Genomic DNA, 57,671 nt, shown 5'->3' with positions numbered 1-57,671 from the left:
CCCTGCAAGGACCGTGCCGTTTTGATATGCTCTTTTAAATAGAAGATCGAGTCCCCATTCTTTCCATAAAACAAGCAGATTCCGGGTACTTCCCCCGCCCACGTACAAGATATCCTGGGACATGACGAAATCCTCAATATCCTTAAAGTGCGGATCAAATAATGCCAAGTGATCAGGTTTACATGCCATAGAATGAAAAGCATGATAAAACCGTTGAATATATCCATCCTGATCTCCACTAGCTGTGGACACGAAACATATTTTCGGATTCGGCTTCAGTGATTGATTCAGAATATAGTGATCCAACAACAAATTATCAGGCTCCATGGAAAACCCACCCCCGCCCATCGCAATAATCTGTTTCATCTTTTCCCCCCTCGTTTTAAAGCAGCACTTCCCTCAAAAGCAGCCCCAAAGCTATGCCCAGAAACATCGAAGTTAAAGTCCCGAGAAGAAAATACTCCGCCCAGTTTCGGTCATCCATCTGCTTAAAGCGGGCGATCGATTTCGCCGTCACAATGAAACCGATGGCGGGATATGCACTGTAAAACGTCAAAATCAGTACAAGCAGCCTTTCAATATATCCAATCAGCTTTCCTCTGGACAGATCATGTTTATTAAATGTGAAATACGTATACTCCTCCGTCAGTCCGCCTGCTGCATTCATCTTATCTTCTTTTCTCTCATTCTTGAATGCATAGCGCCCTTCAAACGAAAGCAGCTGCGCCGGAAGTGTCCCTAGCACCATACGGATGACATGCCCGCTTACACTAGTAGTAACAATTAGAATAATGGCAATAAATAAAAGGGCATTCGGTACACTGAGTGAAGATTTCTCCGTTATCAGCATGATTCCTTTTTGGGCAATTGCGCTGTACGATACATTTAAAAAGAAGTGGCATGCTAACACAATCATAACAAGATGCAAAAACTGATCACCAAGAAAATAGAGAAGGTTTTTCATATTTTGCTTGTCAGTCGTCCTATCCAGCAGTTTCAGCTTAAGAAAATCTATCACACCATGAGTTCCAATTATGAAAACCAATGGCAGAACAACATTTTTCAGCGGATTTACCATCTCGAATTTGGTCAGCCAGAAACAAAGCAAAACAGCCAGGAGGATAAACGCATGATGAAGCAAATGCTTTTTTAAATACTTCCGCTTTTCCCTGACCATTTCATCAGTCTGAAGCAGAAAGTCAGCCGTTAAATGGGCCAGAATAAGACTAAGTACAATCATACGCTCCCATCTCCCTCCCTTTTCGAAAACCATTCGGCTGACGAACTCTGCAAGCTTGAGCGAATTGACGCAATCAGCTTGTCAGTTGACGAATCATCAAATGCCTTATGTTCGATAGAATCAAGAACAGCTGTGACAGTTTTGAAAATCATCACCAGCTCCTCCCCTTTTCCCTTTTTAAAATGGCTCGAAATTGTCGATGGCGACTTGCTCAGCATCGACGCAGCTTTCCGCTGCTGACGGTAAATTTCCACAAGAGTATACACCTTCTTCTGGAGGTCCGTCTGGTCCTTAACGAGCGTATGCCTGACTTCCAGCAGAGAATTGAGTAGCAGCTGGGTTTCATACAGATCATCACGTAAGCGGAATGCAAACTGGGCTTTCCCTGCACCTTCACGTTTCAGTTCATCATTCGCCTCTCTGGCCTGCTTCATCAGCGGATGTATCCACGTTTCTACATTAAGATCCGCAACATTGCTGTCAATCTCGCCAAACGACAGACCAAAGTATGGCGGGTGCTCAACCTTCGTCCAGCAGATACTTAGAAAGTGTGCAGCCGCGTACGCCGCAGCATATCCCTCCGATATAAAAATCACCTCATCTCCCCTTCGATGCTTGACAATCGCCTGATTTCCGGTCCATTGCATCAGCCAGGAAGTGATTTTACTCAAATAAGCAGATAGTTCATTTCCTTTGCCTTCTAAAGAAGAATTTCTAATATCCATAATAAACACAGAGCACGGGTAACGATTCAAAGAACATGCCTCCATAGATTCGATTATATAATATAATGTAGCAAATGTTCGATTGAATGGTCAAACTTTTACGGAGTTTGATTAATTAATAAAAAAAAACAGCGTGGGCTGTTTTTAATAGTCTACCATTTTTTTCATCCTCACCTTCCCGCTCACAACCTCCTCCCCGTTCTGATTCCTCGCACTTACTAAAAATGAAGCAGTATCTCCATTCATTTCTTCTGCAGCTGCTTCCAACGTAAGCACATCCCCCAAAAACACCATCCCCTTAAAGCGGACCGAATAATCCTCCATAAACCATTCTCCAAGGTATGGCGAGAACAGCTTCCCGAGGCTGCCCATTGTCAACATGCCGTGGGCTATAATCCCCGGGAGTCCTGCTTTTTCTGCTTCTTCGTCAATGGTGTGGATGGGATTGTAGTCGCAGGATGCGCCGGCATATTTTATGAGAGTGAGTCTGTCGACGGGAGGAAGTGTGATGCTTCCTATTTTTGCGCCCGGCCGGAGTTCAGCTATTTTCATAAGGTCATCCCCTTTCTGGCGGCTTCCGTCATTATGACAGACTGCGTCATTGTGAAGATGACTTCTCCTTTTTCCGTTTCTCCCGTTCTTTCAATTGTAAGGATGACCATGCTTCCTCCATTGCCAGACCGTTCTTTGCAGTTTGATAGTTTGGAAGAACACAGGATTGTTTCACCGGCATAAAGAGGGCGCTCGTAGTGAAAGGCCTGTTCACCGTGGATCAAACCTTTTGAAGGCAAGTTCAGGTCTTCGATTGTGCCGTAGTTAAGAGTGACGGGAAAAGTTACCGGTGCGATATTCCGTCTGAAAGCTGACTTTTCACCTGCATCAGTGTCAGTATAAAGCGGATTCTCATCGCCGATTGCCAGGGCAAATCTGCGTATGGCTCCAGATTCGACTGTGTTTTTCACTTTATCGGAAGCGCTTCCAATTAAGTGTTTATACATGTGACGGTCTCCTTTTAAATGAATTGGCCGATCTTTACGTTTCCTTTGATCAGGTTCCTTGATAGGATCAGGCGCTGGATTTCATCTGTTCCGTCATAGATTCTCCAAAGTCGGGCTTCGCGGTACCAGCGTTCGATCGGCAGCTCTCGTGTGTAGCCCATTCCGCCGTGGATTTGAAGGACGCGGTCGACAACTCTGTTGCCCATGTTGGAGCCGTAGAGTTTAGCCATGGATGCCAGGTGCCTGTTGTCTTCGCCCTGATCCAGTGTGAACGCAGCATTGAGCACGAGCCATTTGGCTGCTTCGATTTCAGTTGCTGAGTCTGCGATTTGCCACTGGATTGCCTGGCGGTCTGCGATCGGGCGTCCGAAGGTTTCGCGCTCTTTTGAATAATCGATGGCCATTTGCAGCAGCCGTTCTGCTGCGCCTACTGCCGTCGCGCCTACAATCCATCTTGCAAATCCGATCCATTCGAGGCCGAGCTTATAGCCCCCATGAAGTTCTCCCAGAATGTTTTCTTCCGGAACGCGCACGTTGTCAAAGATCAGGGCTGCAGGTCCCCACTCACCCATTGTGTGAATGTATTCAGACTTCCATCCCATATCTCTGTCAACAATAAAGCAAGTCACCCCATCACGGCCTGTTGCACGGTGTTTTTCTTTGTCGGTAATCGCAATAACCATGACAAAGTCGGCTTCATTTCCGCCTGTGATGAACGTTTTTTCTCCGTTCAGCACCCATTCGTTTCCGTCTTTGACGGCCGTCATGCGGATATTGCGGGTGTCAGAGCCTGCTGCAGGTTCGGTCATCGCAAAACATGATTTTTTATCGCCATTAATCGTTGGAAGCAGGTATTTTTCCTTTTGTTCTTCGTTTGCGTAGTAAAGAATATTATCGGCTGATCCTCCGAATCTGAAAGGAACGAACGTTTTTGAAACTTCCATTTGAACGATGGCAAGCATCATTTGGCCTAGGTTGACGCCGCCGTACTCTTCCGGTGTGTTGATCCCCCAGAACCCTGCCTTTTTGGCTTTTTGCTGAAGCTCTTCCAATTGTTCTCTCGATAAGCTTGGGCGTCCTTCCAGTTCATTTCTTAAAACCGTATTCTCAAGAGGCATTAATTCATTCTCTACAAATTTCCTGATTGTTTTCTGAACCATTCGCTGCTCTTCTGTTAAACGCAAATGCATGCCATTCACTCCGTTTCTTAGAAATACTAACCAGTTGGTATGTTACTAGTTTATTTTGAAATTTCAGAAAAAACAAGTCTGAATTCAAAAAAAGCCCTCTAATTTTAATAGAGGTGCTTCTCAAGAGCATATCTGATGTCAGATGGTATGGGTTCAGACTGTTTTTCATGTACATTGTAGTTGACATAGACAGCGGTCCCTTTTGCGCAAAGAGTTCCATTCTGGTGGATTTCTTCATATAGTTCAAGGCTTGAGTTTCCAATTCGTTTGATCCAGCAGAATACGTCTGCCTTTTTTCCAAAATAAAGCTGGTTTTTAAATTCAACATTCATGCTGATTATAATCATTTTCCAGTCACTGAAACAATGATATGGATTAAATAACTGGAAAAGTCCGTTTCTCCCCGCTTCAAACCACACAGGTATGACGGTATTGTTGATATGCCCTACACCGTCGGTTTCCGATACTCTCGGTTCAATCACTGTATGAAACATCCCCTGACACCCCTGCTGCTTTCAGATTACCATGAAAGGCAGCTGTATAAATCCGCTTTATGTCATCCCGAGACAATGGCTTGGGACTTCTAGAAAGCAGTCTCGTCTGTTTGGCTCCATTGTCTGCAAGTCTGTCAAGATCTTCTTCTTTTATTCCATACTCTCTTAAGCTCAGAGGAAGACCTGTGTCCTGTATCAGGTGCTTCATTTCAAGAACAGCCAGGCGGGCAAGTTCTTCATCTGTCCGGCCGTTTTTTTCAATTCCGAGTCTCCGAGCTAAAATGGCCATTTTTCCGCTGCAGGAGTCCCTGATCTCATCCATTACATATGGCAGAAGGACGGCATTTGATTCACCGTGGGGCATTTTAAAAAGTCCGCCTAAAGGATAAGCTAACGCGTGCACTCCTGCTACACCTGCATTAAAAAAGCTTAACCCGGCAAGCATGCTTCCCCAGGACATGCTGTTTCTTGCTTCTTGATCAGAACCATTAAGCACAGCTTTCCGAAGACTCGCAGCAATTTTACCTGCAGCCTCCAGCGCAAGAGTATCTGTCAGAACATCAGCATGGACGGACAGATACGATTCAATGGCATGTGTAAGGGCATCAATCCCGCTTGAAGCCGTGGCTCTTGGCGGGAGACTGTAGGTGAGCTCAGGATCAATGATGACCGCATCTGCAAGGAGATTAGGATGTGTGATGACATCCTTTGAATCTTCAAGGGAGAAAACGGCAATGTCCGTCATTTCCGCCCCGGTTCCTGAAGTCGTAGGAATTAATAGTTTAGGAAGTCCTTTATTTGACAGTGATTTTGTTCCCGTCAGATTTAAGTAATCCTCGACGGCACCTTCATGGCTCGATAAAACCGCAGCCGCTTTGGCAAGATCAAGACAGCTGCCGCCCCCTATTCCGATAACCAGGTCAGCGCCTGAGTCAGCAAGTGCTGCTTTTGCCCGGTTTCCGGCTGCAGCAGTCGGTTCAGGCTGAATGTCAGAAAAGATTTCAAGTTCAATCTTTTTTTCTTCAAATGCCTCCGCGAGTGGTTTCAGCACATTTAACCGGATAAGCACCGGATCTGCAAAGAGATGCACTTTCTCCGCCTGATGCTGTTGAACCAGTTCAATGACCTTTTGAAAGGATCCTTCACCTGTAATGATGATTGATGGGGATCTGAACGTATTCACAGTGCCCCCTCCTTGTGGCCGGAGTAAAAGGTTTGGATCTGCAGGCCATCTGAAGAAATGTTTGTATACTCTCCGGCCGCTGACATGGAAATGGTCTTTTCCCAAAATCTCCTGGCCGGCACGTTTCTTTCTATCTGAGTAACTTCCCATTTCCCCGGATGAATCCTGAATAAGTCATGTGCAACAGCCGTACCCAGGGAATTTCTTCTGAACTTCCTCAAAATAAAAAATTCCGCTATCGAAAACACGTTATCGGACATATCAAATCTTACAAGGGCAAATCCGGCATACTCTCCGTTTTGCCGAATCAAATACGGAAATCTTCCTTCTTCTACCCAGTACTTCTCCAAATAGGCATACGGATTAAATAATCCGTTATGATTGACTGCCGCATCGTTAAACTCGCTGAAATCATATAAGTAAAACTGCATCAGATTTTCGAATACTAGTTTTTTCGAAACATCTGCTAATGATAGTTGATAAGACATAGCTTCACCCCTTGTTAGGTGAAATTCTATTCAAACAGCGTTGTTCCTGCTTCAGAGCGGCAATTGCGCAAGTATTTGCCTGACTGTTTTTTCAGATTGAAGCCTTGCAGCTACAAATGGCGGCTTTATGCGGCCGGCCCCTTCAAAAGGCTGTCCAATCCACATAACCGTGTCATCAATGGCTATGAACGGAAACGGGAGGTCTTCCTGAACCCAGTCCCCTTTTATCGGCTGTTTTACAGAAGAAATGAATGTGACAGCAGCATCGGTCTTGTTCAACTGTTCTTCCCAGTCTGCGTTTACCCTCACCGATGCAGGAATGCTGAGCACAATTTTTCTGCGGGCTTTCTGAATATCCGTAAAAACAGGTTGGAGTTTCAGAGCGTGTATCCACCTGAGCATGGGGTGCTGGTTTTTGATCCAAGTTCCGATTTGCTGATGGGCAACAGTCTGCCCCTCTTTTATTTGATGATCCAAAAGCTGTCTGATTGTCTTTCCTGTATACACTTTTTCGCGAAGAAATTGTGTGTCACTTACATGAATAAACTTTCCTTTTGTCCTTGTAATGGCAACGTTTATCAGTCTCGAGCTGTCTTTGCCGGTCAGCAGCATGCCAGCTTTCTTTTCAGGAAAGCTGTCGACACTGTCAAAAATCATCACATCCCGCTCGCTGCCCTGAAATTTATGAACGGTAGCTGCCAAAATATCCGCATGCTGCACTTCAGCCTGATAAAGATCATCAAGAAGCAGCTGCATCAAATGGGTCTGGGCTCTATATGGAGCTGCGTATCCGACTGACTTTGCTCCCGATAGGACGGCTTCATGAATGCTTTGAAAAGAAAGCAGAAGATGCCAGAGGTTAAATTTTGAGTGAGATGTCCGTTCTTTTAGACAATATTGCCCTGTGAAGCTGGCATCAAGGAGGATCGATGCCCTTCCCGGGAACGGAGCAAGTTCTGAAAGACTGCTCCGCCTGTTTAGTACATCGGAATGGTCTCCTACTTTATTCTGATAAATATACCTGTTTGTAAACGATGATATTTCCGGATGCATTCTTCTCTGTTCGTTCAAGAGCAGCATATGGGGATGAAGGCCACCGCTTGTGTCTGAAACACCGAATCTTACAAAGATATCTTCTTTTAGCCATTTTTCAGTCAGTTCGTGACGCGATGAAGCGATTGGCGGAAGCTGTTTAAAGTCTCCGCACAGAATCGTCCGTTTTCCAAGGGAAGCAGCAAATGCAGCCTGCGGAACATATGCCATACTCGCTTCATCAACAAACACTGCATCATAGTCGGTTTCATAAATGGCAGGGTCACTTGCTGCTTTGGCAAACGTGGTGCCGATAATTTTGGCTTCTTTTGCAAACTCGGTTTCCTGTCTGCGGATTTTCTCAAGCACCCTGCTGATTTTCGTTTCCAGATCAAGAAGAGCATTTGAATCTCTTTTACTGAAAGAATGGGACAAATCCGATTTTAAAAGCTTCCTTTCGCTGAGAAGGTTTTGCCGTTCTGCCGCAATGGCCGGAGATTGTTCTGCAAGCAGGTCACTTACTGTCAGAGGGACTTTAAATGAATAGCCGCTTCCGAATCCGTAGCGGACAATTTCTCCCGATTTAAACTTTTCCCGCTTCAGGACGAATTGTGCAAGCTCATTCATCAGAACGTCAACAGCATTATTGCTGTGGGACAAAATCAGTATTCGTTTGCCTTTAAAATAGAGATTCGCCGCTGTTCTCGCAAGCGTATAGGTTTTTCCTGTTCCCGGAGGCCCCCAGACGAACGTGATGGGGTTGCAGATTGCCCGCTGTAGCAGCTCATGAACAGCATTTTTGGACGTTTCAGGATGTTTTTCAGGCATGGAGGGATCCATAAGTTTTTTTATTCTTGCGCGCTTTTGCTTGCTTTTTTTCATCTCTTCAACTCGATCTGCGAGTTCTTCAAGCAGCTCCCACGGGTCGTGAAAAAGAAAAGCTTCCGGAATCAGGTCGCCGAATGTCCGTTCAAATGAAAGAATGATGCTTGTTCCTTCAGAAGAGAGTACACGTCCGTTATGTTTCACGCCGTCCCATTCAAGTTTTACCGACGAGCCGACGGGAGCATTGATTTTCCCTGTACCTTCAAAATAATAAGTAAAAGCATCTCCGGAAGAAAGCAGATGCCCGTTTATGACTCTGTATTTTGTACTGCCGTATTTTTTCAGGTAGCCGATTTCAATCCCGATGGCCTGAAGCCATTCTTTTATGTACTGTTTTGTTGTCATCATGTTTGTTTCTCTCCGTTCATACAAAGAAGCAGGACTCTATTTTGAGCCTGCCTGTGTGAACTATTAACTATACATGATTTTTCATTTTTCGTCATGGAGAGTGGGAGTATTTCCAGAAATTCATCAGGAAGATGCATGGTGTTTTTTGATAACTCTTCGAAATCTTACTTTCAGCTACCTGTCAAATGGTAAAAGATATAGGAATAGTATATTACTGGATTAATAAAATTGAAAAAGGAATAAAAATGAGGTGATTTCATTTTAGAAAAGCTCAGGAAACTTAATATGAAAACTGCTGTATTTATGGGAATTATTTTTTACTCTTTGACGATCTTGATCCACTTTCTTATTATAAGCAAAAGTATTCCATTCACATGGGTTAATGGTGGAAGGTCTGAATCATTCGCTGAACAGCTGCCAATAACTGTTATAAATATCGTTATTTCTATTATTGGAGTAGTTTTTACGTTGATTGTTGGTAGAATTAAACTATATAAATACAAAAGAGGAATAACCGTTATATGCTGGTTTTTTGTTGTACTTTGGTCTTTTGGCTTTATACAACAATTGTTTGGAACACCTTTTGAAAAAATGGTTTGTTCGTTAGTTTTGCTTATTGGAGTTATCTCGAACTTGCGTATGGCGATTGAAAAAAAATAGATGTAACTATTTAATTAATAAGTTTGTGAAAAATTACACTTAAACTAAAGGGGTGCTTTAGGAATAAGCAATTCCTTAAACAACAAAAACTCGCAGTTTTCTTATGCGAGTTTTATTTGTTATAGCCTTATGGTATAGCAACAATCTTTACGAAAACAGCCTTTTTGAAAGATGCTACGCGCACAGTGAAAAGCACTGCCCGAAACTGTGCAGTGCTTTCTTTGCTATGCTAATACCTTTGCAAAAAATTCTTCATACAGAGCCTGGACAGCCCTTTTTTCCTGCGCTTCTTTTACACCGAACATCATGCTGACCTCAGACGATCCCTGATTGATCATTTCAATATTGACGCCTGCATCAGCAAGAGCCTTTGAAGCTCGTGCCGCAGTGCCGATATTGCGGCGCATGCCTTCCCCTACCATCATGATCAGGGACAGATTGTGTTCAACCTTCACTTCGTCTGGCAGAAGATCTGCCTGGATCCGTTCGAGAATTTGTTTTTCAGTGTCCGGAGTCATCTGCTTTTGCCTCAGGATAATACTTAAATCATCAATGCCGGACGGACTGTGTTCATAGGTAAGGCCAAAGTCTTCCAGGATTGAAAGCAGTTTCCGGCCAAAGCCGATTTCTTTGTTCATTAAATATTTGTTCACATAAATACTGCAAAAATCATCATCGCTTGCTATTCCGATAACAGGCCCGTTCGTATTTTTGCGCTCATTTACGATGCGTGTGCCCGGAGCAGCAGGATTGTTTGTATTCTTGATTTGAACCGGAATGCCGGCTTCAAAGGCAGGAATTAATGCTTCGTCATGAAATACGGAAAATCCCGCATAGGACAGTTCGCGCATCTCCCTGTATGTCAGCTCGCGGATCTCCTTTGGGTTTGGAACGGTATTCGGGTTAACAGAGTATACTGCATCCACATCTGTGAAATTTTCATACAAGGCTGCTCCGGTTCCGTTTGCAAGGATAGAACCTGTTATATCCGAGCCGCTGCGGGAGAAAGTAACAACTTCGCCTGCCTCGTTGTAGCCGAAAAATCCCGGGAAAATAAGAATGCCGGGCCATTCAGAAAGCGACCTGAGATTTGTGTACGCCTCTTTTAAAACAAGAGCTGTTCCTTTCGTTTCTTCGACAAGAAGACCCGCAGCTTTAGGATCAACATATGCTGCCTGCACTCCCCTGCTCTGAAAATAAGCAGCAATCAGCCTGGCATTGCAGTCCTCCCCGCTCGCTTTAATGGCATCTATGTATCTCGCTTCATTTATATGGTCATTATGAAGAAGTTCAAGCAAATGAGTTTTGATGCTGGAAACGATTTCACCTGAGAGTCCCAGCTCCTCAGCAATTTGAGCATACCTTAGAACAACAGCAGCAAGAATTTCTGCTGTTTCAAGCCCCTTCAGATGTCTGTCTCCAAGCTCAATCAATAGATCCGTCACTTTGCGGTCATCTGCAAAACGTTTTCCCGGCGCAGATACAACTACAATCTTTCGGTCTGCATCCGACAACACAATGTCAAAAACCTTTTTCACCTGCTCGCCTGATGCAAGCGAGCTGCCTCCAAACTTCACTACTTTCACGCGAACATCCCCTAAAGTTTTATAGTTCAGCTGTGCTGATCATACTTCTATAGAATCCATAACTGCCTGAATTTTAAATCTATTTTACTCCTTTTAAGCGAACAATCAAGGATTTCTTTTGATTCTTTTCAATTTTTTGATATCAATCCCTGCTGTATATGGTAAAATACATTTCGTCAATCGAACTATTTTACAAAGAAGGGACTTGTAACATGCAAAGCGCTGCTGCTGTAAATAAACACGCACCTAAACCTTCAACGACTGTTTACAACATTTTGTTCATCATCGGCTTATGTCACCTGCTGAATGACGCCATTCAGTCTGTTATCCCCGCGATGTTCCCGGTGCTTGAAAAATCAATGGGCCTTACCTTTACTCAGCTCGGCCTGATCGCGTTTACCCTTAACATGGTATCTTCTGTTCTGCAGCCTGTGGTCGGCTGGTACACAGATAAAAAGCCGATGCCTTATGCCCTTCCAATCGGATTAGCAAGCAGTCTGCTCGGAATTCTGGGGCTAGCTTTCGCTCCTTCTTTTCCGCTTATTCTGCTCAGTGTTTTCTTTATTGGACTCGGTTCTGCTGTCTTCCACCCTGAGGGCTCGAGAGTTGCTTATTTGGCAGCAGGAGAGCGCAGAGGACTTGCCCAGTCGATTTATCAGGTAGGCGGCAACACAGGCTCTTCTGCTGCACCGCTGATTACCGCTTTGATTTTGGTTCCGTTAGGCCAGTTTGGGGCCATCTGGTTTACCATTGCTGCTGCTCTTGCCGTCCTGTTTCTCCTTTATATTGCACGCTGGTATTCGGCAAAGCTTGCCTTCATTCGAAAAGATGAGAAGAAAAATGGAACGGCGAAAAATAGTGGCCGGCTGTCAAAAGGCGTCCTCTCAGCTCTGGCCGTTATCGTTTTTCTTGTTTTTGCAAGATCCTGGTATGGAAGTGCCATATCAAACTTCTATACGTTCTATGCTATTGAGAAATACCATTTAAGTATTGCAGAATCACAGGTTTATATTTTTGTTTTTCTCGTGATGGGAGCACTCGGAACATTTGCAGGGGGTCCTCTCGCTGACAGGTTCGGCAAAAGGAACATTATCCTTTGCTCACTGATTGCCTCTGCTCCGTTTGCTTTGCTGCTGCCACTTGCGGGGCCAAAAATGGCCTATGTGCTCATTGCGCTGATCGGGTTTATACTCAGCTCGAGTTTTTCAGTTACGGTTGTATATGCCCAGGAGCTTGTGCCCGGTAAGATCGGTACGATGTCGGGGCTGACTGTAGGTCTTGCTTTTGGAATGGGTGCCATTGGGTCAGTGGCTTTGGGCTCATTAATCGATGCATTTTCATTAGCCTCTGTCATGACAGGCACCGCAGCCCTGCCTCTTTTGGGGATTCTCGCATTCCTACTTCCAAAGGATCAGACTCTCCTTGAATGGCAGAAATAATCGACAGCCTTTGGCGATTTCGCCGGAGGTTTTTTTCTTGTTTTTGTCGCATTATGAATGATTTAACAGATTTGTAATCTAAAAGACCCCGATTTTATGATATAACTATAAACAGAAAGGGGTTGTTTTATGAAAGTCTCGATACGTATGATTGCCGCGCTTTCTGCAGGATTTGTCGCTTTATCATCCTATAGCCCTGCCTTTGCGCAAACAAGCGGGGGTTCACTTAAACAGGCTGAAAAGCAGCTGAATGAAAACAGTGAAGCTCTTGACAGGAAAGAGAAACAAAAGCAAGCAGTACATACCGCTGTACAGAAAATGGAACACGAACTTGCAAATACGGAAGCTTTAGTCAAAAAAAATGAGAACGATTACGCTTCCATCCAGAAAAAAATCCAGGAAACAAACGAATTAATTGAGGAAAAGAAAATAGAAATTGTCGCACTTCAGGATAAAGTAATAAACCGCGAAGAAATCATGTACGCCAGGCTTACTGCTCTTCAGGAAAATGATCATGCCGATATCGTTATACATACGCTTGTTAATGCCGAAAGTTTTTCAAACTTTTTCGAGCGCATCGGTGCTGTTGCAACACTCTTGCATGCAGACAATGATATTCTTGAACAGCAGGAAGCCGACCTGAAGCAAATTGAGGAAGACAAAAAAGAGATCGACAAGCAGGAAGCCCTGCTGAAAGAACAGCAGCTGGCACTTGCATCAAGCGGCGCCAAGCTTGAGGAAGCTCTCCTTCAAAGACAGACGCAAATGGCTTCACTTAAAAGCGAATATGAAAAAATCTCAGCCGAGGTAACCCTTGCAGAGCAGGAAAAAAGCGTCCTGCAGTCACAGGTGAAAGCGATTGAGACAAGCATTAAAAAAGAACAGGATGCAGCAAAAGCACGTGCGGCTAAAGCCCTTGCAGAACGGAAAAAAGAAGAGGCTGCACAGGCAGCTGAAGCAAGTGCACGTGCGGAAGCCGAGAAAGCGCGCAAAGTGAGAGCAGCAAAGGCTGCTCCGGCAAAGAAGCAGACCGCAGCAGTCCCGGCAGTGTCCAAGCCTGCTGAAAAACCTGTGCAGGAAAAGCCTGTTCAGGATGAAAGCAAGGTTTTCTATGTTACAGCTACTGCTTACAGTCATGAAGATACTGCAAGCGACTTCACGGCAATCGGCATTAACATTAAAGAAAATGCCAATATGAAGCTGATTGCAGTTGATCCGAAAATCATTCCGCTTGGCAGCAAAGTCTGGGTGGAAGGATACGGGGTAGCCATCGCAGGCGATACAGGCGGCGCCATCAAAAATCATAAAATTGATGTACTGATGCCTAACAGTGCTGAAGCACGCAAATGGGGCCGTAAAACGGTAAAAATTGAAATTCTTAATTAAAAAAGAGAACCCGCGGGTTCTCTTTTTTGTGTTATAAATATTCTATTTAAATAGCAAATTATTATACTCATTCTATTTATGGACAAGAACAGGTTCCCCTTTAAACAGCCTTTTCATCATGGCATGAAACTGTTCGAATTCAAATACATAGTCTGAGCCGCCGTGTATATTTCTCATTCTCAAACCGGATGCCATGACCACAAGGACCTCCGCTGTCTGACCGGCGTCCACTCCTGAAGAGATAACGCCGTTTTTTTGTCCGGACAGAATCCAGAACCTTGAGAATTCTACCATATAATGATCAAATGCTCTTAGTGCATTCCGTGCTGTCTTAGTGTCGTTCCGTCCAGTAAAGTACAGCAGAATCTGATTGACAATGCCCGAGGGATCGTTCATCGCAGAAAAACTTTCAGCCAGGACATTTGCCGGATCCATCATATCCTCCCCGCTGCTGCCCATCCTTTTTAAAAAGGTTTCATTTGTTTCTTGTATTTTTTCCTCCAGCACCATCGCCAGAAGATCATCTTTGCTTTTTATGTAATGGTAGATTGCCCCCTTGGACAAGCCTGTCCTGTTCATAATCATGGACAAAGTCGTTTTTGAGCAGCCGACTTCGTCTATCAGCTCTGATGCGGCATGGAGCAGAGCTTTTTCAGAGCGTAATCTTCTTTCAAATTGCTTCATTTTCCGACACCCCCTTTACTCATCATAAAAACAGACCGACGGTTTGTAAAGTAGTTTTCTGTCTTCTTTTGATTGTTTTTGTCATTGCATCTTTTTAACTATTACTTCCGCAAGATTTGTTGTTTTTGCACTTTACCCGTTCCTTTCCGCTCCAGGAACTTGCTTTCCGCGGGGAGTGCCTGAAGCTTCCTCGCTGCGCTTGCGGGATCTTCAGTGCCCTCTTCATCCCGCAGGAGTCAAGTTCCTTCCGCTGCAATCCACTGGAGTTTTGTGCATATATTCACATGATAGAAGGATTACGCAATTTTTATATGAAACAAAAAATTGTCGCAAATGACATGAATGTTAAGTTATTTCAGAAAAATAGTATAAATAGCAATTTTGCCGTTTTTTTTTGACAATTCAATTTTAATAGTAGTATTATTATATATGGTAAAAAGGAGGCTTCTTGTAACATGTCATCACTTGACAAAGACAAAATTGTACAAAGTGTACCGCAAAAAGGGTTTTTCGGTCATCCTAAAGGATTATTCACCCTTTTCTTCACAGAATTCTGGGAACGTTTTTCCTACTACGGGATGAGAGCAATACTTCTGTATTATATGTACTACTCGATGAAAGACGGCGGCCTGGGTCTTGATCAGCCGACTGCCCTTTCGATCATGTCCATTTATGGATCATTGGTTTATATGTCTGGAATCATCGGAGGATGGATTTCCGACCGATTGCTCGGCAATACAAGAACCGTTTTTTACGGCGGCGTTCTCATTATGCTGGGCCATATTATTCTTGCGCTGCCAGGAAGCATTCCGGCATTTTTTGTTTCCATGTTCTTTATCGTAATCGGAACAGGTTTGCTTAAGCCGAATATTTCGAATATTGTGGGTGATCTCTACAGCAAAGAAGATAACCGACGCGATTCCGGTTTCAGTATTTTCTACATGGGAATCAACCTTGGCGGTCTGCTTGCACCACTTATCGTTGGTACTCTCGGACAGAAATACAATTTCCACCTTGGATTCGGAGTAGCAGCAGTCGGTATGTTCCTTGGACTTGTTGTTTTCATGCTTACGAAAAAGAAAAACCTTGGACTTGCCGGAACGGGTGTTCCAAATCCACTTACTCCAGCTGAAAGAAAAAGCGTTTTCGGCAGATTGGCGATTGGACTTGCCGTCATTCTTGTTTTAGGTGCTGTATCCATTTATACCGGTTACCTGACGATTGACCGCTTTACATTCATGATCAGTATTCTTGGTATTTTGATTCCTGCAGCATACTTTATTGTGATGTACCGCAGCCCAAAATCAACAGATGTTGAGCGATCACGCCTGATCGCATATATTCCTCTGTTTATCGCGGCAATGATGTTCTGGGCAATCCAGGAACAGGGTGCAACCATTCTTGGTGCTTATGCTGATAAACGCACACAGCTGACGTTCGGAAACTTTGAAATTCAGTCATCCTGGTTCCAGTCGCTGAATCCGCTGTTTGTTGTTCTTTTGGCACCGGTTTTTGCTTGGCTTTGGATTAAGCTTGGAAACCGTCAGCCGTCGACATCCAAAAAATTTGCTTTTGGACTTTTCTTCGCCGGGTTATCATTCCTGGTCATGATTATTCCAGCTTATACAAACGGTACAGATACACTTGTTCACCCAATGTGGCTTGTGCTCAGCTTCTTCCTTGTTGTTCTTGGAGAGCTTTGCCTGTCCCCAGTCGGATTATCAGCAACAACCAAGCTTGCTCCGGCTGCTTTCTCAGCGCAGACCATGAGTTTATGGTTCCTGACAAATGCATCGGCTCAAGCAATCAACGCACAAATCGTAAAATATTACACACCTGAAACCGAAATTGCCTACTTTGGAATTATCGGCGGACTCGCCATTCTTTTAGGGGCAATCATGCTGATTCTTTCACCAAAGATTCAAGCGTACATGAAAGGTGTAAGATAATACGCAGAAAAAGCCTGTCCTTAAACTGGACAGGCTTTTTGCATTAAACGGTTGTCTCTTGAACGGCTTTCCCTCTGCAGACCTTCGCAGCTCTCACCATAATCTTCAATGCCTCAACGGCCTCTTTTTCCCCTCTTGTTTTAAGGCCGCAGTCAGGATTCACCCAAAATTGGGCAGGTTCGAGCACCTGCAGTGCCCTTTCAATATTTCGGATCATTTCCTTTTCTGAAGGGATGCGCGGACTGTGAATATCATATACGCCGAGGCCAATTCCCTTGCAGTAGGAGAATGTTTCAAAAGAACGAATCAGTTCCCCGTGGCTTCTTGAAGTCTCAATGGAGATGACATCTGCATCAAGCGCATCAATTGCTTCGATCATGTCTTCAAAGCTTGAATAACACATATGTGTATGAATTTGCGTCTCAGGTTTCACAGAAGCTGTTGACCTTTTAAAAGCAGTGACGGCCTCGTCCAAATACTGTTTCTTCTTTTCCTGTTTAAGCGGAAGACCTTCTCTAAGCGCGGGTTCATCTACCTGGATCATGCCGATTCCTGCGCTCTCTAATGCCTCAACCTCTTCTCTCACGGCGAGAGAGAGCTGATTTAACACGGCTGCTCCAGGTACGTCAGATCTTACAAAAGACCAATTTACTATTGTAACCGGTCCGGTCAGCATTCCTTTTACAGGCTTGTCAGTCAGCTTTTGGGCAAAAAGGGTTTCTTTTAATGTCATCGGCTCCTTAAAAAACACGTCCCCGTAAATGAGAGGAGGCCTTACGCAGCGTGAACCGTATGACTGCACCCACCCATTTGAGGTGACAGTCATCCCTCCAAGCTTTTCACCGAAATATTCGACCATGTCTGTCCGCTCGAACTCACCGTGAACGAGGACATCAAGCCCCAGGTTTCCCTGGATATCAATCCACTTTTTTATTTCACCTTCAATAAACTGATAATAGTCCTCTTCTGAGAGAGTTCCTTTTTTATACTTCAGCCTTGCAGCACGCACTTCTTTCGTTTGAGGAAAACTTCCGATGGTTGTCGTCGGAAGCAGCGGAAGGCTGAATTTTCTTTGCTGCGCCTCTTTTCTTTGAACTGCTCCAACTCTGACAGTGCTGTACTCATCATAAGAAGCATGTACAGAATGCCGGTTTCTCAAGTCTGAAGCCTCAAGATCTGCTATCCCCTTATCATAGGCTGAAAGGGTCTCTTCTTCAAAATTTAAAAATTTTGTCAGCAGGGTGATTTCATGGAGCTTTTCATCTGCAAATGCCAGTGCGTTTTTAACAAGGGGATGCAGCTTCCCTTCACTCTCTGCTGTTACAGGCACATGAATCAGACTGCATGAAGGCTGAGGAATCAGCCGGTCTCTTCCGACCTCATCCAGAATTCGGTTTACCAGTTTGACTGTTTTCTGAAGCTCTGCCTTCCAGATATTGCGACCGTCGATGACTCCTGCCGCAAGCACCTTGTCCTTTGGAAAACCGAATGCACTCAAATGCTCCAGCGTTTTGCCGCTGTCATGAACAAAATCCAGGCCTATGCCGTCAACAGGCAGCTGAATGAGCTGTTCATATTGTTCAGGACATTCAAAGTAGGTTTGCAGCAGAAGTTTTACCCTGCCTAAGCCTTCTTTTATTGTTTCATAGATTTTCTTCGTTTTTTTCATAAAGGCAGCATCCGCTGCTGATGTAACCAATATTGGTTCGTCTATTTGTATCCACTCTGCTCCTTCTTCTTCAAGCTCCTTGAAAACCTGAACATATAAAGGGATGAGTTTTTCAAGAATTTCTTCTTTCTTTTCTCCTTTTGAAAGGGCTGTGAGAGTAAGCGGCCCGATAAGTACCGGTTTCCCCGTAATCCCGGCCTCATCCCTTGCTTCTTTATATAGCTCAAGCAAGCGGTTGTGGATAAGGCGAGGCTCTGTTCCGTCAAGCTCAGGCACGATGTAATGGTAGTTTGTGTTAAACCATTTTGTCATCTCTGATGCGACTTTGTCTTTGCTGCCCCTGGCAATCGCAAAATACGTCTCAAGTGATGAGGGGTCCTGATCCCTGAATCTTTCCGGGATCAGGCCGAACATAACAGCCGTATCAAGTACATGATCGTAATAGCTGAAGTCGCCGACCGGCACAAGGTCAATCCCCGCCTCACGCTGTTTCACCAAATGAGAGAGCCTGATTTTCTTCATATCCAAATGAAACTCCTGCTCCGTCAGATCTCCTCTCCAAAACGCCTCAAGAAGCTTTTTCCATTCTCTTTTTTCGCCGATTCTCGGATAGCCAAGGTTTGAATTTCTAATTTTCATTGCGGTTCCCCCGTTTTCATAGTTTCTCAGCTCTAAACGCAAAAAAACTCTCCTTTTTAAAAGAGAGTTTAATGGACACAGCTAACTAGAGTTGAGACACAACAAAGGTTTCAACATACCGCATCACCCTCCCTATTTCGCGTAGGCTTAAAGTGCATACGAAAGGCAGGTCTCCTGGCTCTGGTTCACTGCATGCTGCTGCCTTCCCATTCCATTTCAGAACAGTGGCTTTGTGCAGAATGCTCCCCATTACAGTGGCGCGACCGCACCGGATTTTCACCGGCTTCCCTTTTAAGCTTCCGCGTAAACGCGTCAGCACCCATCGCTTGTCAACATATTCAGAATATTTTTGTGATTGTTTTTAACAATAGCTGATGTTTTTCAATCTTGCAAGACATTTCTTATTATTCAGAAAGAAATTCCGATCACTTTCCATTTGGCAGTCTCATAAAATCCAAGCTTTTTATAAAGGTTTTCTGCATCCGGATTATTGTAAAATAAATAGAGCTCTCTTTCAGTTCCGTAATCACGGCAGATTCTCTCTATGACTTTTGATGCATATCCCTTTCTTCTGAATATTGGCGGAGTGGCTACGCCGGCAATAACAGCAGTCTTTTCGTGTTCTGTATAAATTCCTGCAGTTGCTGCCATCGTGCCATTTTCCTCGACGTAATACACACTAAGCTTTCCAGAGAGGATGCTTTCATACTGTTCACCGGCAAAAAAAGCTTCAGTTGGACCAGCCATTTTATATTCTTCCACCTGCATGAACAGATGATATAGTCTGCGGCATTCTTCAAGACTTGTGATCTTGCAGACTTCGCCGGATACGCTGCCGGCTGCTTTATTATCGTATTTCATCATAACAGAGTCACTTTCAATCTCGGTTTTGACAATCTTTTTAAATGTCTCAATAAGTTCTCGTTTCCCAAAAATTCTCCTTATGCCGGTTTTCTGAATGAAAGGAATAAAAGCTACAATATCCGGAGGAATGACGGAACTGCAGAAGTATATTTTTTCAGGATAAACGATAAGCAAAGCCGTTAATTCAGCACTTGAATACTGACCATAAACCCGGATTTGTTCATCTTTAAGATCCTCCGCAATCAAAGCGTGTACATCATAATCTTTATCTAAAAAAGCGGCAGCCTGTGGAAGCTGGTCTTGTTTCAGCAACTTTATCGCCATTTCTCATCTCCCGGGAAAAATTTTAGCCAGTCTATTAGAATATTCTAACATTTTCTTTCCGTTTGATATATATTTTAATAGAGAGGAAATTTCACTATTTGGAGAATTAGGTGTGTGCCCATGGAAATGAAGGATGTATTGTTAAATCTTTTGCTCGTTTTGTCTCCGCTTCTCATCATTCAATTATTGTATATGAGAAAAGAAACGAACAAGAAAATGAAAAAGCGGCTGTTTGCCCTTCTTCCTGCGCTTGCCATTGTCTTCAGCATGCAGTATCCCTTTATGATTGATGGAGAATTTTTCTTTGATTTCAGGCGAATTCCATATGTAATGGGGCTTTTGTATGGAGGATATCCACTTGGAATCTTTTTATTTATCGTCACAGTCGGAACAAGGGTGATTATTGGCGGCAGCGGCATATATCCGACAATTGTCATGGCAGGAATACTTGTTCTGTTAGTACCGATGCTGTCTTCATATTATCTGAAAAGCAGGCTTAGAATAAAGCTCTGTCTAGTAGCTGCATTAGTTCTGGGCTCTCTGCTGTTCTCTATTATCCAAATTGAGATGATGTATAAAACGGCTTTTCATCCGTCGCATTATGTGGAACTGATCATCTTTCATATTTTTGCAGCGGTTATTGGAACGATTTTGTTTGAAACGATCATTCAAAATTTTCATCTGCTGAAAAGGGTCATTAAAGCAGAAAAGCTGGAAGTTGTCAGCCATCTTGCAGCAAGCATTTCACATGAAGTGCGCAATCCCCTGACAACAACAAAGGGTTTTCTTCAGCTGCTCAGAGATGATGAAATCAGCAGGGAGAAAAGAGACGAATACATTAAAATCTCATTAGATGAACTGGACCGTGCTACAAATATCATTAAAGATTATTTAACCTTTGCAAGACCGGAGGCTGAGCATCAGCACCCAATTTCTATACACAGTGAACTAAAGAACTGCATGAATGTACTGACACCCCTCGCTCAGATGGAAAATGTACAGTTAGAGGAAGATTTCAGCAAAGAAGAGCTGTATGTTCTCGGGGATTCCCTCAAGTTAAAGCAATCCTTTATCAACATGCTGAAAAACAGCATTGAGTCATACAGCAACGGAGGACAGGTTCATATTTCTACGCAAAAAGAAGGTTCATATGTAAAAGTCACAATAACAGACCATGGAAAGGGCATGACTGAGGATCAGGTGCTGCGTCTTGGTGAACCTTACTTTTCAACAAAATCAAACGGTACAGGTCTTGGGATGATGGTAACCTACAGCATTGTCCATTCGATGAACGGGTACATCAAAGTGAAAAGCGGTCCTGGTCAAGGGTCTGTTTTTCAAATCTACCTTCCTTCTCTGTCAGCCTGATTTCCTGCCGTCGCAACTGTACATCAATCTTTTACAGGCTTGTATAAGAGCCGTTGAGACGAACGGAGATCTGGTAAATGTCTGGGGAGACTGCCATATTTCCCTAAAAAGGTTTGTGAGTATTCGTTCAGCCGCATCAGCATTGTCGGTTGCTGAATAAATGATTCTGAGAAGAATTTTTTCATACCTGGCATACAAAACTTCCAAAGCGGCCTGTTCCTTTTGAATAATTAAAGCCAGCAGCTGATGGTCTCTCACCCTACTTTCCTCCCTTATGAAGAATAGTAATTTATGCCCTTTAATTTAGAAATATAAACCATATTCAGGTGGCTAATGTTCGAGTATGAGATACCTCAGCATGTAAAAGGAGCTCTTCACTTCCCTGAAGAACTCCTTTTTCTTATATCCTATGAAGACCCTTTTTATTTCACCGTTTGTCTAGCCAATATCCGGCGAATTGCAAGCTCTACTCCGTCCTGATCATTCGTGAGGGTGATATCTGAACAGATTGCTTTAATTTCAGGCCGCGCATTGCCCATGGCAATGCTTTTACCTGCTGCCTCAAGCATCGACTGATCATTCATGCTGTCCCCAATTGCAGCGGTTTTTGCAAGGTCAATCCCTAAATGGCCGGCGAGTTTCTTCAGAGCAATGCCTTTTGAGGCCAGTTTATGTTCAAGTTCAAAGTTATGGTCTGCCGACGTGACCAAGGTGAGGTTTTCACGGTCTTTAAACCTCTCCCATCCAGCATCGAGCTTCTCCTGGTGGAATGAAAAGGCAAGGATATTATAAATGTCTTCATATAAAATTTCTTTGCAATTCTCAATAAAGACAAACCCCGACTGGCTGTACTGTTTGGAAGCAGCATGAAGAAGCTTTGTGCGGTCAGCTTCTGGATTTGCACTTTTGATCCGGTCTATTTCAATCGACAGCAGCTCCCTTCCATGCTGCGGGGTGAAGATCGCTTTATTTCCGAAAACTTCGTAGTAATAGCCGTTTTCTTCAAGAAACTGCAATGCTTCTGCAGCCAATTCCTTTTCCATAGGCTGGGAATGAAACAGGGTTCCGTCCGGCTGGTGGATCGTCGCGCCGTTCGCAGCAATCACCCAGGTTTTCACATTCGCCGTTTTGAAAATTTCCATCACATCAAAATGGGCTCTCCCTGTTGCAATGACCACTTCTATCCCTTCTTCCTGCGCTTTTTTCAGCGCATTCAGATTTTCCGCACTTACTTTGTTTTCACTGTTCAGAAGTGTACCGTCAAGGTCAATCGCAATTAATTTTGTCATGTTGTTTCCTCCTCTGCTACAAGCAGCTCTACATTGTTTTTATCAAGCAGATCTCTAAACGATTTATCCGGCTCTTTGTCTGTAATCAGAAGGTCGATCTCATGCAGATCGGCATAGAGGAAAAAATCGGTCACTCCAAGCTTTGAATGATCGGCAAGGGCAATCACCTGATTTGCCTGGCTGATCATCTTCCTCTTTACCATTCCATCCTCCTCGTGGGCTATAGACAAGCCTCTTTCAGAAATGCCGACGACCCCAATAAATACTTTATCCACATGATATTTAGAAAGTTTTTCAACGACAGATGATCCGTACAGAAAACGGTGCTCCTTCTGCAGTTCTCCTCCAAGCAGATGAATTTGAATCCCGGGCTTTGTTGAAAGAATATCTGCCTGATTGATTGAGTTTGTAATAACAGCTGCATTCGTGACATCCATATATTCTGCGCACGCCTGAACAGTAGTGGAAGCGTCAAGGATAATCCGGTCTCCTTCCCGGATGAGGCTTGCTGCTTTTCTGCCGATCAGCTCTTTTTCGTAAGAAACCGTTTCAAGGCGGTTTTGATAATCTTTAATTTCAGTATGAGAGCTCGGCAGGATGGCTCCGCCCCGCGTCCGGATAATCATCTTTTGCTCCTCAAGCTTCACGAGATCGCGTCTTGCCGTGTCTTTTGAAACATCATAAAGCGAACAAATCTGATCAGCCGTGATCCGCTTATGCTCTTTTAAATAGTCCAATATCGAAATCAAGCGTTCTTCCTGGTACAAATGACACACCTCACTTTTCAGAAATGTTTGTAAAATAACACTGCACTTACACCTTATATAAGTGATTATAAGTTTTATGCATTAAAAATTCAAGTATTTATAAGTTTATACAAGTGATTTTATGTAATTGTAAGTGTTATTCAAGTTTTAAGAGGGTGTTCAAGCAGGTATACAAAAAGACGGCAACATCTTTTACTGATGCTGCCGTCTTCTCGTTAATTTTTAATTGCTGCAAGTCTGCCTGAAGCAAGCGGATTATTTACCCTGCCGAATTCAGAAGCGTGAGGCCTGTCGTCGCCGTCGCCGTATCCATAATCAATCATGCGGTTCCGATTCAGACAAAGTTTTTTAAAAGATGGCCTCAGAAGATCAAACAATTCAAACCGATCGTTTAGTTCAGGGAATTTTGCCTGATACTCTAGAATGGCATCTCTGAGCATTCTCCAGAAATCGGATTCATTCAGCTTGCCGCTTCTGTGAAGAATGTCTGCAAGATATCTGAAGTGGCAAACGAACAGTCCGGTAAAGATAAACTGACAGAGCCCTTCAGGAGCTTCGCTCCTTAATACACTTCTAAGTTCTTCTGATATGTGCTGCAGTTCAGGCAGCTTCTGGTCACTGATGTTTACATCATCTACAAAATCTTTTACGGCCACACGGTGCGGCTTACTGTCTTTAAGGATGAGCACTGTATTCTGTCCGTGAGGTGAAAATACGGTTCCGTACTGATACAAATAATGAAGCAGCGGCGGAAGGATCACATCAAACAGCTGTTTGATCCAATCTTCTGCAGTGAGGCCGGCCTTTTTAGCAAGTTCAAGGGCATAGGATTTACCGTCTTCGCCGACATATAAAAGGGCCGCAAGAGTGATGGCCTGCTCCCCTTCTTCAAGAAATGAGCAGAGATTTTCTCTCCAGATCACCCCGAGCATTTCAAGAAATTGATAAGGTGCCCCGTTCACAGTCGAATAATCCGGATGATCGTAATTCATGCTTGCGATCTCACCGGGCAGAACCACTCTGCACACATCCCGAAGAAAAGGGTCATTATCCCTTATTCCCTGAATATGCTTGGTGATCTCTGGAGCCAGAACCACTCTCTCTGACGGGAGCCCTCTGTATACGAGAGTATTTAATATACTCATAGGCAGCTTTACATGGTGCTTTTTTTCGTCATTCATGTTGACAAAGGTACGGATTGATTGCTGCGGCAGGTATTCGACCTCCCCTTTTCCGAGATAAATGATGTTCTGTTCAGCCAGCTCTTCAGCAAACTGCGCCACGATCATATGGTTCCACTGCCATTCGTGCACCGGCATGAAGAAATATTCTTCAGGTTCAACACCTGCCCTGCTCAGATTCTGGTTAAACATTTCCCATGCATTCAAACCAATTTCATCTTTTATTAATTGCTCATAGTCAACTTCTTCAATAGAATGAAACGTGCCTTTGTCTTTGGAAACAGCGATCCAGTCCAGCTGCACGGCCTTTTTTTGTTCCGGGGCATATTGGAGGTAATCAGAGTAGGAAAAACCGATTCGCCCTTTGTTGTATGTAATCCACGGATGGCCCGTCATTTCTCCTTCCAGTTCAGCATATCCCAGCTCAAGCAGGGATTCCGTCGACCGGTGTTCCTGCTTTGCCATTATGTGAACATCGGCAAGAAGTGTGCGTTTGTATTCCTCAATCAGATAAGCAGCCGTAAACGGCTTAATTCCAATATCCTGCTGGATCAGCAGCAGGAATTCAACAGCACTTACCTCACCAAGCCATTGATTACCCGATTGGACTTGTATGGATTCCGGATCCACCCAGTAGCTGTCCATTAATCTTTTTTCAGCTTTGAATCTGATTTTCTTGGCGCCTGAACATTCAAGATAATAATAGTCTTCCGATTGAACAGCAGAAATCATATCTTCATATAAAAACTCAGCAATCATTTTGGCGGTCAGCCGTTTATTGGCCTTTAACCAATGTTTCTTATTGATGTTCGCTTCCATATCTCTCACTCTCCTAAACCAGTTGTTTTTTTCCGGCAACATGTTTTGTTCCAAAGTGCTGAAACACATTTTTGTCAGACAGATCAAAAACGGCTTTTCCAGCGATGGTATTAATGATATGTGCGTTTCTGTAAGCTCCGAGGCCAAGGTCAGGCGCTCCTACTCCGTGCGTGTGAAGCTCTCCGTTTTGAATAAATACACTGTGCAGAGCCCGAGGCGTGTTCATCTCAGCCTGATAGTCCCTTGAAATGACCGGGCGCCCGGCCTCGTCCCATTTCATAGCTCCGGCAAGCCTGCTAAATGCTTTTGGCCAGACGGTTTTGTAGCCTGTGGCTGCAATAATGGTATCTGCTGAAAGAACAAACGATTCAGCCTGCTCGCGCTGATAGCAGGCAAGCTCGAGTTCTTCCCCATTGCATGAAATATCCATCACAGCCGTTTTGGCAAGCAACTGTACGTCAGGCTTACTTCCGGCAATTGTCCTTTCATACAGGAGGTTATAAATTTCTGCAATCGTATCAGCGCTTATCCCTTTATAAAGAGAATCTTGCGCTGGCACAATTTGATCCTTGAGATTCTGCGGCAGCTGATAAAAATAATCCGTGTAGTCCGGAGAAAAATGTTCAAGACCGAGTTTTGAGTACTCCATCGGGAAAAATCCATCCGTTCTCGTCAGCCAGTTCAGCTTATATCCGCCGGTTTCCTGACCTCTCAGAAGCTCCAGAAAAATCTCAGCAGCGCTTTGGCCTGATCCGATTACAGCAACCGATGCTCCCAAGTCTTTTTTTCGTCTGTCCATGAATTCAGAAGAATGATAAAGATTTCTGTTTCCAGAAGCTGTCCAGTCCGGAATAGAAGGAGCACTCCCCATTCCAAGCACCACATGTTTTGTTAAAAATGTTTCTCTTTCTCCAGTTAAAACATCCTCAACAACCACTTCATAGCCTGCAGGATGTTCAGCTGCATCCATCACTCTTTTGCCGAACCGGCAGGAAGAAAGCTGTTCCGACAACCACTTAAGATAGTGGTTGTATTCTCTGCGGGGAATATGAAATGACTCCAGGAAGTAAAAATGATACAAGCGTTTCTGCTCATGCAGGTAATTCAGAAAACTGTATTTGCTTGCAGGATTCACCATCGTCACGGCATCAGCCATGAACGGGACCTGCAGAGTCGTTCCTTCAATTAACATACCTTGATGCCATGAAAATCCGGGCTTTTGATCAAAAAACAAGGCCTCAATACCCTCTGTTTCATCAAGCAGGGCTGCCATCCCAAGATTGAACGGCCCCAGCCCTGCACCAATTACGTCATAAATCACCGTTCACCCTCCGTTCAAATTCTTCTCTTGTACATACCATAAACAACGCCTGTTTATCAGGCAAATCAAGCTTTCTTTCGGCTGAAAACCCGCACTTTTCGAAAATATGAATCATTTTTTCGTTGCGGATGTCAGGCTCTGCGACAATACGAACCGTTCTCATGTCTGAAAACATTCTCTGCATGATGTTCATAAGCATTGGCGCTGCGAGCCCCCTGCCAAGATAGGCAGGGTCGCCAAAGAGCAGATGCACGCCCTGGTCAAAGGGAGCTGCCTCATAGTACTCGCTGATCGGATCTTCCATTGCCCAGTATGTTTCAAAGTAGCTCATTTCGTTCCCGTTCACTGCGCCGATCCACAGCGTTTGATGCTCATCAGAAAGCAGGGCCTTCAGATGCTTTGCATACTGACTGAAGGGAAAATTCTGCTTCCAGTAAGGGATGACGTGCGGCTCATGATGCCATCTGTGCAGCATGACGGCATCTGTTTCAAATTCAGCTTCTCTGAATGTTATCTCTGTATCTGTTATTTGCTCAATCATAGTGATGCGACTGCCTCCTTAGTAAAAAGAGGATTCTGTACCTTCACATAAACAGACTGCGTTTCAAGCGGGCCGACAAGCTCATCTAAATCGTGGTAGCCTGTCATGAGGTTCGCCTTGCATGGCAGATTTTCTTTTCCGAGAAAGTTCTTGATCAGCTGTGATGGATGGCCCTCGGGAACAGCCCAGTCTTCCATTTCCTCCCGAATGATCATCAGCAGTCTTCGTTCGTCTGCGAGTCCCGCCGTACCGAAAGCATTGACCAGACCAAACAAATGATTGAAAAAGAAATAATAGCTCAGCCTCTCATCTGCCACTGCATCTGAACAAACTGTTTCACTTCTTTTCCCTGCTCCGGCAAGATAGGATTCAAGAATCTCTTTTTTGGATTCGCAGAAGTAAAACCCTTGATTATCCCTGTAATAGAATCTATCTGGATATCCTCCCTTCAGCTTCACAATGCTGTTTTGCTGATGAGCTTCAAGCGCAATGCCTTTCTCCAGATACAGCCACAGGACAGGCTTCATGGAAATCGCGAGGTATTTCTTCAGCCAGTCTTCACTCACTTCGTTTGTCGGACGGTTTTCTTCGGCAGCCATTTTCCTGATTACACTTGAGAGTCTGGATGAGCCTCTTTTCAGTCCATCCTGGCATAACGATACAACGGCAGCTGCCTGATTTGCCTTCCCGCCGTAAAATGGGTTTTCCCGAAGAATGACCTCAAAACCGGATTCGTTTCTGTCCGGCAGTTTTAATGTTAAAAAGGCAGGATCGTGCACAAAGCTGAAATTTGGAAACTTATCGGCCATTTCCTGCCCGAGGCGTGTTTCCATCAATTCTTTCACCTCAGCCCCCCGCTCCAGTTCCTTCATTAAATTAGTCCGGACAGAATTTGTAATTTTGATGTTCAGTGAAAACTTCAGCATGAACGGGACATCCGGATGATAAACCGTTCTTAATGAGGAAGTTGCAAAGTAAGAACGGCCGTGCTGCCCAAGATTTTCTAAAATGCCCTGATCTGCTAGCTTTCTAATTTCAGCATCCCCCATAACATAGTGAGCCTGCCATGGATGAAGCGGAATTAAAGCATGCCCGTCTTCCTGTGCGTACTTGCTTTTGAACGCCTCTGAGATTTCCGGATCATCGTTCACCATCTTCTTTATTTGCCGAATGGCTGAATGCGGAAGCAGGGATCTGGAATAGATTAAATCGGCAGGAGCCCTGAAATAGTGAAGCGGGAATGCCCCCTTCAGTTCAGGTGAATAGGTCCTGATATCCTCATCGTTCATTCCTTCCCTGCTTTTTGGCGCAGGGTGCAGGAGGTGTCCGAAAAGCAGTGCCTGCTCGGCCTCAAGAAATTGAAAATCAGTCTTGTACAACTCTTTTTCATCCGCAGATCTTTCGTAAATAAATTCCGCCATCAGCTTGCAGCTCTGTGAAATACGCTCAAGCAGATCGTTCTTTTTCCCGTCCTGCTCGCCTGTGGTCAATTCATCCAGCGTTTTTTCTGCAAACGCAGGAAAGTCCATTTTTTCAGATTGATAGTAAACAGCATGAAATAGATGTCTGCCAGTCTCTGAAACATAAACAGCAGGTATGTACAAATCCTCCTGCCTCTTTTTGAGAGGAAGATGCAGCCATTTTCCTGAATGAACATTTGCAAGTTCTGATGGTGCATCTTCTGTGAATCTTCCCATTCCGGTTTCTCTTATGTAGCAATTCAAGTAGCTTTGCAGTGCAGCCTGTTCTGCAGCTTTCCTAGCTTCTATTCTGTTCATCCTTCAGCCTCCCCGATTCATATCTTCCAATTTCTTTTATTCGCTGCAGTAAATGCGAGAGATGATTTGTCTTTAATAGAGGGTTTAATAGCGTAAATTTGAGACAGACGCGGTTATTCACTTTTGTACGGGCAATAATCGCCTCGCCGTCATTCAGCAGCCTGTCCCTGATCCGGCTGTTAAGGAGATCCTCTAATTCATTTGAAAACCTGCCCTCACCCGTATATCTGAAAACAACCGTGCTCAGCTCCGGTTCATGCACAGGTGTGAATGCTCCGTCGCTCTTAAGCATCGAGTATGCCTCTTTTGCAAGGTAAAGTGTGCGGCAAATGATATCTGACCACTCGTTTTTACCGATAAGCTGAAACGATAAAAATGGTTTTAGGGCGTCAAACCTTCTTGTCGTCTGCAGAGATTTCCCGACCAGGTTCGGCACATCGTCTTCCTCTGGATTAAGGTAGTCTGCATGGCGTTTCATATATGCAAATGAGCTTCGTTCTTTGACGAGAAACGCTCCGCAGCTGATTGGCTGGTAGAACATTTTATGAAAATCGACCGTTATGGAGTCGGCCTCTTCTATTCCGGTTAATTTATGCTTATGCAGCTCTGTCATGATGAGGCCTCCCCCATAAGCTGCATCCACATGAAACCAAAGGCCGTATTGTTTTGCGGCACGGCCCATTTCCCTTAGAGGATCGATTGCTCCAAAATCCGTTGTTCCTGCTGTTGCGAATAGGACAAATGGATACTCCCCTGCTGTCCTCATCTTTTGGAGTTTTTCGACTAAGTCCTTCATGCACATTCTGTGGGCATGATCGGTTTTAACCGGAACGACCGCATCTTCTCCGAGTCCTAAAACGGCGGCGGACTGCTGCACAGAGAAATGTGCCGCATCTGAACAGAGAATTTTCAGCCTGTGCTGTTCCGGCGGAAGGCCCTGCCTTTTGACATCCCAGTTCCACAGTTTCATGCAGGCATGCTCTCTGGCAAGCATCAGTCCCATCAGATTGGATTGTGTTCCCCCGCTTGTCATGACCCCGTCCCCTTCTGGAAGTCCAAACAGGCGGCACAGCCCATCCATCATCATTTGCTCCACCATTGTTGCGGCTCCGCTTTGATCCCAGGAATCCATCGAAACGTTTAACCCAGAGATCAGCACTTCTGCTGCAAGCCCCGGCAGCATGGGCGGACAGTGAAGGTGGGCGGCACATGACGGATGATGGACCGAAATACTGTGCTTCCCGACAGCTGCGTTAAGCTTCTGAAAAAGCAGTTCAGAGTTTATTGCCTCGTCAGGATGCACATTTGGAAAGTGAGATTGAAGTGTCTCTTTTATTCGCTGCGGCTCTGCTCCACTAAAAGGCGGTTGTTCAAGAACAACCGATTTCAGTGTTTCCATCGCTTGATTCATGACTGACTGATATTCTTCAAGACTCTCATTTGAGTTGGTCAGGAAATACCGGTCAAATGCAGTTTGTAAGATCGTTGTCATTGGTGTACTCCTTATACGAAACTTGGAATGAATTCTTTTTCTGCTGCAAGAGCGGCTTCATAGAAAAGCCCGCAAACCGTCTCAAGCTGTTCTTTTGTGATAATCAGCGGCGGAAGGAATCGGACAGTGCTGCCGTGGCGCCCGCCAAGCTCGAGGATCAGCCCGCGTTTAAAGCATTCCTGCTGAATTCGTTTAGCAAGCTTAGGATGTGCAGGATAGCTTCCCAAAGCATCAGCAGAATCCGTTTTATCCACGATTTCCGCACCAACCATGAGTCCAAGACCGCGCACGTCGCCAATACTTGAGAGCTCCTGTTTCATCTGTTTTAACCGAAGCATCAGAAATTCTCCAAGTATGGCTGCCTGTTCATCAAGTTTTTCCTGTTTGATAAACTTCATCGTTGCGGTACCTGCAGCAATGGCCAGCTGATTTCCGCGGAATGTTCCGGAGTGAGCGCCAGGGCCCCATTGATCCAGATCTTTATGATAGACGACCACTGCTAAAGGAAGCGTTCCGCCAATCGCTTTTGACAAGACCACCGCATCTGGTGTAATCCCTGAATGCTCAAAAGCAAACATTTTTCCGGTTCTTCCAAAGCCTGTCTGAACTTCATCTACAATAAGCGGTATTTGCTGTTCAGCAGTAATCCTCCGCACTTCTCTTACCCAATCGTCAGGTGCAGGTATGGCTCCGCCTTCCCCCTGCACAATCTCCATGACCATCCCGGCCGGCTTAACAATTCCAGATTCAGGATCATTCAGCGTCCGGTCAATAAAGGTTGAACCAACGGCGGCCCCTTCTTTTCCTCCAATGCCAAATGGACAGCGGTAAGAGTACGGATACGGCAGGAAGTGCACATCAGGCATTAAATTTTGAATACTGGATTTCGGTCCAAGATTTCCCATCAGGCTGAGAGAGCCATTTGTCATGCCGTGGTATCCGCCCTGAAAAGAAAGCATGCCTCCTCTGCCTGTTGCTGTTTTAACAAGCTTCATCGCAGCTTCAATCGCATCTGATCCAGAAGGTCCGCAAAACTGTATCTTTGCATGTTCTGCAAATGAAGGCGGCAATGCATTGTAAAGCTCTTCAACAAACTCTTCCTTCATGGGAGTTGTCAGATCCAGTGTATGAAGTGGCCGTTTTCCTTTAATCACGTTCTCCATTGCTTGGATCACTACCGGATGATTATGTCCAAGGGCAAGCGTTCCTGCCCCTGCCAGACAGTCTATGTAAGTTTTATTTTCAACATCTTTTATATAAATCCCCTCCGCTTCACTGATGGCGATTGGTATTCTCCGCGGATACGATCTTGCATTTGATTCTCTTTTGTTTTGACTGTTTAAATAAAACTCATTGGTCAGCATAAATAATCACCCTTTTTAACATGATAATAATTCTCATTCTCATTTAAAAATAAAAACGGCTTGACCGCCGCTTAAACTATCTGATTACATGTGAATATTAATTGAAAATGATTATCAATGTCAATGGAGTTTAGATGATTCAGTTCATCCTGCCCAGATTGCAGGATTTGCCGCTTCTTTAAAATGGAGCTATTTTCCTGCTTGTAATATGGCTTATACCTCTTATTAGGGTCATTTAGCCCCTCATGGCTGTTGCTATATAGCGGATTCAAGAGCGTATTTTTTAGTTAACATAATAATATTATTATCTTTTTTCATTTAACCTGTGAGATTCCTCCCCCTCCTTATGCATCACCTTTACATTCTGGTAATCATGTATTTATTTTCCTTTTACAAACCTTTCATACGTGGTTAACGTATTATCGATATTCTTAAGTTAGATCAAATATTCGGGAGGCTAAATGATGACTTTAAACAAAAAAATCCTCGGCATCACTCTTGCCGGCACACTCGCAGCGGGATCCCTGGGATTCACGGCAGCCAATGAAAAAGCAGAAGCAAAGAAAGCTAAACCGCAAGCGCAAAATGTGATTGTTCTTGTCATGGATGGAGTGAGTTCATCGACTACTACTCTATCAAGATGGTATAAAGGCGGTCCCCTTGCAATGGATGAAATCTTAACCGGAGGGGTACGTACATATTCGGCAGAATCAGCGATTACAGATTCTGCTCCTGCAGGCACAGCTATGGCAACCGGAAATAAATCAAATGATAAGTTTGTCGGTGTTCTGCCTGAAACAGTTTCATCGCCCGGACTTGACAGTTCAATTGCCGATCAGCCCCACAAGCCTGTTGCGAATGTGCTTGAAGGTGCTAAGTTAAGCGGCAAAGCAACAGGAATTATCTCCACTTCTGAAGTTCAGCACGCCACACCTGCTGCTTTTTCATCTCATGCTTCCCACCGGGGAGAGTATGACAATATTGCCGAACAGCAAATCTATCAGGATATTGATGTTGTTTTAGGAGGAGGAAAAGATTCTCTGACAACAGGAACGGCCAAAAACAGCCGGAAAGATGGAGAAAATCTGGTTGAAGTTGCAGAAGACAGAGGCTATGACATCATTGAATCCCGCGAGGAGCTTTTAAATTCGAGATCAAGCAAGCTTTGGGGTGCGTTCGCACCAGCTGCTCTAGCCTATGATATGGACCGTGAGACTACAAATCCGAATGAGCCCACTCTTGCAGAAATGACGAAAAAGGGAATCTCCACGCTTTCTAAAGATAAAGACGGTTTCTTCCTGATGGTAGAAGGAAGCAAACCGGACTGGGCTGCCCATGCAAATGATCCGATTGGCATGATCAGCGATACGCTTGCATTTGATGCAGCAGTTAAAGAAGCGCTTGATTTTGCAAAAAAAGATAAAAATACAATGGTTATCGCTCTTTCTGATCACGGCAACAGCGGTATTTCAATCGGCAACCAGAATACCAGTGCAGACTACCCTTCCATCCCGGTGTCTGAGTATATAGATCCTTTGAAAGAAGCAGAATTGACTCTTGAAGGAGCTATGAAGCAGTTAAAGCCTGATCAGTCAAACAAATTGGAAGTGGCAGCACTTTACGGAATTAAGAACCCGACTGCTGAAGAAACACAAGCGATTAATGACAGCAAGAATCTTGCAAAAACGCTCGTTGAGCTCCTTGCTGAACGTGCAAACATTGGCTTTACGTCAGGCGGGCATACTGGAGAAGACTTATTCATGTATTCGTATGGACCAGGTAAACCGATTGGCTTTGTTGAGAACACTGACATTGCCCATATTACAGCTTCAGCCATGGGCTTTGATTTAAAAGAGCTCGACAAAAAACTGTTTGTTGACGCAAAAACGGCATTTGAAGCAATGGGTGCAAAAGTATTTGTAAATGCTCAGGATAAAAACAACCCTGTTCTAGTAGTGAAAAAAGGAAAAACTACAGCTGAATTTCCAGTGAATAAAGATCTTGCCATTGTGAACGGCAAAGAAATTGAGCTCGACAGTGTAACGGTTCAAACGAAAGACAGATTCTATCTTTCCAAGGATGCTGTCCAACTAGTTAAAAAGTCCAAATAAGCAAAACATCGGGCACATCAAATTGAATGTGCCCGATGTTTTTTTAATGAACAGATTTTAGTAATTTCTCCGCTGCTCTGCATGGATCTTCGGACAGGCTAATAGCTGAAATCACGGAAACTCCGTCCCCTCCTGCTTCTATAACAGCACGGGCATTGGCTGATGTTATTCCGCCGATGCCGACAATGGGAATGGAAATCCCCGCCTTTCTTACTTCTTCAATCAAAAGGGTCCCTTTTACAGGTTCAGCATCTTCCTTCGTTGCAGTTGGATATATGGGCCCTGCCCCAATGTAATCCGCACCATCTTTCATTGCCTTTTTCACCTCTGCCATCGTATGGGCAGAAACGCCGAGAATCCTGCTCCCGATTCTTTTTCGCACCTCTCCCGCATCAGCGTCATCCTGTCCAATATGCACCCCGTCAGCATCAAGTTCGACTGCAAGGTCAATATCGTCATTGACAATAAAGGGAACGGCATGCAAAGCGCAAATCTTTTGGAGACTTCGCGCAAGTTCGCGTTTATCCATTCCTGTGCGTGCATTTTTTCCTTTTTCACGGTATTGAAACATCGTGATTCCGCCTTTTATAGCCTGGAGCAGCACGTCTTCAGGTTCTTTCAGGCAATTGGTGCTTCCCATGATAAAATACAGGTTCAGTTTCTGCCTAAGTATGCTGCTTTCCATATCGTCCCGTCCTTTTTTCCTGATAGGCCCAATGATTCGTTGGACCGTGTCCGTTACCAAGCTTGAGATCTTTTTTTATCGCGGCATGAATAAAATCGGCTGCAAGCTGAACTGCAGCCGGAACACTGCACCCCTTAGCAAGCTCGGCAGTAATCGCAGCGGCAAACGTACACCCTGTCCCATGTGTGTTTACAGTTTGAATCCGTTCGTTCTCGAAAAAGAAAAATTCGTTGCCGTCATAGAGCATGTCGATTAATTGCTCAGTCTCCTCTGCGTGCCCGCCTTTAATCACCACATATCCTGCTCCAAATGCATGCAGCTTTTCTGCAGCACGTTTCCGATCTTCAATCGTTTCAATTTTTATGCCTGAGAGAACCTCTGCCTCCGGAATGTTCGGGGTAACAACGAGTGCGATAGGCAGGAGATGAGTGATCAAAGAGTCAATCGCTTCCTGCTGCAGGAGTGACGCACCTCCTTTTGCAATCATAACAGGATCAACGACAACCTTTTCCCAGCCGAATCGTTTAATCTGGGCAGAAACAGCTTCAATGATTTCACTGCTGAAAAGCATGCCTGTTTTCAGTGCATCTGTTCCAAGATCTGTACCTATCGCTTCTATTTGCTTAATGACCGCTTCTGCCGAAAGCGGGTACACGCCGTGCACGCCAAGGGTATTTTGAGCTGTCACTGCTGTTATAGCCGACATGCCAAATGCACGGAGCTCCTGAAATGTTTTTAAATCAGCCTGTATTCCTGCGCCCCCGCCGCTGTCAGAACCTGCTATAGTTAATGCTCTTGCAACACTCATGCAAGCACCTCCTCAAGCTTCATGCGTTCTCTCAAAGCTTTTGGCTCAAGATAATAAAGCTTATTTAAAAACTCGATTTGAAAGCTGCCAGGTTCATGTCTGTTCAGCCTTTCCACTGCTGCTTCTGCAGCACATCCATAGACAGCGGCAGCGGCAGCAGCGGCAAAAACATACTCTTTTTCAACTGCACAAAACGCTCCGACAACTGAGCTTAACAAACATCCTGTTCCAGTCACTTTAGTCTGAAGCTTGTGGCCGTTATTGCAGCTGAAAAGCCGTTCACCGTCTGAAATAAAGTCCGTTTTTCCGGTAATCACAACAACGGTGTTCAGCTGCTTTGCAGCTTTAACGGCAAGTGATGAAGCATCTCCTGCCCCTCCTGCACCTGAGTCGACCCCTTTTATCTCCCAGTTTTCACCGGCAAGACTTGCTACCTCTGCAGCATTGCCCCGGATCACTGCAATGTCCAGCGTTTCGGCAAGCATTTTGGCCGTTTCCGTCCTGTAAGGTGTTGCCCCTGCTCCAACCGGATCTAAAATAACCGGAACGCCATGCTTATTGGCAGATGCCCCTGCAATCAGCATCGACTCTACTATTCTCTCATCCAAAGTACCGATGTTCAGTACGACTGCACCCGCTATTTTAGCCATATCCGCCACTTCTTCTTTGGCATAGGCCATGACGGGAGAAGCCCCAAGAGCCAAAAGCCCGTTTGCCGTAAAATTTGTGACAACTGTATTTGTTATGTTGTGCACAAGCGGATTTTGTTCTCTCACTTTCTCCAAAATTAATTCTGCTTGAATGGACATGATCGTTTCCCCTCCAATATAAATAAGCACTATGCCGCGGCAAAGTGCTTACAGGTATCCCTATAATTTCCCTGCGCTGGCATTATCCAACAGGTTCATCCGGTCTGCAGCAGTTAGCCGCACTCTCAGCCTGATTCCACAAGCTCCCGTTATGTTATGTACTTTGTTTCAAAGTCTACTCTTCCAAGGAAGATTTTGCAACTATTTCTCTTGTTCAGCCGTCTTCTTTTTCTTAAGCATCATCTTGAGAAGAAGGATTGCAAGCAGCAGCAGCGGAATTCCGAATTGAAATGGCAGATGTATATATTTTGGAACGATTTCAAGACCGGTTTTCGTATGCTCGACTATACTTGAATCCATAAAAAAGGTGGATGCAAATCCAGCTGAAAGGACCCCGTATACGAGATAATTATTTTTAACCCGGGGCATAATCTCAGACAGGCTTTTTATAGAGGCATAGCAGAGAAGCACCACTTTTATAAAACCTACAAAGAAAAAAACAATGACAGACAGGATTTCGATGTGCTGAAAAAAATCCAGCAAATCAATCGTTTCAATTGATTTAATGAGGGGATAGGAAAAATAGACCGCGATTTTCGCCCCGAGCATGCCGATAATGGATTCTGTAATGGCAATGATAATGAGACCGCTGAATACAACAGCCATCCATCCTCTTTTAAACAAGTAGGACTGGTCATTCACAGCGGGAAAAATCATGAGGAATGTAATCAGTTCTCCGAACGGAAACGTTATTTTTGCCGGAAAAACAGATCCTATCACAGACCTCCAGTCAGGCTTTATAAGAGGCAGAACGTTTGTCCATTCGAACATTGGGTTCAAAATGGTTATGAGTGTGGTCAGCGCAATCATCATAATACTTCCGAAAAAAAGCAATTCCGATACTCTTGCAATCGCCTCTAATCCTAATATGCACGCATACCCTGCCAGCAGAATGAAGACAAAACCAATGACCCATGTTTCAATGTTGTAAAAAAGGACCGTGCTGATGAAAAACTCAAAATCTTTCACAACTCTCATCCCGATATAAAGAAAGTAGACCGCGTACAGGCAAATGAAACATGTCCCTATCCACTTGCCGAAACTTGTCTTCAAAAGCTCTGTAAAGGTTTTTCTCCTGGGATCGATGCGAAGAATCCATATATACAAAAAATAAATGACGATACCTGCCGCCGTGGCTATCATATTTACAAGCCAGGCTTCTTCTTCAGCATCCAAGCTGAGCCCTACTACCACTGTACTGCCTAATAGAAAAAGAACCATTAAGGAAAAAACTTGATAAGGTGTAATCTGCTGATTCATCATTCATCATCCTTTGCCTGAAAGGGTTACGGTATCCGGTTCACATCTCCAATATCTTCAATCTCCAAGTTCACTTCTATTTCTACCGGAACCTCAGGATATAGTTCTTTCCATTTCTTGTTGATTTCCTGAAATTTATATGGGTTTCTCAAGTAGACTTCTTTTAGAAAGCCAAGAAAGTCATTGTTTTCTTCCTGACTTCTGGCAATCAGTCCAGCCATCTCCCTTTTTAAGACTTCTTCAGTCTTAGATTCTAAATTAGGAAGATCATCCTGTCTGCATGTGCTTTCAAATAATTCCCCTTTCATCTTCCGTTCGACTTGAAATGAAACCATTTCATTGCTGTAGACTGGCTTTACACTGGTTTTTGACTTTTTAATGTGTACGGTAAAAAAACCTGGATCATCAGCTCCGCATTGCGCCTCAATCGTCGTTTTTTTTGTACCGTTCGTAATACCAAGAAAAATCTTGCTCTCATCCCTGCTTAAATAACCAGCAAGCTTGTCCTTTTTGAAATAAGCCATTCCGTTCAGGATTAAAAGAACCTCCGGCTCAGGAGAAGAAATATTCTCTTGTGAGGAACCTATCTCCTGATCACTGCTCAGCGTAACATAAGGAAGAGCTGTTGCTTTTATATTTCTGAGAAGATCGTTCATTACTTTAACAGGATATACACTTGCCACAGATCCAAGATTTAATTCATTGCTGTGTACAATGTCATTGATTCTTTTAGATGAGACCTTTTCAGCCGGGGTAATAGTCTTAATAATTTTGCTTGCCGGATAATCTTTTGTCACCATAATTTTTATGCTTGAGGAAATTTCAGATTCTGTCAGAAACAAGGCCAGTATCTCATGAATTCCTTTTTCTCTTGCTGTTTGTTCTCCAATGACAATCAAATCGGCGCTGTCGAGAAAAATTTTCTTTGGATTACGGTTTAAGATATTTTTGACTGCCTGAGAAATTGTTCTGCCTGATTGCTGGTAGATAATTGAACCCGGAACTTCTCCCACTGAATCAGGTTTAGCTGCGGTATTGATCATCTGAAGTGTTACTTCATACCCTTCCTCACTGGAATCAATTCCTATCGCACTGACGATGGAAATTGATTTAATCAGGGTATCCTCTACATTCTTTGAAATAACCACACTGGAACCAAGAGTAAGAATGACGAAAAATATAAGTCCCCATGCTTTTTTCTTCATCGTGTCCTCCTTACTTGTTTTTCAGCTGATCTTTTTCTTCTTTAGTAAAGGTCTTCTTATTGTTCAGCTGTTCATACATAGGAACCCTGAATGCAGCATCCTTTTGATCTCCTGGCTTAAAAGGAGCAAACGGTGCAAGATACGGCACCCCGAATGATCTTGATGAAGATAACTGAAGCAGGTAATACAAAATCCCTGCAATAATGCCGAAAAATCCTAAAACGGATGCCAGAAACATAAATACAACAGTCAGCTTTTGAGAAACGGTCGCAAGAGAATAGACCGGAATGATGCTTGAAAAGATGTAAGAGGCACTTAATACAACAAGCGTAAAAGGCTGAACAAGGTAAGCTTCCACTGCCGATTGTCCGAGTACAATGGCTGCAAAAACAGTGACCGTAAACACAACGGATTGAGGAAGCCTGAGCGAACTTTCGGTAATAATCAGGATCAGAAAATAAAAAACGATCGTCTCAACAACTGTTGGAGCAGGCACAAGTTCCCTCTGTGTGACAATTCCAACAAGCAGATTTGTCGGGATCAGACCGGGATGATAAATCGTAAAAGCAATATAAAGGGCTGGGAGAAGAATGGAAAAGCAGTAGATTAACATACGTGAAAGTCTCTTTGCCATAATCTTTTTTGTCAAAAAATAATAATCATCCGGTGACTGAAACAGCTGCACAAACACAGTCGGCAAAGTGACCACAAACGGTGTCCCGTCAACGATGAGAGCAATTCTCCCTTCCATAATTTCACTGCAGACAACGTCCGGTCTGTCCGTTGAAAGTGTTAGCGGGAAGATGGAGTTTGAAGACTTTTGCATGGTCTCTTCAAGGTAGTTGGAATCAAGAATGACGTCCATTTTAATAGAGGAAAGCATCTTTTTTAGCTCTTTTAAAATTTCCTTGTCAGCTTTTCCTTCCATGTAAATGATGCAAATCTTAGTAGTTGAATCAATCTCTGGAGACTCTATTCTGAGTGCCGGATTTCTGATTATTTTTCTGATCAGAGCCGTATTCGAAGAAATATCTTCATTGAATCCAATGTCTGGACCTTTCAGTGTCCGCTGAGCTTTCGGATTTGAAATACTCCTTTCAGGAAACTTGTCCGTTCCGGCTGTAATACAGCTCGACTGACCTTCAAAAAGAATGACCGTATTGCCAAAAAGCAGCTCATTTACCGCGTCATTCATGTTTGTTATTTTCCTGGTGTCCTTCAGAGCAATAACATGATCCCTGAGGAAATCAACGGTATCCTCTGCTGCCTCGGCCTTTTCTGCATCAAATGAAGCAAGTGATGGAAGAATCAGCTCCTCCAGCTGTTTGTTTTCAACAATCGTGCTGATATATACGATTAAAAAAGTAAATCCGTTATTTTTCATTTCTTTAAATTTCAAATCCGAACTGTTACCCAGCTTCTCACAAATCAGCGATTTGCCGGCATGCAGAGATTGGGGTATTTTTTCAGGAGCAACCATTTTCGACATGCGCAGTCCCTCAATTTCAATTTAGTCATGGATTAATATTCCTTAAATTCCCCTTGAGTATACGCAAAAAGGACCCCGCAGCAGCGGAGTCCTTTCCATTACTTATAAGAGCTTCCAAACTCCCATTACGTCAAGCAAAACCAGGAAAATGGCAATTGGCGCCACGTATCTCATGAGCAGGAACCACACATTGAACAGTCCTTTGGATAAAGAAGATCCTTTAGAGAGCTCTTCATAAAGAGCTGATTTTTTCATTTTCAGCGGAACAAAAATAGAAATAAGCAGGGCCCCCACAGGCATCAGAATATTACTGACCAGATAATCCGCCGCATCAAAAATGGTTTTGCCGAAAATGCTTACGTCACTCCAAACTCCAAATGATAAAGCTGATGGTATGCCTACTAAAAAGATTAGAAGTCCAATCGTCCAGGACCATTTCGTCCGTTTTTCAGAGTCTCCTTTTGATAATACAGAGACAATAATTTCAAGCATGGAAAATGCCGAAGTTAAAGATGCAAACAGGAAAAGCAGGAGGAATGCTGCAAAGAATACCATGCCAAATGCCATTTGATTAAAAACGGTCGGCAATACGTTAAAGAGCAGCACCGGACCGGCATCTGGCTTCAGGCCAAATGAAAACACGGCCGGAAAGATCGCAAGTCCCGCAAGAACAACAATAAAAATGTTCATTCCGACAATCGAAAACGCAGATTGAGGCAGATTGGACTCTTTCGATAGATAAGAGCTGTACGTTACCATAACGGAAACACCGACACTCAGGGTGAAAAAGGATTGTCCCAGTGCTGCCAGAATGGTTTCTGACGTTAATTTTGAAAAGTCCGGCTGAAACAAAAAGCGGACTCCTTCAATCGCCCCGTCGAGCGTAAGCGATCGGAAAATCAGCACGATAAACAAAAGAAATAAGACCGGCATCATAAATTTACTAGTGCGCTCAATCCCTTTTTGTACCCCTTTTGCTACAACCGCAATGGTGATTGCCATGAAGACAAGGTGTGCACCGACGCTTAAAACAGGGTCAGTGATCGTTTCGCCGAACAGCTGTCCATATTGCTCCTGACTGAGTCCGTTTAAATCACCTGTCAGTGTTTTTAAGAGGTAGAGAAGAATCCATCCTCCAATGACACTGTAGAATGACAGCAGAATAAAACAGGTGATCATTCCTAAATACCCGACAGAAAACCATTTTGTTCCCGGCGCGATTGCTTTATATGATTGGATCGCATCTTTCTGAGTGCTTCTTCCAACCGCAAATTCTGCCAGGAGCAATGGCAGGCCAAGCAATAATGTGAAGAGAAGGAATATAAAAAAGAAGGCTCCCCCGCCGCTGACTCCCGCTATATACGGGAATTTCCATATTGCCCCAAGTCCGATTGCCGATCCTGCTGCAGCTAATATAAATCCCAGTTTTGAAGACCACTGCTGATGTTCTCTCATTATGCACCTCTCATGATTGTGTCTTTATATTAATGAAAACGCAAAAAAGCCGCCCCCTGAATGTAGGGGCGACTGTTCATCGCGGTACCACCCTAGTTGAGAATACAATACTCTCCGGCTCTTAAGTCGATATCGGGACAACCCGTTCATTCCTTCCGTCAGGTCGAAACAAAAACTCAGGGACCGAAATTCATCCGCATTGTGTGTACTGACTTTCACCTTGCGTCAGCTCTCTAAAACAGGGACAATGTGATTACTGTGTTTCCCATCAACGTTACGCTCCATTAATTTATAGATAATTTAAACATCTCAGGACTGCTGATGTCAACCTGTTTTTTTAAATGGCACCTTTCTTCACTCATCAAATAGATCAGGCTCATTAAATACAGTCAGTACTTTTGATGCACAATTCAGCTTGCAGTCGAGGTTCCAGACGGTTTTTTTAAAGCACATGACCTCCGGGCTCTCAAGGTAAAACTTTAAGAGGACGTCAGCTTCGGCATCGATAATTGCATAATTTTCCCTGCTTTTGAACAGCTCGAAATCCTTGTGCATCACAAGCTTCCAGCCGTCGCTCAGCGGAAATTCCTTAAAATCCTTAGTGAACTTTTTTAAATTCATGAAGCCCTGCCTCCCCTGCACTGATGTGTTTTTAAAAATCATGCTTGTTTCTTTTCCTTATGCATGGTATATTACTAGAGCGATGAGCTGAATTGTGTAAGCCGGAGAACATGCGGATTCCCGCACACATGAATGTGGCATGTGGTTCTTCGCCTCAATACGCAAGGAGACGACTGGTTTACCAGCGTCTCCTTTTCTATTTTATTTAAGCCTTGCTCTTGCTCAGCATCCAGTTGTACAGTTCAGGATCATTGTATGCCTGGACCCATGAATCATGTTTGACTCCTGGATAAGATGTGAATGCTACATTGCCGCCTGCCTGCTTTAAGGCATTAACCATATCCAGGCTTTCCTTGATTGGAATGACATCATCGTCTTCTCCGTGAAAAATCCAGACAGGAATCTCTTTCAGCAGGCCTGCTTTCTCCGGACAGCCGCCTCCGCATACAGCAGCAAGGGCTGCGAATGTTTCCGGCATTCTTCCTGCGAGTTCAAAAGCTCCATATGCCCCCATGCTCATGCCAGTCAAATAAATCCGGTTCTTATCGACTCTGTAGCTTTCCACAACCTCTTCCAGCAAAGCGGCAGCACCGTCGAGCTCCATGATCCAGTTCGACCTTCTTGCCGTGGATACCGGGCATTGAGGAGCGAGCAGGATGAAGGGAAAATCTTCTCGGTCTGCCACCTCCGGGAGCCCTATCTTTCTGACGTCTTCAGGATTTGTGCCCCGTTCGCCTGCCCCGTGAAGAAACAGAACAAGCGGCACTTCTCCGGTCCCTTCTTCATATCCTTCAGGTAGCTTCAGTAAATAAGAGAGCTTTGCCTCTATTTTTTTCGTGATGGTTTTTTCAAATACGCCGGACTTCATCTGCTATAACCCCTTTTTTAATCGTCTTCTACATACATTCTTCTTTTCAAGGCCAAATCCTTTTTTGAAAAGATGAAAAAAGACCGGAGATCAAAGTCTCCGGTCTTTATCATGAAGGAATAGTCGTTTTAGGTTTAAACGGGTGCTTCTGCTTTACTGTTTCTGGTACTGTCCGCATGAAACAATTTTTTTGTCAGGAGAGTCTGCAAAATCACAAACATCCCTCCGATGGTCCAGTACAGCGGAAGAGCTGCCGGTGCTGTCAGCGAGAACATGCCGATCATGACAGGCGACAGATAGCTGAACATGGCCATTTGTTTTTTCTGCGCTTCTTCAAGCCCGACGAGCGATACTCTTGCCTGAAGAAAATAGATGCCTGCTGCGAGAAGTGTCAGAACAAGATTCGGGCTGCCGAGGTTAAACCATAAAAAGGAATGCTGGGCGATTTCAGGCGTTCTCTGAATGGCATAATAAAATCCTGTCAAAAACGGAAGCTGAATGAGAAGCGGCAGACATCCGCCAAGTGCAGCAAGCGGATTGATCTGGTGCTTCTGATACACTTTCATCGTCTCCTGCTGAAGTTTCGTTTTCGTCTCGGCATCTTTTGCTTTTTTCATTTTTTCCTGAATGACAGACAGCTCAGGCTGCGCCTTTGCCATTTTCCCCTTCATTTGCATTTGATCTTTAGACTGTTTGAGTGCAAATGGAAGAAGAACGAACCGGATCATTAACGTTACGAGAATAATTGAAAGCCCGTAGCTTCCCTGAAACCATTCGGCAAACGTTTTTAATAGCAGTGAAAATGGATAGACAAAATAGTGATTAAAAAACCCCGGAGTAACGCTCGATATTTCCTGTATGCCTCCTGAGCCTGCCTGCTGGCAGCCGCTAAGAATAATGAGCAGGCCTAATCCAAGCAGTGCAAGTAATACGTTCCGAGAGATGAATGCAGATTTCTTTTCCATGTAAATCCTCCTTGTTTTTCATTGATTATGAAAGATTCAAGAAGGAAACCTGACGGAGTATCATCTCCTGCATCATACCGCCTCATCTGCCTGATGATCCAGACAATGACCGCATTTGTTTCATTTTGTCTCCGCTGTGAAATCAGTCTGTCTTTATGCTCATGTCTTTCTGCCATTTTCATAGACGGGTGTTTTTTAAAGGACTGATCCAGCAGATAGCCGCAGGCAAAGATCGCAGCTACTGTAAAGAAAAGGCTGATCAGGGTCAAATAAGGTGTCAGTTCGTGTGAAAACTCCATCATCATGTGCTGCATTCACCTCCTTTTATTACACTAAGTATAAACCTCAGAAACAGAAAAAGAAAGCGGATGTCTGTCCATTGCAGGGAGCAGGCAATAAAAGAGCCCGCCGGCTGGAAATTGGCCGGCAGGCTCTGGTTATCCTTTTTTTACATACAGCGGAAGTTCAGTATGCCCGAGGAGACGGGCATATACAAACAAGTTGCCTTTGTGGTTTACCTCGTGCTCAATTCCCATCTTTACAAGAGATGCACCAGTAGTCTTGAATCCAAAAACATTTGTCAGATCAATCTCGCGTGAAAGATCATCATCAGTAAGGGATTCCAGGAGCTGGACGGTTTTCTCCGTGTAAAGCTTAACAGCCTTAAGCGGGTCTGGTTCGCTGACATCCTCTTTTTCCATAAGCGGTTCAGAGCTTCCCGCTTTGGCAACAGCCGTAAATTTGTACATGGAAGTTGCCATATGAACAGCCAGTTTTGCAATTGACATAGACGATTCGGAAGGCTTGAAGTCCGGGTCATCGTTTCTCATAATGGAAAGCAGTTCGAGTGTAACAGCTCTGTGTGACATAAAATGTCTGATTAATTTCGTGTTCATCGTTATCCTCCGCAGGTTAAGGTTATTTAGCAAATCCCATAAACTGCTTCAGCATCGAAAGGCCATATTTGCGGTCTGCACGTTCCTCTTTTTCTTTTTGCTGCTGTACGAACGCAAGAAATTTTTGTTCTCTCTGTTCAATGTACTGCTTGGCAAGCTCCCGTTCATACTTGACCTCATCGTGGAACATTTCCCGTTCGCTGCTGGCAGATTCATGGATTACGTTCAGTTTATCATGAAGGGATGCATAATGTCCTTCCGCAGCATGCAACTGCACTTCCTTCATTTCGCTGAGTTTTTCCTTCAGGGCCGAAAACTGGCTTTTTGACATGGTCAGCTGCGTTTTTGCATGTTCGTTTACTTTATTCTGAAGGCCGGAGAATTGGCCTAACTGCACTTTCGTCTGTTCATCCATCTTTGAATGAAGCGAAGCGTATTGTTCTTTTGCTGCCTGGAGCTGTATTTTGGCCTGTTCATTAAGCTTAGTGTTCAAAGCAGCAAACTGGCCTTTTACGGCATTGAACTGAGCTTCCTTCTGCTCGTCAAGCTTTGTCTGCAGCGCAGCAAACTGGCCTTTTGATGTCTGCTGCTGGGATTTAGCCTGATCATTCAGTTTGCTCTGGAGGGCTGTGAAGTGGGTTTTGGCCGTTTTCATTTGTGCTTTAGACTGCTCATTCAGCTTATGGTGGATCGCCGTAAACTGGTTTTTAGCGGCATTCAGCTGCAGATCCGTCTGTTCTTCGAGCTTTTGCTGCAGCTCTTCCATCTGCTCTTTGGCAGCACTCAGCTGCGTTTTGGACTGTTCATTCAATCTGTGATGCAGGGCAGCAAACTGGCCTTTTGACGTTTGAAACTGTGTTTTTGTCTGCTCGCCAAACTCCTGCTTGACCGTTTTCTTGAGCTGTTCGATTAATGAAAGCTCCAGCTGGTCCATTTTCAGTTCAAGTATGTTGATGTCCTGTTTTCCTTTTTCTTCAATCAAACTGAAAATCTCTTCAAGCGCCACTTTAATATTTTTCTTTGCAGAAAGTTCTGCATCCGGATCCATAACGGCAGCTGAGGCTGCAGCGGCTTCGCCTTTTCCGTTCATAGCAAGCATTTGGACGATTGTCTCATGATCGAGCTGGCTATCCTTCATATGTTTAATTTTTCTCAGCATTTCAATATTTTCAGGCGAGTACACCCGGGCATTTTTATGATCCCGTTCGATTTCAAGAATGGCTGTAAACTCTTCTTCCCACATTTTCAAAATATAGGAGGATTCCCCCAGCATGGAAGCTACCTTTGAAATACTTACCTTTTTAGACATATAAAACCCCGCCTTTTCTCATTTTTTTGTTGCCTACGTTTTCGAGGCGGGGATAAGGAAAATCCTGCAAGTCGACAAAGGTTCCAAAATAAAGTCAACATCTCATGAATTGAGTTGAATTTCGGCATTTTCCGCAAATGATTAGAAACCGTGAATCGTCATGCCACCATCGACGAACAGCGTCTGGCCGGTTATGTAGCTTGCTGCATCGGAGCCGAGGAACACGGCAGGTCCCACAAGTTCAGGCAGCTGACCGATCCGCTTCAGCGGTGTTACTGCAAGAATATCAGCTACATACGCTTTATCGTGCAGAATTTTTTCAGTCAGGGGTGTTTCGAAATACCATGGCCCGATAGAGTTCACCTGGATGTTATCCTTCCCCCATTCAAATGCAAGCACCTTAGTCATCTGAATCATCGCTGCTTTTGTCTGTGCATACACAACACCTGTTCTGAGGGCTGTCTTGCCTGCGACGGATGAAATATTGATAATTCTTCCGCCTTTCCCGTTTTTCTTCATCCATTCTGCTGCCTTTTGCGACATAAAAAAAGCCGATTTCATATTTGTATTTACAATCGTTTCCCACTCAGACTCTGTCACATCAAGCGCTTTTGAACGGATATTCATACCGGCGTTGTTTATGAGAATATCAACATTCAGCTGCTGTGCTTCAATCTCAGCAAATACATTCTTAATACTCTGCGTGCTCGTCACGTCTGCAGGAAGCGGATAGGCTTTTCGGCCTTTTGCCCTGATTTCTTCTGCAACAGCCTGCAGCTCATCTTCTGTTCTGGAGAGGAGAATCACATCAGCCCCCGCCTCGGCATACCCAAGTGCAAGTGCGCGGCCGATTCCCCTTCCTGCACCGGTAATCAGTGCTGTTTTATTTTTCAGATCAAATGATGGCAGATACATGTTTGATGCCTTCTTTCTCTTTTTTCTTATATTTTATCATAGAAGTTTGAGTTTTCAGGAAATGATGCTGAGGGAGGTTACCTTCTGCCGCAACAAACTTTGCGGTAAGGGTCTTTACATAAAAAAGAACTGCCTGAAATCAGGCAGCTCATGTCTATTTAAAATTTCCCTGCATTTGTGCCGGGGATTGACGTTTGGTTTTGCGGTGTTTCAGGAGCTTTTTCTGTATCAGACTCATTCCCGCCTGTCAGTTCAGCACCTGCTTCTTTTACCTTGGAGCCGATGGATGCAAGATCCTGCTGGGCATCCTTGGCAGTTGCCAGCGTTTCGTTCGAAGCTTGAATGACATCGTTGACATTGCCCCGAACGTCTTCGTTTAAGCGGTCATAAAGGCGTTTCGCTTCGTTAATCGCATCTTTAAGTGAATCTGCTGCGGATTTAAACTGCGTGACAACCTGATTTTTAACTTCGCCTGGATTTTCTTTCACTTGTGTGAAAACCTCTGAAGAGGAATCTTTAATGCCGGCGGCTGACTTTTTCACTTGATTCCGCGTATTTTTATCAAACAATGTGACCAATCCGCCGATTACTGCTCCAGCGAGAATACCCGCAGCAAGCTTGCTGCCTTTCGACTTTGTTTTCACTTCCGGTGCTGCTGTGACAGCCGGTTTAACTGCTGTGTTTGTTGGTTGAAGCGTGTTTTCGTTTGTGCTTTGAATCGTCATCATGATTCCTCCCTGTAGATTAATGTCATATTGCGTACATACCCTTAATGATTTCTTTACGAAACATCCTTTTTCCTTCTGTTTATTCAGAATAATCTGTTCATTTTTAAAAATAATCAGTATACTTATTTAGAAGCACGAAACAAGTTGATGGAAATTGGAGGAACACATATGGAAAAAGTGATCGAAAAGAGATTATCCAGAACAGAAGTGCCGGAAGCACTGACTTGGAATCTGGAAGATTTATATGATTCTCAGGCTGACTGGGAAAAGGAACTCGCCGCAATCGAACAAGATGCAGCTGAACTGGCGGAATTCCAGGGGACTCTGGGAAATTCAGCCGCCTCCCTTCTCGCCTGCCTTGAAGCAGAGGAACATCTGTCAAAAAAGCTTGTCAGAGCGGGAACATACATCAGCCTCCTTCAATCGGCAGATGGAACCTGCCCTGACAACCAGGCAAACTCCTCGCTGTTTGCAGCCTTGCTGTCAGGAGTGCAGGGAAAAACATCCTTCATTGAGTCAGAACTTCTCAGCCTTCCGGAAGAAACAATTGAAGCTTTTATGAAAGAAGAAAACAGGCTCCAGCCATTTTCAAGAAAACTGCAGGAATTAGGCGAATTAAGACCCCATCGTCTTTCAGAAGAAACAGAAAGAGTTCTTGCTTCACTCGGAGAGATACACGGGGCACCTTACAAAATCTATCAGAATGCCAAGCTTGCAGATATGACATTTGAATCTGTCGAAGATGAAGACGGCAATCTGCTTTCGAATTCATTCGCTCTTTATGAAGACAGATATGAATTTTCATCTAATACATACGTGAGGAGAAAGGCATACGACTCGTTTGTTTCTACTCTTAAAAACTACAAAAACACAGTCGCATCCGCCTATGCGGCAGAAGTAAAAAAACAGGTAGCTTTATCACGTCTCAGAAACTATCCGTCTGTCACCGACATGCTGCTTAAACCTCAGCATGTCACAAATGAGATGTACCACAATCAGCTTGATATCATTCAGACAGAACTCGCACCTCATATGAGGAGATTCGCTGCGCTTAAAAAGCGCGTTCTGAAGCTTGATGAACTGCGCTTTTGCGACTTAAAGGCACCTCTTGACACTGAATTCAGCCCGAAAACAACCTATCAGGAAGCAAGCGACTTGATTCTTGAAGCACTTGAAGTGATGGGGCCTGAGTACACTCAGATTATGAAAAAAGCGCTGTCTGAGAGATGGGTCGATCTTGCTGATAACGTCGGGAAATCAACCGGCGCGTTCTGTTCAAGTCCATATGGCGTTCACCCTTATATTTTAATGACGTGGCAGGATACGATGAGAGGCGCTTTTGTGCTTGCCCATGAGCTTGGCCATGCAGGTCATTTCTACCTGGCCAATAAGCATCAGCGGATTATGAATACACGTCCTTCCACGTATTTCGTCGAGGCGCCGTCAACCCTTAATGAAATGCTGCTTGGAAGACACCTGCTGAAAAAGACTCAGGATAAGCGGATGAGAAGATGGGTGATCCTGCAGCTTCTCGGGACTTATTATCATAATTTTGTGACTCACCTTCTGGAAGGCGAATTTCAGCGCCGGGTTTATGACGCCGCTGAAAAAGGGCAGCCAATTACAGCGAACATGCTTTCAAGCCATAAAAGAGATGTCCTTTCCTCCTTCTGGGGAGATTCTGTCACACTTGATGAGGGGGCATCGCTTACATGGATGAGGCAGCCGCATTATTACATGGGCTTATATCCGTACACATATTCGGCAGGATTGACAGCCTCAACACTTGTCTCTCAATTCATTGAAGATGAAGGAAAGCCTGCTGTCGACAGATGGTTGAACGTCCTGAAATCCGGCGGAAGCAAAAAACCGGTAGAGCTCCTTAAAGAAGCAGGCGTCGACATGACCAGCCCTGACTCAATCAGACAGGCAGTCGCTTATGCAGGTTCCCTGATTGAAGAACTTGAAGAAAGTTTTCTCTCTTAAATAGATCAAAAAAAAGCTGACTGGTGTCAGCTTTTTTTGATCATTGAACTTCTTTCATGCTCTCTCTTTTTACAATGGCAGCTTTAATCATAAAATAGGTCACATCACTTGGGAGACTTTCTTTTATAGGTTTCAGCACAGCTGTCCCGTGTTCGTTAATCGCCGCTTCTATCTCGCCAGCATATTCATCGGGCACCCAGCTTTCCGTGTCTATATCCAGACCTTCCTTCGCGCAGCGCAGCAGATGATTTTCAACTGTTAATGGCGACAAATCCCTTTTTCCGGCTATTTCTTTGACAGATAAGCCTTCCTGATAAAGCTTCAATGTATCAAGATGCGAAGATTCTTTCCGCTCTTTCTTTACTCGCACGGGCTCTTCTTTTTCAGGAAGATCCTTCAAAAAGGCTGAAATCGCATCTGTAAAAATACGGCCGTATTTTTGTTGTTTCACTTCTCCTACTCCCTGGACAGAGAGGAATGCTTCCGGCGTTTCCGGTTTCTGAAGACTCATATCCTTCAGCGTTTTATCTGAAAAGATGACAAACGGAGGAACATTTTCTTCTTCAGCCAGCTGCTTCCTTACAGCCTTGAGCACAAGGAAAAGCTCGTCATCAGGAGCCTTTTGAACAATCCGAGTTTGCTCTTTTCTAGTAACGGTTTCCAGGCCTTTTAAAACCTGCAGCCCCTTCTCCTCGATGATAAGCACCGGAAACTGTCCGCCTGTTATCGAAATATACTGTTCAGAGGTCAGAAAATCAATAAATTCACTGACTTCTTTTGCTGTTTTATGTTTCAGGATCCCGTAGGTGGACAGTTCATGAAAGTTAAAATCCCTGATTTTTTTGCTGGATGAACCAGTCAGCACCTGGCTGATCATCGTTTTCCCGAATTTCTGCCCCATGCGGATCATACAAGATAAAACCATTTGGGCTTCTTTTGATACATCCTCGCTTGTCCGCTCATCTTTGCAGTTGCTGCATTTTCCGCATGGCTCAGCTGCTTCGTCCCCGAAATAGGTCAGTATGTAGGATTGAAGACAGCCTTCCGTGTAGCAAAAATCACGCATTTGATGCAGTTTAACGAGCTCAGAATGCTGTCTTTCCTTATGAAAGGATGACTGATCGATCAAATAGCGCTGAACCTGAACATCTTGTGCAGAGAATAAAAGAATGCATTCACTTTCAAGCCCGTCACGGCCTGCCCTTCCCGCTTCCTGGTAGTAGCTTTCCATATTTTTCGGCATTTGAAAGTGGATGACATAGCGCACATTTGATTTATTGATGCCCATGCCGAATGCATTTGTTGCAATCATGACCTGAACGTCGTCATTTAGAAATAGATCCTGGGCAATGCTCCTATTTGCATCGCTCATTCCTCCATGATATTTCCCCGCTCTGATGCCCTTCTTTAGGAGACGTTCATACAGCTGATCTGCAACCTTTCGAGTGGCCGTATAAATAATGCCTGTATCTTCACTGCGGCCGGCAATGTACTTCTCTAAAAAGGGAAGCCTGTCCCCGTCTCTGCTTACGCGAAACGAAAGGTTTTCTCTTTCAAATCCAGTTACAGTAGTATGCTCACTCAATATGCCGAGAGTGCTGCAGATGTCTTCCCTTACCTGAGGTGTGGCGGTTGCAGTCAGCGCAAGAAAAACAGGGTTTGAAGGAAGGGATGTTTTCAAATCCGTTATTTTTAAATAGCTTGGGCGGAAATCATGGCCCCACTGAGAAATACAATGAGCTTCGTCTACAGCGACAAGCGAAACGTCCATCGACGCGAGCTGCTCCATAAAAACCGGCGATTCGAGCCTTTCAGGAGCAATATAAAGAATGGTATAGAGGCCATTTTTTAAGTCTGCAAGCCTTGATGATGTTTCCGAATGGGATAGGGTGCTGTTCAGGAAGGTCGCTTTAATGCCTGCTTGTTCAAGTGAATCAACTTGATCTTTCATTAAGGAGATAAGCGGAGAAATGACGAGGGTAATTCCCGGCAGGATCAGAGCCGGAATCTGGTAGCAGATCGACTTTCCGCCTCCAGTGGGCATAATCCCTGCTGCATGCCTTCCATTAAGGACATTTGTAATGATTTCTTCCTGTCCCGGCCTGAATGCGGAATAGCCGAAATAATGCTTCAAGTGTTCTTTTGCCTGATCTAGCACCTTAAACTCACTCCAGTTAACGTTTTTTCTTATTATTTTACATGGGATCATTCTTTCTGGCTATGAAATTGGTGAAAATCAACTTTTGCTGAAATAAAAAAAACTCCGTTATGGAGTTCTTAATATTTTTTATGGTTATTAATGACTTCAAGTTCTTTCGTGCTTGATTTCATTTCGCTCTTGCAAAGCGGGCAGACCGGAATCTCGCTTTCGCTGCTTTTGAAGTTGTCTCTGACCCATCCTTTACAGCTGTCTGATGAGCAGATCCACACCTTCGTTTCTTCAGTTATAATTTCTTCAGGCTTTTTCCTGTACATTCATGACTCTCCTCTCTGATCTTATCAATGTTTACAGAAAATCATAAACGTGATGACAAAAAAAAATTCACTGCTTATAAAAAGTACCCTTGACGTGATGACTCTTTATACCCAGTGAATAGCGTCTTTTCATTATAACAAATTTTTGCAGTTTTCGTCAACAGACCATCTTGCTGCAGCTCTGCTTTCGTGCAAGATAAACTGCCTGCCTGACCTTTACCAAAAGTAATAGGCTGCCGTTAAAGGCAGCCTGCACTTATTTACTGAAAGGATTATAATCCATTTTAATTTGAGGAAGTTCACGCACTTCTTCTGCCATCGTGCTTCCGCACATCGGACATGACAGATCTTCCGTTGAAAAATCTTTTCTCATCCAGCCGTTGCAGGACTCGGATTCGCAAGCGTATACAGTTGTATCTTCGATGATCGTAACGGGCTCTTCAGCACCCTTTTTAGCAAAGTACATGCGCATAACTCCTTTTTTTAACTAGTATACGCTTAAAATAGAATTTTATTTCTTTTTTTGACTGATCATGCACTTTGTTTTGTTGTGCGAAAAAACCGGATTGCGGCGCAATCCGGTTTTTGCTTATTTAACAGGCAGGGTAATGCTGAAAGCAGATCCATACCCTTCCTCGCTGATGACATCAATATTCCCGTTATTGGCTTTGACAATTTCCATGCAGACAGAGAGTCCGATGCCGGTTCCCTGTTCTTTTGTAGTAAAGAAAGGTTTAAAAAGAGAATTAAGGGTATCCTGGTTCATGCCGATTCCGTTATCTTTCACCTGAATCACAATTTTGCCGCTGTCAAGCCTCGTCGTAATAGATATGTTACCGCTTTTTTTCTGCTTGCTGATCTGAATAGCTTCCATTGCATTTCGCATCATGTTCAGGAGTACTTGCTTCATCTGTTTAATATCAACATGTAGATAGACTTCCTCATCAATAATGCTGCACGTTAATTCACAATTTGCCAGTATCGCTTCGCTTTTGCAGATCAGGACAATATCATTGAGAAGTTTGCTCAATAGCACAGGCTGTTTCGATTCTATCGGCGCTTTTGAATTATTAAGAAATTCATAGATAATCTCATTTGCGCGGTTCAGTTCTTCCAGGGCAACGTCCGCATAGTGTCCTTTTCCAATCTCAATTAAATGAGGCTTAAGGAGCTGCAGAAAACCTTTCACGCTCGTGAGCGGATTTCGGATTTCATGGGCGATGCTTGCAGCTATCTGGCCTACCGTTGCCAGACTGTCCTGCTTGATGGCTATTTCCTTCATTTGCTGAAGGGACTTTTCGAGCTGTTCCTGTTTTTCAAGAAGATTCAGGTTCGCATACAGCAAATCACCTTCAAGCGTTTTGACTGCCTGATAAATCTGATCTACACTTTCCTCTTTGTCTATGCAGAAAATATGAATGAAATTTTTCCCTTCATATTGAATATAGACATCAAAAAGTGTCATCGGATTTGACTTTGTTTTTAAATTCAGCTCTATTTTCGTAATCGACGGCGTGTCGAGAATAAATTTAGCTGCTTTTTTCTTGCTTCCGATCCCTACAACATCAAGAAAGTTTAATTCTTCATCGAAAATCGTAAACGTGCATCTTGATACGGAAACAATATTCAGCTTTCTGTCCACCAGAAAGTAAGGAAATGGGATTTTGTCATATTTACTTGCGATTAATTGCATTTCCATGGCGTTCAGTCCTTGAATTAGTATTTTGAAGCCAGCTTTTAAGCTGAACTATGTTTTGAATCACCACGGTGTTTGGAGGGCAGTAATAATCGACATCAAAATCACTTGTCTGTTTTCCTCCAAGCATGACAGTTGGAGAAAAAGTCAGATTCTGCAATTGCGAGACGTATTCAATAACCGCTGGAATATTTGAAACAAGACTAGTTGTGAAGGCAATCACATCAGGCTTCCAGCGTTCGGCATACTGGCAAATGTAATCAATGGTCACATTGGATTCGATGCAGCATGCTTCCCAGCCAAATTCTCTAAACAAGAATGAAGTCATAATGCTTCCGACCGCATGATCTTCATTTCTCATAGAAAGCAGCATAACACGCGGCTTAACTGCTGCAGGCAGTGATAAAAAGGAGTGTGTATGTATTTTTTCGACTTTTTGGTAGTAATAGGTTGCAATCATCGATTTGCAGACAGCCGCTGCAACATATTCATCTGCTACTGTTGCGCGATTCATCTCCCAGAGTTCCAGTACATTGTCCATAGTATCTGATAAAAAGCCATACACCTCAGTGCTTGTCGTATCCGTTTCAAGCAGACTGTTCAATAAGCTCCACGAAAGGCCAAGTTCCCCATCAATAAACAATTGACTCATTTCTTCTACGGGATTCATTATAAATCACCTACCAATCGTTTGTATGTTTTTATCAGCCTAAGGACAGCGGAAAAAGGGATTGCGCAATATGAGATTGTTAGGTTAAGCGTAACACATAACGTGTTAAGTAGATACAACAATTCCTTCGTAAAGCTAATTTTTCTGAAATCTTAACAATCTTTACGCAAAATCACTCCGCTTTTGATAGAATGTAAGACATTCCACGATGAAAGGACTAACGCTTATGACTGAAAAACTCTATTATACTTCCCCAAAAACATTTGAATGGCAGACAGAGATTGTCCGCTTCACAAAAATAAACGGTCAAAGAGCTGTTATCCTCAAAGAGACTGCTTTTTATCCCGAAGGCGGCGGCCAGCCTTCAGACAGCGGAACGATTGGAACGATTCCAGTTCATGATTTAATAGAAGTAGAGAATGAACTTTACCATATAGTTTCTGAATACCCTGAAGGCATGTCTGTAAACTGCCTTCTTGACGACGCCCGCAGAATGGATCACATGCAGCATCACTCAGGACAGCACCTTCTGTCGGCAGTCTGCCTTGAGCTGTACGGTTATGAAACTGAAAGCTTCCATCTTGGTGCAGAGACCGTCACAATCGATCTGAATACACCGCACCTATCTGAAGATCAGATGACCGAAGTTGAAAACAAAGCCAATCACTATATTTTTGAAAATCGAAAGATCCATACCTTTTTTGCCGGTGCAGATGACCTTAAAAACCTGCCGTTAAGAAAGATTCCGGACGTGGATGGACCCCTTCGCATTGTACAGATCGACGGAATCGATACCTCAGCGTGCTGCGGTACACACACCGCAGGTACAGGTGAAATCGGCCTGATGAAGCTGATAAAAACGGAAAAGCAAAAAGGCAGGATCAGACTTCATTTTAAATGCGGCATACGAGCCCTGTCAGAGTTTCAGGAAGTACATAAACTTGTTAAACGTACAGCGCGCTTTTTTCAATCATCACAGGAAGAAATCCCTGAGCGGCTCCATTCAATCGATCAAGAACTGAAGCAGATTAACAAAGAACTGGAATTTTTGAAAACTGAGAATGCTTTACTGCTTACAGAAAAAATAAACACTGACCAGCCTGGAAAACTGGCAGCAGTCCTTAAAGAAAGGGCATCACTGAAAGATCTTCAATTACTGGCAGCAAAATTCCATGGTAGCGGAAAAGAATTTGTTCTGCTTGGCTCTATGAGTGAGCATGCTGTTTTATTCAGTCAACAAAACAGCATCCATGCCGGCAATACCATTAGAGAGTGCCTGAAAGATTTCAGCGGCAAAGGCGGAGGAAGCGAAAAACTGGCGCAGGCCAAATTAGCAGACGTCAGCGAAACTGAAGCGTTCTTTCAAGCTGTGAAAATGGAAATCGACAGAATGACAGAAAAACATCTGCGTGATTAAATGCCATATGTGTTCCCGCCATTCACTGTAATCGTTTGTCCCGTTATATAGGCTGAATCATCTGACGCAAGAAAGGCAACTGTCCTCGCAAGCTCCTCAGGTGTTCCCATCCTATTCAGGGGAACGCCTGATTGATAGGCAGCGATATCCTTTGCACCTACATCACGATGACGCTCTACCGGAATAAAGCCCGGATTGACTAAATTAACCCGGATACCGTATTCTCCGAGTTCACTTGCCCATGACCGGGTCATCCCCAGCATGGCTGATTTTGCTGTAACATAACTGGAAAAATGCGAGTTTCCAAGAGCTATGACTTCACTGCCTATGTTTATGACTGAACCGTTTCTTTTTTGCTTCATTCCAGGAAGGACCTCTTTAAGCAGAAGGAGCGGAGCTTTCACAAAGAAAACAAGCTGGTCTTCGTAGTCTTTCCATGTTGCCTCTTCCAAGGACAGCTCCGGCTGGGGACCAGTGGCATTATTAACCAGAATGTCATACGTCCTTTCTGCGGCTGCCTTTTTAATCCCTTGCTCGGAAGTAAGATCTCCCTGGGCAAGAAATGCTTTGCCCCCCTCCTCTCTTATCTGTGAAAGCACATCCAGCGCCTGCTGCTCAGACGATGAATAATTTATGTAAACCTCAGCTCCCTGGCGAGCGAGCTCCATAGCAATAGCTTTTCCCAGACCCCGGGAAGCTCCTGTTACAAGTGCTGCCTTATTCGCTAATTTCATAAAAAACCTCCAAATAAAATGGTCACTAATATGTATGATAAGTGGTAATCACATCCAATCCCAAGTATAATCTCAAAAACTATTAGTATCAATCAATATCCGTTGCATCCTCTCGGTTCGATAAAAAAGGCCAACTTTAAAGCAGTTGGCCTTTTTAAACGAACATATTTAGTCGGCTTTTGTGCCCGCATGATTGACCAGAGTGGCAAAATACCAGCCGCCTTCACGAATGATTGGTTTCAGGCTTTGAAGTTTCATGCCGGACTGTTTTGCAAGAGCATCCAGTTCTCTTTTTGTGGGAAGAGCGTACAAATTATCAAAAGCGGTAAAAAAACTATTAAAGACACTTGAAAATTGCTTTCCATGCTTTGGCTTTCGAATTGGCGTTATAATCGTAATCATTCCATTTGCAGAAAGAGAGCTGCTTAATCTGCTGATGACTTTCGGACGTTTTTCTGGAGAGAGATAGTGAAGCAGATTATTCATCATGATCAGGTCTGCTTTATTTTCGGGCGACCATTCTTCAATATCCATACAATCAATTGAAATGTTTTTAAGCTCACTGCATCGATTGGCCGCTTCCTCAGCCACTTCCTTGTTCACTTCAACACCTGTTAATTTTAAACCTGGAAACGACTTGGACAGCTTCTGCATGTAGCCCCCATGTCCGCAGCCTACATCCACAACCGTATGGATGCTGTTTTTCTTTAGAATCTGCACAAGCTTAGGATAAGCAAGCTGTTCCAGCATAGCAGAGGTTTCTGCAACAGTCGCTCCGTGCTGTTTGTGATCAAAGGTCTGGCGTT

General features: G+C 44.0%; 52 protein-coding genes, 2 riboswitches and 1 other annotated feature (2 of these 55 cut by a window edge). Of the genes, 8 read left to right on the top strand and 44 right to left on the bottom strand.

What is annotated here, in order from left to right:
* The 10 genes from MHB63_19390 to MHB63_19345 form a co-directional block, all read right to left on the bottom strand.
* Positions 1 to 366, bottom strand: the 5' portion of a protein-coding gene (locus MHB63_19390) for a peptidase E (GenBank protein MEK3808693.1). 339 nt of this gene lie to the left of the window's left edge; the window shows 366 of its 705 coding nt (coding positions 1-366); it begins with the start codon at positions 364 to 366; its stop codon lies off the left edge, out of view.
* A gap of 16 nt (positions 367 to 382) precedes the next feature.
* Positions 383 to 1,240 carry a DUF3307 domain-containing protein gene (locus MHB63_19385; GenBank protein ID MEK3808692.1) on the bottom strand — a complete coding sequence of 286 codons (858 nt, stop codon included), beginning with the start codon at positions 1,238 to 1,240 and terminating at the stop codon, positions 383 to 385.
* Positions 1,237 to 1,995, bottom strand: a complete 759-nt coding sequence (locus MHB63_19380; GenBank protein MEK3808691.1) for a hypothetical protein — start codon at positions 1,993 to 1,995, stop codon at positions 1,237 to 1,239. The genes MHB63_19385 and MHB63_19380 overlap by 4 nt, the downstream gene beginning before the upstream one ends.
* A 114-nt stretch (positions 1,996 to 2,109) precedes the next feature.
* Positions 2,110 to 2,517 carry a MaoC/PaaZ C-terminal domain-containing protein gene (locus MHB63_19375; GenBank protein ID MEK3808690.1) on the bottom strand — a complete coding sequence of 136 codons (408 nt, stop codon included), beginning with the start codon at positions 2,515 to 2,517 and terminating at the stop codon, positions 2,110 to 2,112.
* Positions 2,514 to 2,963 carry a MaoC family dehydratase N-terminal domain-containing protein gene (locus MHB63_19370; protein ID MEK3808689.1) on the bottom strand — a complete coding sequence of 150 codons (450 nt, stop codon included), beginning with the start codon at positions 2,961 to 2,963 and terminating at the stop codon, positions 2,514 to 2,516. The genes MHB63_19375 and MHB63_19370 overlap by 4 nt, the downstream gene beginning before the upstream one ends.
* Before the next feature lie 14 nt (positions 2,964 to 2,977).
* Positions 2,978 to 4,153: an acyl-CoA dehydrogenase family protein gene (locus MHB63_19365; protein MEK3808688.1), complete on the bottom strand. Its 1,176-nt coding sequence runs from the start codon at positions 4,151 to 4,153 to the stop codon at positions 2,978 to 2,980.
* A gap of 104 nt (positions 4,154 to 4,257) precedes the next feature.
* Positions 4,258 to 4,647, bottom strand: a complete 390-nt coding sequence (locus MHB63_19360; GenBank protein MEK3808687.1) for a thioesterase family protein — start codon at positions 4,645 to 4,647, stop codon at positions 4,258 to 4,260.
* On the bottom strand, positions 4,628 to 5,830 hold the full coding sequence (locus tag MHB63_19355) for an iron-containing alcohol dehydrogenase (protein MEK3808686.1): 1,203 nt from the start codon (positions 5,828 to 5,830) through the stop codon (positions 4,628 to 4,630). The genes MHB63_19360 and MHB63_19355 overlap by 20 nt, the downstream gene beginning before the upstream one ends.
* Positions 5,827 to 6,318 (bottom strand): GNAT family N-acetyltransferase, encoded by a 492-nt coding sequence (locus tag MHB63_19350; protein MEK3808685.1) that lies wholly within the window; start codon positions 6,316 to 6,318, stop codon positions 5,827 to 5,829. Before MHB63_19350 ends, MHB63_19355 begins: the two co-directional genes overlap by 4 nt.
* Before the next feature lie 51 nt (positions 6,319 to 6,369).
* Entirely contained in the window at positions 6,370 to 8,583 is a 2,214-nt protein-coding gene (locus MHB63_19345; GenBank protein MEK3808684.1) for an AAA domain-containing protein, read from the bottom strand.
* A 285-nt stretch (positions 8,584 to 8,868) separates the two neighbouring features.
* Here MHB63_19345 and MHB63_19340 point away from each other — a divergent pair, with 285 nt between their 5' ends.
* Entirely contained in the window at positions 8,869 to 9,243 is a 375-nt protein-coding gene (locus MHB63_19340) for a hypothetical protein (GenBank protein MEK3808683.1), read from the top strand.
* Between the two features lie 224 nt (positions 9,244 to 9,467).
* On the opposite strand, the gene MHB63_19335 is transcribed toward MHB63_19340, so the two are convergent.
* Positions 9,468 to 10,829: an aspartate kinase gene (locus MHB63_19335; protein ID MEK3808682.1), complete on the bottom strand. Its 1,362-nt coding sequence runs from the start codon at positions 10,827 to 10,829 to the stop codon at positions 9,468 to 9,470.
* Between the two features lie 212 nt (positions 10,830 to 11,041).
* On the opposite strand from MHB63_19335, the gene MHB63_19330 reads away from it, so the two are divergent.
* A complete protein-coding gene (locus tag MHB63_19330) occupies positions 11,042 to 12,268 on the top strand; it encodes an MFS transporter (GenBank protein MEK3808681.1) in 1,227 nt (408 codons plus the stop codon).
* A 129-nt stretch (positions 12,269 to 12,397) separates the two neighbouring features.
* Positions 12,398 to 13,654 (top strand): 3D domain-containing protein, encoded by a 1,257-nt coding sequence (locus tag MHB63_19325; protein MEK3808680.1) that lies wholly within the window; start codon positions 12,398 to 12,400, stop codon positions 13,652 to 13,654.
* 72 nt (positions 13,655 to 13,726) lie between these two features.
* On the opposite strand, the gene MHB63_19320 is transcribed toward MHB63_19325, so the two are convergent.
* Positions 13,727 to 14,338 carry a TetR/AcrR family transcriptional regulator gene (locus tag MHB63_19320; GenBank protein ID MEK3808679.1) on the bottom strand — a complete coding sequence of 204 codons (612 nt, stop codon included), beginning with the start codon at positions 14,336 to 14,338 and terminating at the stop codon, positions 13,727 to 13,729.
* Positions 14,339 to 14,793: 455 nt separating this feature from the next.
* Here MHB63_19320 and MHB63_19315 point away from each other — a divergent pair, with 455 nt between their 5' ends.
* Positions 14,794 to 16,287: a peptide MFS transporter gene (locus tag MHB63_19315; protein MEK3808678.1), complete on the top strand. Its 1,494-nt coding sequence runs from the start codon at positions 14,794 to 14,796 to the stop codon at positions 16,285 to 16,287.
* Between the two features lie 43 nt (positions 16,288 to 16,330).
* Here MHB63_19315 and metE read toward each other — a convergent pair whose 3' ends face one another.
* On the bottom strand, positions 16,331 to 18,595 hold the full coding sequence (metE, locus tag MHB63_19310) for a 5-methyltetrahydropteroyltriglutamate--homocysteine S-methyltransferase (protein ID MEK3808677.1): 2,265 nt from the start codon (positions 18,593 to 18,595) through the stop codon (positions 16,331 to 16,333).
* Between the two features lie 146 nt (positions 18,596 to 18,741).
* Positions 18,742 to 18,933, bottom strand: a riboswitch (cobalamin riboswitch).
* A 70-nt stretch (positions 18,934 to 19,003) separates the two neighbouring features.
* Positions 19,004 to 19,783, bottom strand: coding sequence for a GNAT family N-acetyltransferase (locus tag MHB63_19305; protein MEK3808676.1), 780 nt, complete (start codon positions 19,781 to 19,783; stop codon positions 19,004 to 19,006).
* A gap of 120 nt (positions 19,784 to 19,903) precedes the next feature.
* Between MHB63_19305 and MHB63_19300 the strand changes: the two genes are divergently transcribed.
* On the top strand, positions 19,904 to 21,151 hold the full coding sequence (locus MHB63_19300; protein ID MEK3808675.1) for a HAMP domain-containing sensor histidine kinase: 1,248 nt from the start codon (positions 19,904 to 19,906) through the stop codon (positions 21,149 to 21,151).
* A 422-nt stretch (positions 21,152 to 21,573) separates the two neighbouring features.
* Here MHB63_19300 and MHB63_19295 read toward each other — a convergent pair whose 3' ends face one another.
* The 8 genes from MHB63_19295 to MHB63_19260 all read right to left on the bottom strand — a co-directional run bounded on the left by MHB63_19295 (position 21,574) and on the right by MHB63_19260 (position 31,703).
* Positions 21,574 to 22,440, bottom strand: coding sequence for a Cof-type HAD-IIB family hydrolase (locus tag MHB63_19295; GenBank protein MEK3808674.1), 867 nt, complete (start codon positions 22,438 to 22,440; stop codon positions 21,574 to 21,576).
* On the bottom strand, positions 22,437 to 23,207 hold the full coding sequence (locus MHB63_19290) for a DeoR/GlpR family DNA-binding transcription regulator (GenBank protein ID MEK3808673.1): 771 nt from the start codon (positions 23,205 to 23,207) through the stop codon (positions 22,437 to 22,439). The genes MHB63_19295 and MHB63_19290 overlap by 4 nt, the downstream gene beginning before the upstream one ends.
* Positions 23,208 to 23,422: 215 nt before the next feature.
* On the bottom strand, positions 23,423 to 25,207 hold the full coding sequence (locus MHB63_19285; GenBank protein MEK3808672.1) for an IucA/IucC family siderophore biosynthesis protein: 1,785 nt from the start codon (positions 25,205 to 25,207) through the stop codon (positions 23,423 to 23,425).
* Positions 25,208 to 25,220: 13 nt separating this feature from the next.
* On the bottom strand, positions 25,221 to 26,480 hold the full coding sequence (locus MHB63_19280) for a SidA/IucD/PvdA family monooxygenase (protein MEK3808671.1): 1,260 nt from the start codon (positions 26,478 to 26,480) through the stop codon (positions 25,221 to 25,223).
* Between the two features lie 37 nt (positions 26,481 to 26,517).
* Complete coding sequence (locus MHB63_19275) at positions 26,518 to 27,069, bottom strand: GNAT family N-acetyltransferase (protein MEK3808670.1); 552 nt, start codon at positions 27,067 to 27,069, stop codon at positions 26,518 to 26,520.
* Positions 27,066 to 28,847, bottom strand: coding sequence for an IucA/IucC family protein (locus MHB63_19270; protein MEK3808669.1), 1,782 nt, complete (start codon positions 28,845 to 28,847; stop codon positions 27,066 to 27,068). Before MHB63_19270 ends, MHB63_19275 begins: the two co-directional genes overlap by 4 nt.
* Positions 28,828 to 30,339, bottom strand: a complete 1,512-nt coding sequence (locus MHB63_19265; protein MEK3808668.1) for an aspartate aminotransferase family protein — start codon at positions 30,337 to 30,339, stop codon at positions 28,828 to 28,830. Before MHB63_19265 ends, MHB63_19270 begins: the two co-directional genes overlap by 20 nt.
* An 11-nt stretch (positions 30,340 to 30,350) precedes the next feature.
* Positions 30,351 to 31,703 carry an aspartate aminotransferase family protein gene (locus tag MHB63_19260; protein MEK3808667.1) on the bottom strand — a complete coding sequence of 451 codons (1,353 nt, stop codon included), beginning with the start codon at positions 31,701 to 31,703 and terminating at the stop codon, positions 30,351 to 30,353.
* A 461-nt stretch (positions 31,704 to 32,164) separates the two neighbouring features.
* On the opposite strand from MHB63_19260, the gene MHB63_19255 reads away from it, so the two are divergent.
* Entirely contained in the window at positions 32,165 to 33,814 is a 1,650-nt protein-coding gene (locus MHB63_19255; GenBank protein MEK3808666.1) for an alkaline phosphatase, read from the top strand.
* Positions 33,815 to 33,857: 43 nt separating this feature from the next.
* Here MHB63_19255 and thiE read toward each other — a convergent pair whose 3' ends face one another.
* The 15 genes from thiE to MHB63_19180 all read right to left on the bottom strand — a co-directional run bounded on the left by thiE (position 33,858) and on the right by MHB63_19180 (position 47,884).
* Positions 33,858 to 34,499: a thiamine phosphate synthase gene (thiE, locus tag MHB63_19250; protein ID MEK3808665.1), complete on the bottom strand. Its 642-nt coding sequence runs from the start codon at positions 34,497 to 34,499 to the stop codon at positions 33,858 to 33,860.
* Complete coding sequence (thiD, locus tag MHB63_19245; protein ID MEK3808664.1) at positions 34,480 to 35,307, bottom strand: bifunctional hydroxymethylpyrimidine kinase/phosphomethylpyrimidine kinase; 828 nt, start codon at positions 35,305 to 35,307, stop codon at positions 34,480 to 34,482. The genes thiE and thiD overlap by 20 nt, the downstream gene beginning before the upstream one ends.
* Entirely contained in the window at positions 35,304 to 36,116 is an 813-nt protein-coding gene (gene thiM, locus MHB63_19240; GenBank protein MEK3808663.1) for a hydroxyethylthiazole kinase, read from the bottom strand. Before thiM ends, thiD begins: the two co-directional genes overlap by 4 nt.
* Before the next feature lie 51 nt (positions 36,117 to 36,167).
* Positions 36,168 to 36,276, bottom strand: a riboswitch (TPP riboswitch).
* 41 nt (positions 36,277 to 36,317) lie between these two features.
* Complete coding sequence (locus MHB63_19235; GenBank protein MEK3808662.1) at positions 36,318 to 37,436, bottom strand: endospore germination permease; 1,119 nt, start codon at positions 37,434 to 37,436, stop codon at positions 36,318 to 36,320.
* A 26-nt stretch (positions 37,437 to 37,462) separates the two neighbouring features.
* Complete coding sequence (locus MHB63_19230; GenBank protein ID MEK3808661.1) at positions 37,463 to 38,641, bottom strand: Ger(x)C family spore germination protein; 1,179 nt, start codon at positions 38,639 to 38,641, stop codon at positions 37,463 to 37,465.
* Positions 38,642 to 38,651: 10 nt separating this feature from the next.
* Positions 38,652 to 40,130, bottom strand: coding sequence for a spore germination protein (locus tag MHB63_19225; GenBank protein MEK3808660.1), 1,479 nt, complete (start codon positions 40,128 to 40,130; stop codon positions 38,652 to 38,654).
* A gap of 102 nt (positions 40,131 to 40,232) precedes the next feature.
* Positions 40,233 to 41,585 carry a sodium-dependent transporter gene (locus MHB63_19220; protein ID MEK3808659.1) on the bottom strand — a complete coding sequence of 451 codons (1,353 nt, stop codon included), beginning with the start codon at positions 41,583 to 41,585 and terminating at the stop codon, positions 40,233 to 40,235.
* 61 nt (positions 41,586 to 41,646) lie between these two features.
* Positions 41,647 to 41,866: a binding site (T-box leader), on the bottom strand.
* Between the two features lie 73 nt (positions 41,867 to 41,939).
* A complete protein-coding gene (locus MHB63_19215; protein ID MEK3808658.1) occupies positions 41,940 to 42,206 on the bottom strand; it encodes a hypothetical protein in 267 nt (88 codons plus the stop codon).
* Between the two features lie 205 nt (positions 42,207 to 42,411).
* Positions 42,412 to 43,074, bottom strand: coding sequence for a prolyl oligopeptidase family serine peptidase (locus MHB63_19210; GenBank protein ID MEK3808657.1), 663 nt, complete (start codon positions 43,072 to 43,074; stop codon positions 42,412 to 42,414).
* A gap of 134 nt (positions 43,075 to 43,208) precedes the next feature.
* Entirely contained in the window at positions 43,209 to 44,039 is an 831-nt protein-coding gene (gene yidC / locus MHB63_19205) for a membrane protein insertase YidC (protein MEK3808656.1), read from the bottom strand.
* Positions 43,982 to 44,344 carry a hypothetical protein gene (locus MHB63_19200; protein ID MEK3808655.1) on the bottom strand — a complete coding sequence of 121 codons (363 nt, stop codon included), beginning with the start codon at positions 44,342 to 44,344 and terminating at the stop codon, positions 43,982 to 43,984. The genes yidC and MHB63_19200 overlap by 58 nt, the downstream gene beginning before the upstream one ends.
* A 132-nt stretch (positions 44,345 to 44,476) precedes the next feature.
* Entirely contained in the window at positions 44,477 to 44,935 is a 459-nt protein-coding gene (locus tag MHB63_19195) for a DinB family protein (protein ID MEK3808654.1), read from the bottom strand.
* Between the two features lie 22 nt (positions 44,936 to 44,957).
* The gene (locus tag MHB63_19190; GenBank protein MEK3808653.1) at positions 44,958 to 46,244 is read right to left on the bottom strand and encodes a MerR family transcriptional regulator; all 1,287 of its coding nucleotides are present in this window, start codon (positions 46,242 to 46,244) and stop codon (positions 44,958 to 44,960) included.
* A gap of 141 nt (positions 46,245 to 46,385) precedes the next feature.
* Positions 46,386 to 47,159: a glucose 1-dehydrogenase gene (locus tag MHB63_19185; protein MEK3808652.1), complete on the bottom strand. Its 774-nt coding sequence runs from the start codon at positions 47,157 to 47,159 to the stop codon at positions 46,386 to 46,388.
* A 158-nt stretch (positions 47,160 to 47,317) separates the two neighbouring features.
* Entirely contained in the window at positions 47,318 to 47,884 is a 567-nt protein-coding gene (locus tag MHB63_19180) for a YtxH domain-containing protein (protein MEK3808651.1), read from the bottom strand.
* Between the two features lie 171 nt (positions 47,885 to 48,055).
* Between MHB63_19180 and pepF the strand changes: the two genes are divergently transcribed.
* Positions 48,056 to 49,873: an oligoendopeptidase F gene (pepF, locus tag MHB63_19175; GenBank protein MEK3808650.1), complete on the top strand. Its 1,818-nt coding sequence runs from the start codon at positions 48,056 to 48,058 to the stop codon at positions 49,871 to 49,873.
* Positions 49,874 to 49,913: 40 nt separating this feature from the next.
* Here the strand turns inward: pepF and recQ are convergent, their stop codons facing one another.
* From recQ to MHB63_19150, 5 genes are all read right to left on the bottom strand, one after another.
* Complete coding sequence (gene recQ, locus MHB63_19170; protein ID MEK3808649.1) at positions 49,914 to 52,031, bottom strand: DNA helicase RecQ; 2,118 nt, start codon at positions 52,029 to 52,031, stop codon at positions 49,914 to 49,916.
* A 119-nt stretch (positions 52,032 to 52,150) separates the two neighbouring features.
* On the bottom strand, positions 52,151 to 52,348 hold the full coding sequence (locus MHB63_19165; GenBank protein ID MEK3808648.1) for a cold-inducible protein YdjO-related protein: 198 nt from the start codon (positions 52,346 to 52,348) through the stop codon (positions 52,151 to 52,153).
* 256 nt (positions 52,349 to 52,604) lie between these two features.
* Positions 52,605 to 52,814 (bottom strand): cold-inducible protein YdjO-related protein, encoded by a 210-nt coding sequence (locus tag MHB63_19160; protein MEK3808647.1) that lies wholly within the window; start codon positions 52,812 to 52,814, stop codon positions 52,605 to 52,607.
* Positions 52,815 to 52,937: 123 nt separating this feature from the next.
* A complete protein-coding gene (locus tag MHB63_19155) occupies positions 52,938 to 54,047 on the bottom strand; it encodes an ATP-binding protein (GenBank protein ID MEK3808646.1) in 1,110 nt (369 codons plus the stop codon).
* A complete protein-coding gene (locus MHB63_19150) occupies positions 54,022 to 54,714 on the bottom strand; it encodes a cobalamin-dependent protein (GenBank protein MEK3808645.1) in 693 nt (230 codons plus the stop codon). The genes MHB63_19155 and MHB63_19150 overlap by 26 nt, the downstream gene beginning before the upstream one ends.
* A gap of 226 nt (positions 54,715 to 54,940) precedes the next feature.
* Between MHB63_19150 and MHB63_19145 the strand changes: the two genes are divergently transcribed.
* On the top strand, positions 54,941 to 56,131 hold the full coding sequence (locus MHB63_19145) for a DHHA1 domain-containing protein (GenBank protein ID MEK3808644.1): 1,191 nt from the start codon (positions 54,941 to 54,943) through the stop codon (positions 56,129 to 56,131).
* Here MHB63_19145 and MHB63_19140 read toward each other — a convergent pair.
* Both MHB63_19140 and MHB63_19135 read right to left on the bottom strand, forming a co-directional pair.
* On the bottom strand, positions 56,128 to 56,865 hold the full coding sequence (locus MHB63_19140) for an SDR family oxidoreductase (GenBank protein ID MEK3808643.1): 738 nt from the start codon (positions 56,863 to 56,865) through the stop codon (positions 56,128 to 56,130). The two genes, MHB63_19145 and MHB63_19140, sit on opposite strands and share 4 nt — an antisense overlap.
* A 168-nt stretch (positions 56,866 to 57,033) precedes the next feature.
* Positions 57,034 to 57,671: the 3' portion of a class I SAM-dependent methyltransferase gene (locus MHB63_19135; GenBank protein ID MEK3808642.1), read on the bottom strand. The gene runs 370 nt beyond the window's last position; 638 of the gene's 1,008 nt are visible here — the last part of the coding sequence; its start codon lies off the right edge, out of view; its stop codon occupies positions 57,034 to 57,036.

Origin of the sequence: Bacillus sp. FSL H8-0547 (assembly GCA_038002745.1) — a bacterium.
GTDB lineage: Bacteria > Bacillota > Bacilli > Bacillales > Bacillaceae > Bacillus_P.
The sequence above is the reverse complement of the archived record's forward strand: the minus strand, read 5'-3'. Positions and strand labels throughout refer to the sequence as shown.

Excerpts from the sequence above, each read along its gene's own strand:
- MHB63_19365 (MEK3808688.1), bottom strand. The coding sequence starts at position 4,153 with ATGCATTTGCGTTTAACAGAAGAGCAGCGAATGGTTCAGAAAACAATC.
- MHB63_19315 (MEK3808678.1), top strand. The coding sequence starts at position 14,794 with ATGTCATCACTTGACAAAGACAAAATTGTACAAAGTGTACCGCAAAAA.
- thiM (MEK3808663.1), bottom strand. The coding sequence starts at position 36,116 with ATGTCCATTCAAGCAGAATTAATTTTGGAGAAAGTGAGAGAACAAAAT.
- MHB63_19185 (MEK3808652.1), bottom strand. The coding sequence starts at position 47,159 with ATGTATCTGCCATCATTTGATCTGAAAAATAAAACAGCACTGATTACC.
- MHB63_19360 (MEK3808687.1), bottom strand. The coding sequence starts at position 4,647 with ATGTTTCATACAGTGATTGAACCGAGAGTATCGGAAACCGACGGTGTA.
- MHB63_19215 (MEK3808658.1), bottom strand. The coding sequence starts at position 42,206 with ATGAATTTAAAAAAGTTCACTAAGGATTTTAAGGAATTTCCGCTGAGC.
- MHB63_19320 (MEK3808679.1), bottom strand. The coding sequence starts at position 14,338 with ATGAAGCAATTTGAAAGAAGATTACGCTCTGAAAAAGCTCTGCTCCAT.
- MHB63_19230 (MEK3808661.1), bottom strand. The coding sequence starts at position 38,641 with ATGAAGAAAAAAGCATGGGGACTTATATTTTTCGTCATTCTTACTCTT.
- thiE (MEK3808665.1), bottom strand. The coding sequence starts at position 34,499 with ATGGAAAGCAGCATACTTAGGCAGAAACTGAACCTGTATTTTATCATG.
- MHB63_19280 (MEK3808671.1), bottom strand. The coding sequence starts at position 26,480 with ATGGCAGCCCTGCTTGATGAAACAGAGGGTATTGAGGCCTTGTTTTTT.
- MHB63_19195 (MEK3808654.1), bottom strand. The coding sequence starts at position 44,935 with ATGAACACGAAATTAATCAGACATTTTATGTCACACAGAGCTGTTACA.
- MHB63_19190 (MEK3808653.1), bottom strand. The coding sequence starts at position 46,244 with ATGTCTAAAAAGGTAAGTATTTCAAAGGTAGCTTCCATGCTGGGGGAA.
- MHB63_19140 (MEK3808643.1), bottom strand. The coding sequence starts at position 56,865 with ATGAAATTAGCGAATAAGGCAGCACTTGTAACAGGAGCTTCCCGGGGT.
- MHB63_19350 (MEK3808685.1), bottom strand. The coding sequence starts at position 6,318 with ATGTCTTATCAACTATCATTAGCAGATGTTTCGAAAAAACTAGTATTC.
- MHB63_19370 (MEK3808689.1), bottom strand. The coding sequence starts at position 2,963 with ATGTATAAACACTTAATTGGAAGCGCTTCCGATAAAGTGAAAAACACA.
- MHB63_19180 (MEK3808651.1), bottom strand. The coding sequence starts at position 47,884 with ATGACGATTCAAAGCACAAACGAAAACACGCTTCAACCAACAAACACA.
- MHB63_19210 (MEK3808657.1), bottom strand. The coding sequence starts at position 43,074 with ATGAAGTCCGGCGTATTTGAAAAAACCATCACGAAAAAAATAGAGGCA.
- metE (MEK3808677.1), bottom strand. The coding sequence starts at position 18,595 with ATGAAAATTAGAAATTCAAACCTTGGCTATCCGAGAATCGGCGAAAAA.
- MHB63_19265 (MEK3808668.1), bottom strand. The coding sequence starts at position 30,339 with ATGACAACGATCTTACAAACTGCATTTGACCGGTATTTCCTGACCAAC.
- MHB63_19155 (MEK3808646.1), bottom strand. The coding sequence starts at position 54,047 with ATGGAAATGCAATTAATCGCAAGTAAATATGACAAAATCCCATTTCCT.
- MHB63_19340 (MEK3808683.1), top strand. The coding sequence starts at position 8,869 with ATGAAAACTGCTGTATTTATGGGAATTATTTTTTACTCTTTGACGATC.
- MHB63_19145 (MEK3808644.1), top strand. The coding sequence starts at position 54,941 with ATGACTGAAAAACTCTATTATACTTCCCCAAAAACATTTGAATGGCAG.
- MHB63_19255 (MEK3808666.1), top strand. The coding sequence starts at position 32,165 with ATGATGACTTTAAACAAAAAAATCCTCGGCATCACTCTTGCCGGCACA.
- MHB63_19300 (MEK3808675.1), top strand. The coding sequence starts at position 19,904 with ATGGAAATGAAGGATGTATTGTTAAATCTTTTGCTCGTTTTGTCTCCG.
- MHB63_19165 (MEK3808648.1), bottom strand. The coding sequence starts at position 52,348 with ATGTACAGGAAAAAGCCTGAAGAAATTATAACTGAAGAAACGAAGGTG.
- pepF (MEK3808650.1), top strand. The coding sequence starts at position 48,056 with ATGGAAAAAGTGATCGAAAAGAGATTATCCAGAACAGAAGTGCCGGAA.
- MHB63_19200 (MEK3808655.1), bottom strand. The coding sequence starts at position 44,344 with ATGATGATGGAGTTTTCACACGAACTGACACCTTATTTGACCCTGATC.
- MHB63_19225 (MEK3808660.1), bottom strand. The coding sequence starts at position 40,130 with ATGTCGAAAATGGTTGCTCCTGAAAAAATACCCCAATCTCTGCATGCC.
- MHB63_19325 (MEK3808680.1), top strand. The coding sequence starts at position 12,398 with ATGAAAGTCTCGATACGTATGATTGCCGCGCTTTCTGCAGGATTTGTC.
- MHB63_19385 (MEK3808692.1), bottom strand. The coding sequence starts at position 1,240 with ATGATTGTACTTAGTCTTATTCTGGCCCATTTAACGGCTGACTTTCTG.
- MHB63_19235 (MEK3808662.1), bottom strand. The coding sequence starts at position 37,436 with ATGAATCAGCAGATTACACCTTATCAAGTTTTTTCCTTAATGGTTCTT.
- yidC (MEK3808656.1), bottom strand. The coding sequence starts at position 44,039 with ATGGAAAAGAAATCTGCATTCATCTCTCGGAACGTATTACTTGCACTG.
- MHB63_19375 (MEK3808690.1), bottom strand. The coding sequence starts at position 2,517 with ATGAAAATAGCTGAACTCCGGCCGGGCGCAAAAATAGGAAGCATCACA.
- MHB63_19275 (MEK3808670.1), bottom strand. The coding sequence starts at position 27,069 with ATGATTGAGCAAATAACAGATACAGAGATAACATTCAGAGAAGCTGAA.
- MHB63_19285 (MEK3808672.1), bottom strand. The coding sequence starts at position 25,207 with ATGGAAGCGAACATCAATAAGAAACATTGGTTAAAGGCCAATAAACGG.
- MHB63_19160 (MEK3808647.1), bottom strand. The coding sequence starts at position 52,814 with ATGTACTTTGCTAAAAAGGGTGCTGAAGAGCCCGTTACGATCATCGAA.
- MHB63_19150 (MEK3808645.1), bottom strand. The coding sequence starts at position 54,714 with ATGAATCCCGTAGAAGAAATGAGTCAATTGTTTATTGATGGGGAACTT.
- MHB63_19295 (MEK3808674.1), bottom strand. The coding sequence starts at position 22,440 with ATGACAAAATTAATTGCGATTGACCTTGACGGTACACTTCTGAACAGT.
- MHB63_19220 (MEK3808659.1), bottom strand. The coding sequence starts at position 41,585 with ATGAGAGAACATCAGCAGTGGTCTTCAAAACTGGGATTTATATTAGCT.
- MHB63_19330 (MEK3808681.1), top strand. The coding sequence starts at position 11,042 with ATGCAAAGCGCTGCTGCTGTAAATAAACACGCACCTAAACCTTCAACG.
- MHB63_19305 (MEK3808676.1), bottom strand. The coding sequence starts at position 19,783 with ATGGCGATAAAGTTGCTGAAACAAGACCAGCTTCCACAGGCTGCCGCT.
- MHB63_19345 (MEK3808684.1), bottom strand. The coding sequence starts at position 8,583 with ATGATGACAACAAAACAGTACATAAAAGAATGGCTTCAGGCCATCGGG.
- thiD (MEK3808664.1), bottom strand. The coding sequence starts at position 35,307 with ATGAGTGTTGCAAGAGCATTAACTATAGCAGGTTCTGACAGCGGCGGG.
- MHB63_19270 (MEK3808669.1), bottom strand. The coding sequence starts at position 28,847 with ATGAACAGAATAGAAGCTAGGAAAGCTGCAGAACAGGCTGCACTGCAA.
- MHB63_19260 (MEK3808667.1), bottom strand. The coding sequence starts at position 31,703 with ATGCTGACCAATGAGTTTTATTTAAACAGTCAAAACAAAAGAGAATCA.